The sequence below is a fragment of the Streptomyces hokutonensis genome, assembly GCF_042751305.1.
Lineage (GTDB): Bacteria > Actinomycetota > Actinomycetes > Streptomycetales > Streptomycetaceae > Streptomyces > Streptomyces hokutonensis_A.
The window spans coordinates 57,816-111,814 of record NZ_JBHYWD010000005.1 but is presented as its reverse complement, the minus strand read 5'-3'; the positions used below and the strand labels follow the sequence as shown (position 1 = coordinate 111,814).

The following is a 53,999-nucleotide window of genomic DNA, read 5'->3' as shown; positions in this document are numbered from 1 at the left end:
CCCCGCGCGCGGGGGGCGCCCCCCCCCCCCGCGCGGGCGGGGGGGGGGGGGGGGGGGGGGGGGGCGCGGGGGGCGGGCGGGGGGGGGGGGCCCCCCCCCGCCGATGCCCATGTAGGCGGGGACGGGCGCGGGGGCGGCACTCGCGGGGAGGGAGAAGCCTGCCAGGAGGGCTGCCGTGAGGGCGCAGGCGAGGGCGAGGTGGCGCAGGCGGATCGGGCCGGATCTGTGCACGGGCATGGCGTGCCTCCGAGTGGGGGAAGGACGTGCGGTGTGCGTGGCGTGCGCATGCCATCAAGAGTCTGGTGACGACGCTACGCATCCGCTGGGCCGGCTGGGAAGGGGGTCCGGACGATGCCTATGGTCCAGCCCTGCGAAATACTGGCGGAGCTGCGGTGATGACGGGGTCCGGCGGAAACTTTCACGATCGGGAAAGCAGAACATGGGTGCTGACGTGCACAAGGACGAGGACAGAAGCGACAGCGGGATTCCGGATCCCGATCCCGAATATCTGTCCCTGGAACGCGAGTTGACGTTCCTGCTTCGGCGGGCCCGGGCCAACCAGGGCGAGATGGCCCGTGAGGTCCACCCCGACCTGGAGTCCGCCGCGTACGGTCTGCTGGTCCGGCTGGACGAGTACGGGCGGCAGCGGGCCACCGAGCTCGCCGCCTACATCGGCGTCGGCAAGGCCACCATGTCCCGCCAGCTGCGCGCCCTGGAGGAGCTGGGCCTGATCTCCCGCGAGCCCGACCCGGCGGACGGCCGCGCCTGGCTGGTCGACCTCACCGACGAGGGCCGGCGCCGCGTCGCACACGTCCGCGAGGCCCGGCGGGCCCGCTACGTCAGCCAGCTCTCCCACTGGGACCGCCGCGAGGTCGCCGAACTCGCCCGCCTGCTCCACCAGTTGAACGGCGTCATGGAGAAGTGAGCCCCAGGCGGAAGTACCCCGGGCGGAAGTACCCCAAGCGGAAGTAGCGGCTCACAGCTCGACGTACACGACCGTCGCGTCGTCGTGCGTCTTGCTCCGGCCCAGATACGTCCGTGTCTCCGCGTCGGCCCGCTCCAGCGCCCGCACCCGGTTCACCAGCTCCGCCGCGCCCTCCTTCCGGACGAGGGCGAGGCACTGTGCCCAGTCGCCCTTGCCGAACTTCTCCACCCACCTCGTCGCCCCGTCCGTCAGGGCGGCGAGGGCGCGGACCCCGGCGCGGGGGAGCGTGCCCGTCACCGCCCGTTCCGCGACCGAGGGATCGGCGGCGGCCGTGAAGAAGCCGCCCTCCTTGTTACGGAGCGTGGCGTCGATCAGCTCGTCCGTGGCGCGCGCGGCGCGCGGCAGACGCGAGAGGCGGTCGTCCAGTACGGCGGTCACCTCGCCGGCCGGGGAGTCGACGAGCAGGGCGGAGTCCGAAAGGACCAGATATTCGATCTCCTCCGGGGACCAGCGGGCCACCACCACGGTCGCCTGCGGGGTGCGCGGGTGAGAAAGGTCACAGGTGGTGGAGTGGGCCTCGGATGTTCGGAGGATCGCCCGGGAGAGAATCTCCGCCAGAGTCAGATCCCGGCAGGAAACGGTCAGTTCGGTCAGCGCGCCGCCCAGCCGCGCGGTGTACCAGGGGACCGGATGCAGACAGCCCGTCTCCCCCCTCGGCGGGGTCACTCCGTCCAGGACGATCAGCGAACCGCCCTGTCCCGAGGCCGGAAGGCCGACGCTCGCGAAGTCCTCGTCGGGGCGGTTCGGGTCACCGGGCTCCGACACAAGTTCCGTACGCATTCGGCCAGTCTGCACGACCTCTTCACAGGCCTCGCAGAACGTTGGCACTGGTTACCGAATCGGCGCAGCCCCGCAGGTCAGACGCCTGGTTTGGGGTGGAATGGATCACTCCGGGAATGCGTGGCGGCGAATCCTGCCAAAGCCCGCCGCCCACGTCCAACCGGCGTGGCCCGCAAGGCCGTAGAACGGGCCGCCGGAACTTGCCCGCCAACTCCCCAACGGGGTTCACTCCTTCGGGTGGCGGCCCGGACGATGCGCGACCGCTGCCCACCGGCACTGGGAGGGTCGCCGTACCGGGATGACGGAGCGTCACCCGGCCCCATGAGTATCACGAGTCAGGAATGCGAGCACCGGTGCAGAAAAAGCGGCCTCGGCGCACAGGCAAGCAGACGGCCCCCCAGGGGGGCGCCACCGGTGCCGTCACGCCCGATCCCGCGGGCAAGGGGCGCAGCACCCACGTCCGCAACCGGCTCATCGTCGCCGTGGCCGTGGTGGCCGCCGCCATTGCCGCGGCCGGTGTCCCCTCCCTCGTCACCGCCTCCGGCCAACTCCACGACTCCCAGGACCTGGTGACGCTCGCCGAGCAGACCCAGGACGCCCTGTCGCTGGCCCACTCGCTCGCCGACGAGCGGGACGAGGTCACCTCGTACATCGCCGCCGGGCGCCCCAAGTCCCAGGCCCCCGACGAGGATCGCAGCGCCCGCGTCGACCGGCAGGTCGACGAACTGCGCGCCGACACCGACATCTCGGCCGCGCTCCGCTCGGACCTCGACGACGTGGCCGCCGTACGACGGGCCGCGCTCACCGGCCAGAGCAGCGCGCTGGAGGCGCATGTCGCGTACTCCGGCGCCATCACCGAACTGCACCGGCTCGCCGAGCAGTTGGCGGAGCAGATGCCGCCGCGGGCCGGCTCCGGCGCCTACGCGCTCGCCGAACTCGACACCGCCGTCCAGCAGGCCGCCGCCGCCCGCGGACTGCTGCTGGCCGCGCTGAACGTGCCGACCAGTACCAAGACGGTCATCAGCGCCATCACCGGCCTCCCCGTCACCGAGACCAGCTCGACGGCCGCCCAGACCAAGCAGCGGGACGCCCTCAGCGCCGCCGCCCAGCAGGCCCGGCTGCGCTCCGACGCCGCCCTCGCCGACTTCCGCGAGACCGGGACGAAGGCGGCCGTGGCGGGCTACGACTCCACGGTCACCGGACCCGAGGTCAACACCGCCGAGAAGTACCTCGCCTCCCTCACCGACCAACCCACGCTGTCCGACAGCGAGTTGGACACCAGCACCAAGAAGCTGGACGCGGCGCTCTCCGCCCGGGTCGACCTGATGCGCGGCGAGGAGTCCGCCCTCTACGAGCACCGCTCCAAGGACCTCGCCCAGCTGCGCGACGACGACGTCAAGGCGCTGGAGCTGCGCGTAGCGATCCTCGGCGCCCTCATGCTGCTGGCCGTCGGCATCGCCACCGCCATGGCCCGCACCCTCACCCGCCCGCTGTCGGTGCTGCGCCGGGGCTCGGCACGGCTGGCCGGCGCCGAGGACCCCGCGGCCGAGGAAGCCATCAAGTTCACCGGCCGCAACGACGAGTTCGCCCAGGTCGTCCGCTCGGTCAACTCCCTGCACGCGCACGCCGTCGCCCTCCACGAGCGCATCGCCACCCTGGAGGCCGACCGCAAGCACCTGGTCGGCCAGCGCCAGCGGATGGCCGACGCCCGCGAGGAACTCCGGGCCGAAGTCACCGACTCCAGCGAGCAGTTGGAGCGCCTGCGCACCAGCATCGGCGGCACCTTCGTCAACCTCGCACTGCGCACCCTCGGCCTGGTCGAGCGCCAACTCGCCGTCATCGAGGGCCTGGAGGAGCGCGAGCAGGACCCCGACCGCCTCTCCACCCTCTTCAAGCTCGACCACTTCGCCACGGTCATGCGCCGGCACAGCGAGAACCTCCTCGTCCTCGCCGGCACCGAACACGTCCAGCAGCACGCGGGCCCGGTCCCGCTCGTCGACGTCGTCCGCGCGGCCGTCAGCGAGATCGAACGCTACGAACGCGTCCGTATCTCGGCACTCCCGCCACACGCGCACGTGGCGGGCTTCGCGGCGGACGACCTGAGCCACCTGCTCGCCGAACTCATGGAGAACGCCAGCTCGTTCTCCCCGCCGGACGCCCCCGTCGAGATCTCCGGCTGGCTCCTGGAGAACGGCGAGGTCATGCTCTCCGTCCAGGACGAGGGCATCGGCATGACCGACGACCGCATGACCCGCCTCAACACCCGCCTCACCGAGTTCGACCCGGACTCCCCCTACGACCAGGAGGGCGAGGAGGGCCTCGGCCTCGGTCTGTACGTCGTGGCCCGCCTGGCCCACCGCCACGGCGTCCGCGTCCAGCTCCGCGACCAGAAGCAGGGCGGCATCGCGGCGGTCGTCGTCCTGCCCGGCCCCCTCCTCGCGGCGGCCCCCATGACGGCCGTACCGACGTCCTCACCGGCGGCCGGTACCACCCACTCCTACTCCCTCCCGGGCGCCGCGGCCGAGGCCAACTCCAACGTCCTGCACGCCCGCCCGAAGCCGGACGAGGACCCGCTGGTCGCCCTCGCGGAGAAGGCGGTACGGGAGACCCCGGCCGAGACGACGATGGAACTCCTGCTGCCGCAGGCGACGGAGGACCCGTCGGCCGCCGACGGCGAGGCCGCCCCACAGGGGCCACCCGCAACCGACAACGAAAGCCGCACGGGCGGTGCGGGTGGGAGCGAAAACAAGGCCGACGGCGAAGCCGAGGCCGAGCACACACGTGCCGACGAGGACCCCGTCACAGCCAAGGGCCTCCCCAAGCGCACCCCGAAGATCACCCAGCCCGCACAGGCCCCGCGCCGGCGGACCGGCACCGTAGACGCCGAAGCCCTGCGCCGCAGACTCGGCGGCTTCCGCGCCGGAGCCTCCGCCGGCTACCGCGACGTAGAAGCGGAGATCGCCGAACGGACCGGCCAGAACCCGGTCCCGGCACCGCGCGGCGCGAACGCACCATCCGAAGAAGCCACGGGGGGCACCGTCGAGGAGGCAAGCAGTTGACCGCGCCCAGTACCTTCGGCCTGAGCAGTGAAGCCCGCAACCTGCACTGGCTGCTGAGCAACCTCGTCGAGGAGGTGTCCGGCATCCAGTCGGTCGCGGTCGTCTCCTCCGACGGCCTGCTGCTCCTCTCCTCCGACCCGCACAGAAACGATCAGGCCAGAGAGGCCCTGGAAACCAGGCGCACGGGACCGCGAGGCTCTGCGGCGGACCTGGCCACCATCGTCTCCGGCATCGGCAGCCTCACCATCGGCGCCGCCAAGCTGATGGACTCCGGCCCGGTGAAGCACACCATGGTCGCGATGGAGGAGGGCAGCCTGTTCGTGATGTCGATCAGCGACGGTTCGCTGCTCGGTGTGCACGGCTCCGCGGACTGCGACATGAGCGTCGTGTCGTACCACATGGCGCTCTTCGTCGGCCGCGCCGGCCATGTGCTGACCCCCGAACTCCGCAGCGAACTGCGGAAGTCCCTCGAAGACGCGTCCGCGGAGAGTGCCCGATGACCGGCGGCCGCAGGGGCAGTACGCCGAACAGGCTTCCCGTGCGCGGCGGCGACCGCAAGCCCGCCCGGGTGCGCCCCTACTCGCTCACCGGCGGCCGTACCCGCTTCGGTCATGTCCTTCTGGTGGAGACCTTCGTGGCGGCGCTCGAAGCCCCGGAGGAACGCAAGGAGTTGGCGAACGGTTCGCTCAACACCCGGGTCATGCCGGAGATGCGCGCCATCGTCGAACTCTGCCGCCGTATGCGCACGGTGGCCGAGATCGCCGCGCTGCTGAAGATGCCGCTCGGCGTGGTCCGCGTGCTCCTGAGCGATCTCGCGGACCAGGGAAAGATCCGTGTGTACGGAACCGGGACCGGCCACGGCCCGGGCCGTCCTGACCGCGCTCTGCTGGAAAGGGTGCTGAGTGGACTCCGTCGTCTCTGACGCCGCCGCCTACGGCGTCTCCCCGCTCCTCGACGACGAGGAGCAGCCGCGGGCCTGGCAGTTGGACCGCACCCGCGCACCGGTCGCCACGAAGATCGTGGTGGCCGGTGGTTTCGGCGCCGGCAAGACCACCATGGTCGGCGCCGTCTCCGAGATCCAGCCCCTCCAGACGGAGGCGCTGATGACCGAGGCCAGTGAGGACACCGACGACCTCACGGGCACCCCGGAGAAGACGACCACCACGGTCGCCATGGACTACGGCCGCCTCACCCTCGACGACGACCTGGTGCTCTACCTGTTCGGAACGCCGGGCCAGCAGCGGTTCTGGTTCATGTGGGACGACCTGGTGCGCGGCGCGATAGGCGCCGTCGTCCTTGCCGACACCCGCCGCCTCAAGGACTGCTTCCCCGCGCTGGACTACTTCGAGAGCTGCGGTCTGCCGTACGTCGTCGCGGTCAACCACTTCGACGGCAGCGAGCGGTTCGACCCCGAGGATGTGCGGGAGGCATTGACGATCCCCGCGCACATACCTGTAATGATCATGGATGCGCGGCGGCGGATTTCGGCCATCGAGACCCTGCTCGCGCTCGTCGCCCACACGCTGGACGTCACCCCCGAGTAGCCCCCGAGCAGTCCTCGATCAGTCGCGACCAAGGAGCCACCACCCGCATGCGGAAGATACTCGTCGTCGGAGCCGGCCAGTCCGGGCTCCAACTCGCCCTCGGACTCCAGTCGCACGGGTACGAGGTCACCCTGATGTCCAACCGGACGGCGGACGAGATCCGTTCCGGGCGGGTCATGTCGACGCAGTGCATGTTCACCACGGCACTGCGGCACGAGCGCGATCTCCAGCTGAACTTCTGGGAGTCCCAGGCCCCGAAGATCGAAGGACTCGGCGTCTCGGTCGCCGCCCCCGGCTCGCACGACCCGGGGCCGACACAGCGCGCGATCGACTGGGTGGGCAAGCTCGACGGGTACGCGCAGTCGGTCGACCAGCGGGTCAAGATGGCCGGCTGGATGGAGACCTTCGCCCAGCGCGGCGGCCAACTGGTCATCCACGGCGCGGCGGTCGGCGACCTCGACTACTTCTCCCGCACCTACGACCTCGTCCTCGTCTCGGCCGGCAAGGGCGAGCTGGTGTCGATGTTCGCCCGCGACCCGGAGCGCTCCCCGTACACCGAGCCGCAGCGCGCGCTCGCGGTCTCCTACGTCCACGGTCTGGGCCCGCGTCCGGAGCACCCGGACTACGACGCCGTCCGCTGCAACCTGGTGCCCGGCGTCGGCGAGTTGTTCGTCATGCCGACGCTCACGACCTCCGGCCGCGCCGACATACTCTTCTGGGAAGGCATACCCGGCGGCCCCCTCGACGTCTTCAACGGAGTCAAGGACCCGGGCGAGCACCTCTCCCTGACCCTGGAACTCATGGAGAAGTTCACGCCCTGGGAGTACGAGCGGGCGCGCGATGTCGAACTGACCGATGCGGGTGGGACGTTGGCGGGCCGTTACGCGCCCACCGTCCGTAACCCGATCGGTCGGCTGCCGGGTGGTGGCCTGGTTCTCGGTGTCGCCGACGTCGTCGTCGCCAACGACCCGATCACCGGGCAGGGCTCCAACTCCGCGGCCAAGTGCGCCGCTTCGTATCTCGCGTCGATCCTCGAACACGGGGAGAAGGAGTTCGACGGGGACTGGATGTCTGCGACGTTCGAGCGGTACTGGGAGACCGCGCGGCACGTGACGAAGTGGACCAACGCGATGCTGTCTCCGCCGCCGGAGCACATCCTCAACCTCATTGGTGCGGCTGGGCAGTTGCCGCCGGTGGCGGATCGGTTCGCCAACGGCTTCGACGACCCGGCTGATTTTGAGAACTTCTTCTATGACCCGGAGAAGACGGGGGCGTACCTGGCTTCTGTGACGGCCTAGGCTGCGGGTTTCGTCGTGGCTGGTCGCGCAGTTCCCCGCGCCCCTTCAGGGCGCTCGTCCGGGCGTACCGCTCCGAGGATGGGGTAGGACGCCACAGGTGACACCTGGACCTTCTCGCCCGTGCGCGGGGCCTGGACGATCTTTCCGTCGCCCAGGTACATCGCCACGTGCGTGGCCTCCGGGAAGTAGATGATCAGGTCGCCGGGGCGTAGTTCGTCGAGCGGGATTCTCGGCAGCTCTGCCCACTGCTCTTCACTCGTCCTCGGGATCGTGGTGCCCGCGTGACCCCACGCCTCGGACGTCAGGCCCGAGCAGTCGTACGTCCTCGGGCCCTCCGCTCCCCACTCGTACGGCTTGCCGATCTGTTGGACGGCGTAGCGCAACGCCCGGTCTCCCGCGCGTGAGGGCTCGCGGTTGTCGTCGCCCAACGCACCTGAAGTGACCAGTTTCTGCTGGGCCTTGTCGACGTCGGTCTTCTCGAAGGCGGCGAGGGCGGTGAGTTGGTCGGGGGTGAGGGAGGCGATGAGCTTCTCGACGTCGGCCAGACGCTTGCGTACGTCGTCGCGGTCCTTCATCTGGCGCGCGGCCAGGGTGAGTTGGGTGTCGAGGGCCTTGCGGGCCGCGCGGGCCAGGTCGTCGCTCTTCTTCTCGTTGCCGAGCAGTCGGCCCACCGTGTCGGCCCGCTCGCGCGCCAACTGGCCGATGACATGGCCCTCGTCGAGCGCGTGCTGCGGGTCATGGGCGAGGAGGAGGCGGACGTAGGGGGAGAGGGCGGTGCTGTTCTGGTACTGCTCGCGGGCCAGCCGGCCGGCGGCGCCGCGGCTGTCGTGGAGGGTGAGACGGGCGCGGGCGAGTTCGGAGTCCAGGCGGTCGACCTCGGCGTGCTGCTTCTTCAGCTTCTCCTCGGTGGCGTTGTACGTCTCCGTGGCCTGCTCGGCGTCCCGGTACAGCGTCTGAAGGTCCGTCAGCAACTCGGCCACGGGCCGCTGTCCGGGTGCCTGCGGATCGGGTACGGCCGCGGCGGGCAGCGGTGCGAGGACGGTGCCGGCCGCCACCGCCGCCGTACAGACCAGACGCAGAAGCCTTCCTGACACGTCATCACCTCCGGTGCGCGGCGGCCCTTCCGCCCCGCATCGTGAGCATCAGACGGGGGCGCCGGGTCCGCGCGCCGGGTGTGCGCGGTTCGGCGCAACCTGGTCACCCGTGGGTGTCGTCCGGCTTGCCGCCCGGCGTGGCGTCTGGTGCGGCGTCCGGTTTGGACCAGGGCCAGCGCAGGCCGCTGCCGCGCTTCCCCTGCGGGTCGTACTCGTACTTCCAGCCCTTGGGGAGCCCGAGCCGCTTGCTGTGTGCCCTGGGCACCCGGCGGTAGACGAGAACCGTGGGCGGGCCGCCGGCGTCGTCGGGGACCGGGATGCGGTAGGTCTTCGGCGGGTTCCCGGTGGGTCCGACCAGCACCGGCAGGGACCGCCCGTCCATCGGGCCGCCCTCGAACGGGGTCTCTTCGCTCTTCACGCCACCAGTGTCAGCCATCCGTCGCGAGGGCCCGGACAAGCCCGGCGGTCTGCGGGTCCCGGCGGGCCGTCACCGACAGCACCGCCGCGAACTGCTCGACCAGCCAGTCCCGCAGTTCGTCGGCGGGCGGCTGCTTGTCCTCGTCGAGCCAGATGAGGGAGGCCGCCTCTACGGCCGTGATCCACATCCGTACGGTCATCCGCAGCCGCGGGCCCGGTTCGGCGACGCCGAGATGGCTGAGGATGTGCACGGCGGCGGCCCGGCGGACGCCGTCCACAATGGCCGTCGTACGGGATGTCTCCACGACGCTCCCGCCCTGGAGCAGGGCGCTGAAGCCGGCGTCGTGCTGGTCGACGAAGCCGAGGTAGCGGTCGAGGGCGCGGGCGAGACGGGGGAGGAGCGGGCCCTCGCGCGGTTCGTCGAAGCACTGCTGGAGTTCCTCGGCGGCGGAGCGGAGGGCTGCTTCGTAGAGCTGCTGCTTGCCGCCGGGGAAGTACCGGTACACCAGGGGCCGGGAGACGCCGGCCGCCTCCGCCACGTCGTCGAGGGACACCTCTTCGGGGGCGCGGTGCGCGAAGAGGGTGAGGGCGGCTTCGAGGAGCTGGCTCCGGCGCTCCTCGACATTGAGACGGCGGTAGGCGGGCGCGGCAGGGGGCATGGGTGCAGGGTAGTCGGGCGGGTGCGGGTGCGTCGTGGCTGGTCGCGCCCACGCGGCGGAGCCGCAAATCGATACAGCCCCGCGCCCCTGAAGGCCGGATCAGTCAAGGCGCTTGTAGGGGCGCGGGGAACTGCGCGACCAGCCCCCACCGGCTTGCACTACGACCTCAAGCCAGTAGCCCCGAAGCCTTCCACAACCTCCGCCCAACCCCCCTCAGCACCCCGATGTCGTCCAAGAAGTCCGTCAACTTCTTCGACCCGCTCTGCATGACCTCCCGCCGATGCCCACTCGCCCGCACCTGAGCCACGGCCTCCCGCTGATCGAGCCCCACGTTCGTGTACACCTCGGGATTGATGAAGGCGATCGAGAAGATCCGCGCGAACTCACCCGACGTGACCCGCGTGAACTCCTGCGACCACCGGGGCGCGGTGACCATCTGACGCCTCAACTCCTCCCGGGCGTAACGGACATGACGCGCCTCCTCCACCACATGGATCCGCGTCACGCCCCGCACCAACGGCTGCACCCGCTCGTCCGGAAACGTCAACCTCTGCATCCAGTCGAGGACTTCCTCCCCGAGCAGCGTCGCGGTGAAGGAACCGGGCGTGGTGGAGACCGTCTTGAACAGCCGCCCCAGGTTCTGGTGGGCCCGGCTCACCGGATACCAGGGCGCGTCCCCGCGGGAGATCAGCCGCGCGAACATCTTCGAGTGCCGGCACTCGTCCTCGATCTCGGTGAGCGCGTAGCGCACATGCGCACTCGTCGCCGCCTTGTCGTAGATGTGCCGGACGAGCAGCTGCATCAGGATCAGCTCGAACCAGATGCCGAGCGAGGCGAGTGCCGCGGCCTCGTGCTGGGAGAGCAGGATCCGCTGTTCCTCGCTCATCCGCCGCCACAGCGGGGTGTCGTAGAGCGAGACCAGTTCCGGCGGCCAGAACCACTTGCCGTCCTCGAAGGGCGCGTCCCAGTCGAGTTCCCTGTCGGGGTCGAAGGAGTGCTTCGCGGAGGAGGCGAGCAGCCGTTCGGCCACCTGCTCGCGGTCCTTGAGCAGGCCGAGCGCGTCGCGCAGCCCGTCGACCGCGTCGGCTTCGGTCAGGGTCGTCATGGTTCTCCCACCTCGCGGATCAGTGCGTGTTACCCGGGGTCACATCCTCCGAAGTCTTATGAGACTGCTTGTCAGCAAGCTCGTCAATCCCTCTGTTCGCAAGTTCTGCATATTCCGCATGTACGGTGCTGTCGTGTCCATGCCTCCACCGCCGCAGCAGCCCTCGTATCCCCAACAGCCGTACCCGCAGCAGTACCCCCAGCCGTACCCGCAACAGGCGTACCCCCCGCAGCAGTTCGGACCGCCGCAGCCGCCGTACGGTCAACAGCCCTACGGCTGGGGCGCCCCTCCGCCCGCCTTCCCGCCGCCCTCGAAGAAGCGCGGGCTCGGGTTCGTGCTGGGGATCGTCGGTGGGGCGCTCGGTGTGGCGGTGGTGATCTTCATGGCCGTCGTGCTGACGGTCGGCAGCCAGTCCGCCACCGGGTTTCCCGAGGCGAACTTCGTGCTGACGCTGCCCAAGACGCTGGTCGACGGCCGCTTCGAGCTCGCCGACGACCTCTCCGGCACCGAGGGGCAGAAGATCGAGCAGGAGGCGGACGGCGCCTGGGACGCCGAGGACACCGTGGGTGTCGTCGGCACCTACGCCCTGAACGGCGACGCGACCAAGGGCACGCTCGTCCTGTCGGGGATGTACGGCCGCTTCAAGAACGAGGACGAGGCTCGCGCGGGCATGCTGAAGGGCGCCGGCGAGGCCACCGGGGTGACCGTGGCCGTACCGCGCAAGGACTTCGCCGAGGGCGGGGTCACGGTCTCCTGCGAGGTACTCAGCCAGAAGAAGCTCGGCGCCACCGTCACCTATCCCACCTGTGCCTGGGCCGACGGCAACACCGCCGCCGCCGTCGCCTGGACCACGGCGGCGACCCTCACCCAGGACCCCTCCGACGTCGACCTGGCCCTCTCCGCGAAGATGACCCTCCAGGTCCGCTCGGAGACCAGGAAGGCCAAGTGACGCCGGCCCGCCGAAGTTTGGAGGGGCTCGCCCTCGGCGACGCGTTCGGCGAGCGCTGGTTCCCGCTCTTCCGCGAACCCCGTCAGGCCTACGACGAGGTCCGCGCCCGGCGCACCCCGGAGGAACCGGAGTGGCACTGGACGGACGACACGGCGATGGCCCTCGGCATCCTCCGGGTGCTCGACGAGCACGGCGAGATCCGACAGGAGCCCCTCGCCCGGGCGTTCGCGCTCGGCTACGACGTCGATCCGGCCCGGGGGTACGGCCACGGCATGCACCAGTTGCTGCCCCTGCTGCTCCAGGAGCCGCACCGCTGGCGGGAGTTGGCGCGTGAGCTGTTCGACGGCCAGGGCAGCCTCGGCAACGGTGCCGCGATGCGTGCCGCTCCGCTGGGTGCGTGGTTCCACGACGATCTCGACCGCGTCGTCGAGCAGGCGATCCTGTCCGCCGAGGTCACCCACGCCCACCCGGAGGGCATCGCCGGCGCGGTCGCCGTGGCCGTCGCCGCCGCGTTCTCCGTACGGCGGGAGCTGACCCTGGAGGCGGTGGCGGCGCGGACGCCCGAAAGTGCCGTGAGGGAAGGGCTGTTGCGGGCGGTCGACGTGCCGTTCGCCACCGAGCCGTGGCGGGCCTCCGACCTCCTCGGCAACGGTCAGCGCATCCGCGCCGACGACACCGTCCCCTTCGCCGTCTGGTCGGCCGCCCGGCACCCGGACGATCTGACCTCCGCCCTGTGGACCACCGCGGAGGGTTTCGGTGACGTCGACACGACCTGTGCCATCACCGGCGGCATCGTGGCCGCCCGGACGGGGCTCGACGGCGTGCCGCAGGACTGGCTGCGCCGCCGCGAGCCCCTGCCGGGTACCGGGAACTAGACGGAACAGCCCAGCCCCTCCGGGATGTTGACCGGTCCCGTCGGGTCGGCTCCCTGGGGCGGGAACGACGTGCGCAGGGTGAAGGCGTACGGGGTCGGGCCGTGGGCGCGGAGGTGGAGGAGGCGTTCCTCGGCCTCCGCGACCGTGGGGCGGTGGCCCCTCGGGACCCACCACAGGGTTGCCATCGCCTCCCGCATGCGTTCGAACCATTCGCGGCGGCGGGCCAGCAACTCCCGGTGCCGGCCCTGGTACATGAACGCGGTCAGGGCGTTCGTGTCGCGCCACACGGACATGTTGATGATCAGCCAGTCGTCGCCGAGGACGGGGACGTCGGTGGCGTTGCCGGAGTCGGACTGGAGGCGCCACACGAAGCCCTCGGCCGCGTCGGCGACGGCGTTGACGGGGTCGAGGGCGTCCACGAAGTCCTTCAACTCCGGGGAGTCCATGGGGAATTGGAGTCGGCCGATGTTGACCTGGGCGAGTTCGTAGGCGGGTGCTGTCGACGGCTCAGTCATGAACCGAACGATAGGTCGGGCGTCCGTGCCGTGACACCCCCCGTCTCACAGGCCGAGCACCGCCTCCATCACCGCCTTCGCGATCGGTGCCGCGTCCCCGCCCCCGCTGATGTCCGAGCGGTCGGCAGACGCGTCCTCCACCACCACCGCGACCGCCACCTTCGGCTCCATGTCCCGCTCGCCCTGCGCCCAGGACACGAACCAGGCATACGGCGTACCGGAGTTGCCGATGCCGTGCTGCGCGGTGCCGGTCTTGCCGCCGACCGTGGCGCCGGGGATGGCCGCGTTCGTGCCGGTGCCTTCCGTGACCACGTCTTCCATGAGTTCCCTCATCTGTACGGCTGTTGCGGGGTGCATGGCCTGACGGACCGGGCGGGACGATCCGGCCGTCGACACCGTCTCGCCGCCCTTCCGCGTCGTGCGCTCCACCAGGTAAGGCTGCCGCACCTGCCCCCCGTTCGCGACCGCCGCCGCGACCATCGCCATCTGCAACGGCGTGGCCCGCGTGTTGTACTGGCCGATCGACGACAGCGCCAACTGGGCCTTGTCCACCGAGGTGTCGAAGGTGCTGGGGGAGACCGCGAACGGGATCCGCACACCGGTGTCGTTGAAGCCGAACGCCTCCGCCGTGCCGCTCATGTTCCGCACACCGGTATCCACGCCCAGCTTCGCGAACACCGTGTTGCACGACCACTCGAAGGCGGAGCGCAGCGGCGCGTCCGCGCAGCCGTCACCCTCGTTCGTGAGGGTCGTCGAGGTGCCGGGGAGGGTGAACGGGTCGGGTGACTTCGTCGCCGCGTCCAGGTCCGTCACCACCCCCGCGTCCAGCGCCGCCGCCGCGGTGACCACCTTGAACGTCGAACCCGGCGGATAGGTCTGCCGTACCGCCCGGTTGAGCATCGGCTTGTCCGGGTCGGCGTTCAGCCGGGCCCAACTGCGGTTCGCGGTACGGCCGTTGCCCGAGAGCGCGCCAGGGTCGTAGGACGGGGTGGAGACCAGGGCGAGGATGCGGCCGGTGGAGGGTTCGATCGCGGCGACCGCGCCCGTGCGGGTGCCGAGTCCGTCGTAAGCCGCCTTCTGCGCGGCCGGGTCGAGGGTGGTGACGACGTTGCCGCCGGGGTTCTGCGCGCGGGTGAGGTCGTTCCACAGGGGGAACGGCGAGAGCATCTCGTCGGTGCCGGAGAGGATGGCGTCCTCGGAGTGCTCCAGGAACGTCGTGCCGTACTCCTGCGAGGCGAAGCCGGTGACGGGGGCGTACAACGGGCCGTCCTTGTACGTCCGTTCGTAGCGGAGCTGCTCGCCGGAGTCCCGGGAGCCGGTGATCGGCCGGCCGCCGACGAGGATGGCGCCGCGCGGCTGGTCGTAACGGGCGATGGTCTGGCGGCGGTTGGCGGGATTGTCGTCGTAGGGCCGGGACCGGAAGACCTGGATGCGGGTGGCGTTCACCAGCAGGGCGAGCAGGAGCAGGGTGCAGAAGGCCGCCGCGAGGCGGATGTGCCGGGTCATGGCGTCGGTCACGCCGCCACCTCGATGTCGTAGTCGGACTGGCGGCGGGCCGAGTCGCTGACCCGGATCAGCAGGGCCACGATCGCCCAGTTGGTGACGACCGAGGAGCCGCCCTGGGCGAGGAACGGCATCGCCATGCCGGTCAGCGGGATCAGCCCGGTCACCCCGCCCGCGATCACGAACACCTGGAGCGCGACGATCGAGGCGAGGCCGACCGCGAGCAGCCGGCCGAAGGGGTCGCGCAGCGCGAGGCCCGCACGGTAGCCGCGCTCCACGAGCAGGCCGTAGAGGATGAAGATCGCGGAGAGGCCGGCCAGGCCCAGTTCCTCGCCCGCGGTGGCCAGGATGAAGTCCGACTTCGCGGCGAAGCCGATGAGGATCGAGTGGCCGAGGCCGAGGCCCGTGCCGAGGATGCCGCCGGCCGCGAACGCGAAGAGGGACTGGGCGAGTTGGTTGGGTCCCTGGCCCGCGTCGATCGACGCGAAGGGGTGCAGCCAGTCGAGGACGCGGCTGTGGACATGCGGTTCGAGGCGGCCGACCGCGACCGCTCCGAGGGCCGCGAGCAGCAGGCCGACCGCGATCCAGCCGGTGCGGCCGGTGGCCACGTAGAGGAGGGTCACGAACAGGCCGAAGAAGAGGAGCGAGGTGCCCAGGTCGCGTTCCAGGATCAGGACGCCGACACTGATCAGCCAGATCGCGACGATCGGGCCGAGGACGCGGCCGGTGGGGAGCTGGAGGCGCCAGACGCGGCGGCCGGCGTAGGCGAGCGCGTTGCGGTTGGCCGCCAGATACGCGGCGAAGAAGATCGCGAGCAGCACCTTCGCGAACTCGCCCGGCTGGATGGAGAATCCGGCGATCCGGATCCAGATCCGGGCGCCGTTCACGGCCGGGAAGAGGACCGGGAGGGTGAGGAGGACGAGCGCGGCCGCCACGCACACATACGCGTAGCGCTGGAGCACGCGGTGGTCCCGGAGAGCGACGACCACGACGGTGAAGAGGGTCACGCCCAGGGTGGACCACACGAGTTGGGTGGGGGCCGCCCGGTCGCCCGGGGTCTCCAGGTCGAGCCGGTAGATCAGGACCAGGCCGAGGCCGTTGAGGAGTACCCCGATCGGGAGCAGGAGCGGGTCGGCGTACGGAGCCCGCAGCCGCACCGCCACATGCGCCAGCAGGGCGAGCACGCCGAGCCCGGCGCCGTAGCCGGCGGCGCCGGGCGGGACCGTGCCGTTCCTGGCCAGACCGACAGCGCAGTAGCCGTACACCGAGAGGAGTACGGCTACGACGATGAGGGTGAGTTCGATGCCACGGCGCCGGGGGAGGCGTACAGCGGGTGTGGGAAGGTCCGCTGTGACGGTGGTTCCGGCGTTGGTCATGTCCGGAACTTACCCAAATGGGACGGGTTGTGTGCCTTGGGTGGCGAGTGTGTCTCGCCCGTCAGCACCAGCGGGGGGCCGGACCGATGTTGTCGATGTAGCGCGCCGAACCCCAGGCCCAGGTGCCGTCCGTGAGCAGGTACCAGAGGTGGTTGCCGTCGACGTTGGAGCCCCTCGTCTTGCAGAAGATCGAGACGTGCTCGCCGCGGTGCGCGTACCGGATGATCCTGCTGCCGCGGTCCGGCCGGGTGCGCAGGGCCAGTTCGCGCGCCGTCACGACGCCCCGGTACAGGCGCTGGTTGTGGTGCTCGCCGTGCTCGTTGTCGTCGCCGCGACCGTTGTCGTCACCCTGCTGGTTGTGCTCGCCGCGACCGTCGGAGTCCTCGTCGCCGCGCTGGTTCCAGCCGTCGTCGTCCTGGGAGCTGCTGACGCTCTGGTCCTGGTCGCCCCATTCGTCGTCGGCCACGGCGGGCGTGACGGCGGCGGCGGTGACGAGCGCACCGGCGGCGACCGCTATACCGATACGCCGGAGAGAGAGGCTGAGGGACATGGGGGTACCTCCAGAAATGGGGCGAACCTGACTAATCGCCACATTAGGGGGAGCGGGACGGGCCGCGCTTGTCATGTTGGTCCACACGAGCGCGCCCCTTCAGGAGCGCGGGGCTGTGCCGATATGCGGCTCCGCCGCGTGGGCGCGATCAACCCCCGCCGGTCCGCTGCCGACAACCACTCTCATCGCAACGTCAACGTCGCCAGCGCCCCGCCGTCCTCAACGTTCGCGAACACCAGCCTCGCCCCCAACACCTCCGCCTGCCCCAACGCGATGGTCAACCCCAGCCCATGCCCCGTAGCTCCCCCCTCCGTACGGAACCGCTGCGGCCCGTGCTCGACGAGATAGCCCGGGTACCCGTCCCCGTGATCCCGCACGGTCACCACCGCCCCGTCCACGGTCACCACCACCGGCCCCCGCCCGTGCCGGTGCGCGTTGGCGACCAGGTTCCCGAGCACCCGCTCGAGCCGCCGCCGGTCCGTCTCCACCCACTCGTCCCGTACGACGACGACCTCCGTGTCCGTCCCCGACGCCTGGACCACCCTCCGCGCCACCGCCCCCAACTGCTCAGTACCCAGCTCGACCTGCTCCCGCCGGGTGTCGAGCCGGGAGATCTCCAGCAGGTCCTCCGTGAGCGTGCGCAACGCGGCCACCCGGTCCCGCACCAGCTCGGTCGGCCGCCCCGGCGGCAGCAGTTCGGCCGCCGCGTGCAGCCCGGTCAGCGGGGTGCGCAGCTCGTGCGCCACGTCGGCCGTGAACCGCTGCTCGGTCTGGAGCTTGCCCTGCAACGAGGCGGCCATAGTGTCGAGCGCGGCGGCCACCGCGGCGACCTCGTCCTGCGGCCGGGTCGCGTCCTTCGTACGGGGATCGTCGACCCGTGCGTCCAGGTCGCCGGCGCTGATCCGCCGGGCCACCTGTGCGGTCCCGTGCAGCCGCCGGGTCACCCGGGTCACCGCGAACGCGCCGACCAGCAGGGTCGCCCCGATCGCCAGCGCCGAGGACCACACGATCGCCCGGTCGAGCCCGGCGATGGTGTCGGCGCCCTGCGAGTAGTCGACCGCCACGGCCAGCACCCGGCCCCCGTCGGCGGGTCCCGCCGCCCACATCGTCGGGCGCCCCCGGCGCTTGCCGACCATCGTGCCCCGGTCGCCGTCCGCGGCCAGCTGCCGCAGGGGCACGGGCAGGCTCTCGGGATCGACACCGGCGCCGTGCAGCAGCGAGTCCCCGGCCTCGTACTGCGCCGTCGCCGTCCGCAGCCGCGACAGCGCCAGTTGGCGGGCCTGGCCGACGGTCCGGTCGGTCACCGACACATGCACGAGCACGCCGAGCAGGGCGGCCAGCGCGCAGCACATCACCGTGATGAACACGGCGGACTTGAAGGCGAGGGTCCCGGCCCAGCGGGGCAGCGCGAGCCGGGTCACGAGGTCGCCGAGGGTACGGGCGTGGGCGTCGCGCGACGGACACCGTGCTTACGGCTGCCCGTGCGCAGGAACTCGTCGTGGGTCAGCAGCATCGCCTTCTGCTCGGCGTCCCAGGTCCACTGCACGCGGTACTCGTACCCCGCCAGCTCGGACGGCGAGCGGATGATCACCGAACGCCCGGCCAGCTCGACGCCGCTCACCGCGTCGTCGTTGGCCATGACCTGCACGAGCCGGTGCTTCTCGACGGTGTAGACCCGCACGGCCGTCATCTTCGTGGGCAGCAGCCGGAAGCCGAGCGTCAGGTCGTCGTGTCCGTCGCCGGTCAGGTCGCGGTAGTACGGCTTGAGGACGGGGCACTTGCTGCGGTCCCCGCCGCTCCCGCAGTCGCCGATCCGCTCGGCGGTTCCCCGGTACGGCGCCTGGGAGCCGTCGTAGTTGCTCGGGTTCGCGGCGATCTCGGCCCGTACGACGGTGATCGGGTCCACCTTGCGGATGTCGTCGCCGGGGACGGTGACGCCCTGCACGATCTCGGTGTCGGCCTCGTCGAAGTCGTAGGCGGGGGAGGCGGCGGGCGACAGATTCGGCCAGAGCCGGGCGGGGCTGGTCGCCGTCGGGGTCGCGCCCGCGGCGTGCAGTGCGCCGGTGTCACCGCAGGCCACCGCGGTCGCGAGCAGCAGAGTGACGACGGCGGTGGTGCGCAGGGGGCGGGGGAACGGCACCCGTACACCCTATTCGTACGGAAGTCCTTTTTGTTCACGCAGGTCAGCGGGTCGGGGAAACGATTACTCGGCCAGCTCCTCCAGCAGCCGGGCCGTGGACAGTCCCGCCCGCAGATACTCCACGAACAGTTCGTTGTGCAGCGCCCACGGCGAGCGGCGGGCGCGGATCAGCCGTATCGCCTCCTCGGTGGAGTACCCGCGCCGGACCAGCGCGTGCGCGACGACGAGCCCCGACCTGTTGTAGCCGTGATAGCAGCGGACGAGGACCTTCCGCCCGTCGTCCAGCGCGTCGCACGCGGCCCGGGCCAGCCGCATCACGCCCGCGAGCTGCGTCCCGTCCAGCGGCCCGTCCGGAATCGGCCACACATGGTGCTCGACGCCGGAGTCGGGCCCGTGCCCCGGCAGCCGCAGCAGCGTCTGGACGAGATCGAACTCGTCCCGCACCACCGCGAACTCCCGCTGCCCCGAGCGCCCCCTGAACTCGTGCCCGCCCATCCACAGACCGGTGACGATCTCGCTCCACGGAGTGTCCGGAGCGGGTACGTCGGGTTGCTTCCTGCGCGTCCGCAACGGCGCCTCCCCAAGCCCCAGCGACTGACCCAAAGGTAACCGGGTTCTTGCCCCTTGAGCACCCCGCCTGTTCCCATGGTCGAGGGGTGATGACGCATGAGTGGACTACGCGTCGTACCGACCTGGCGCCATGGTCAGGAACGGCTGTACGTCTGTCACACGGACGGAAGGAACGTCGCCTGGTACGACAGGGAGGCGGCCAGGATCAACCTGCTGAGCGAGGACCGCAGAGAGGACGTGCTGCACGCCCTCGGCCCCTTCCTCACCGGACCGGTCACGATCGGCCCGCCGCCGGTGCCGACGCCCGCGGAACTCGCGCGGCTCTCCCTCCACCCCGACGACGACCTCGCGCCCAACCGCCCCGGCGAGGCGCTCCACCTGGCCCTCGACCGGGACCCCGGCCCGCAGCACCGGCTCCGCCCCGACCAGCGCCGCCGCGCCCTCACCGCCGAACAGGTCGTCGGCGAGGCCCTGGACGCACTCGACGGCGCGGGCTGGCACGCCCTCCACTCGATCCCGCTCCCCGGCGGCGACCGCCTCCACCACCTGGTGATCGGCCCCGGCGGCCTCTTCGCCGTACACACCCTGTACGCCCGTAAACAACGCGTCCGCATCGCCGACCCCATGGTCACCCTGGGCCGCCGCGACCCCCTCCCCCTCCTCCGCCGGGTCCGCTCCGACGCCGACCGCGCCTCCTACGCCCTCACCGCCGAGGTCCGCCCGCTGCTGGCCCTGGCCGGCCCGGCGGACGTCGCCGTCCTGAACCCGCTCCGCGAGGTCCGCGTACTCCAGGACACGGAACTGCCCGGACTGGCAAGGACGGGAGGGGTGTTGAAGCCGGCGGACGTGGAGGCGCTGCATGCGATGGCCCGGGACCGGCATACGTGGGGGAAGGTGTGACGGGGGTGTCAGTCCCGTCCTCCACGGTCTGAGCATGACCCCTGAGATGTGGGACCGGTTACGCCCGTTCCGTGACGAGGCGAGCGCGCGCGACATACCCGCCGACGACGTGGAGCGCCGGCTGGACACGGCCCGCCCCTGCGTGACGCTGACGCGGGCGGAGGACGGGGAGTGGCAGGAAGCCGGCCCGGTCGTGGGCAGATTCGGCGGCCCGCTCCTGCTGCCGCCCGATGTCCCGGACCCCGCCCGCCCCTTCGTAGCCTCCATCGACCTCACGGCCCTCCGCACCGACACGACGGACCTGCCCCTTCCTCCCGACGGCCACCTGCTGCTGTTCGCCTTCCCGGAGACCGCCGACGACTACGAAACGCGGGGCAGCGCGGTCCACGTCCCCGCCGGCACGGCCGTGACGGAACGGGACCCCAACGCCTGGAACACCTTCGACTTCGAGGACGAGGAGGCGATGTTCAAGGCGTTCCCCCAGGGCCCGTTGAGGGCGACGGCCGGAGTGTCCTTGCCGTACCACCACGCGGTCGAGTACCCCCGCGCCGGGGAACTCGTCCAGGTCTGGAACAGCACCCAGGACGCCATCACCCCCCAGGCCCCCATCCAACTCGGGGGATACGCCTGGGAGGAGGCCGTCCACACCGATCCGGTCGCCATCGCCGCATACCGCGCCGGAAAAGCGGCGGAAGCGGGCCACTGGCCCGGCCCGGTCTCGCCCGACGCCTCGGACTGGCTCCTCCTCGCCGACTGGCAGGCAGGCATGGACGTGGAGGGCTGGGAGAGCGCGTCCGTCCACTGGGCGATCCAGCGCGAGGACCTTGCCACGGGTCGCTTCGACCGGGCGTTCACTTCGGTGTTCTGGAACCCCTGAGGTCCGGTCGATTTTCAGCCCGTCCGGCGTTAGAGGTCGGGGCCCCCGCAGGGGCGAAGCGGGGGGCGGGGGGCGCCCGCCCCCCCGAGCGGCCGCGGTGGGGGGGGGGGGGGGGGAAACTAGGGCCCACCCCCACCGGCCCCCCACCGACCAACGGCGCCAGCAAGTCCCCGTACTCCCGCAGCCGTACCCCCATGTCCGTTGCCAGAAAGGTCAGTTGGCCCACGGACCGACACCCCTCCACCTCCCCCCACGTCACCGGCGCCGACACACTCGGCTCGGCCCGCGCCCGCAGCGTGTACGCCGTCGCCGTCGTCTTCCGCGCAGCGTTCTGGCTCCAGTCGACGAACACCTTCCCCGGCCGCAGACTCCGCGTCATCCGGTGCACGACGAGCCGGGGCATGGCCTTCTCCGCCTCCACGGCCAGCGCCTTCGCGTACTCCACGGCCCGCTCCGACGGCACCGGCTCCACCCCCGCCAGCAGATGCAGCCCCTTCGCCCCGGACGTCTTGACATACGCCTCGATCCCGTCGGAAGCGAGCCGCTCCCGCAGCCACACCGCGACCTCGCAGCACTGCACGACCGTCGCCGGCGCCCCCGGATCGAGATCGAAGACCAGCCGGTCGGCGGAGCCCGGCGCCCCGATCACCCACTGAGGGGTGTGGAACTCGGTGACGAGGTTCGCCGCCCACATGAGGGACGCCAGGTTCTGCACCAGCACCATCCGGGCCGGCCCCTCCGACCTGGGCACCTCGGCCGTGGTGACCCACTCGGGCGTACCCGGCGGCACGTTCTTGGCGAAGAACACCTGACCGTCCGGCCCGTCCGGGTACCGCAGGAAGGACAGCGGCCGGTCCCGCAGATGGGGCAGCAGGGCCTCGGCGGTGGTGGCGTAGTAGTGCAGGACCTCGCCCTTGGTGAAGCCGTCCGCCGGGTACAGCACCTTCTCCAGGTTGCTGAGCGCCAGCCTTCGCCCCTCCACCTCTGTGATCGGCGTCATACGATGAGAATCCCACGGAAACGTGACGAACCGGACGCGGACCGGATGTGATCCGGAATCGGAAGGCGGGTGCGGCAGGTGCGATCCATATGGAACGGCGCGATCTCCTTCGGCCTGGTCAGCATCCCGATCAAGCTGGTGAACGCGACCGAGAGCCACTCCGTCTCCTTCCGCCAGATCCACACCGAGGACGGCGGCCGCATCCGCTACCGCAAGGTCTGCGAACTGGAGGACCGCGAGGTCAGCCAGGCCGAGATCGGCAAGGCGTACGAGGACGCGGACGGCACGATGATCCCGATCACGGACGAGGACCTGGCCCAGCTGCCGATCCCCACGGCGAAGACGATCGAGATCGTGGCCTTCGTACCGGCCGACCGGATCGATCCCCTCCAGATGGACGCGGCCTACTACCTCTCCGCGAACGGCGTCCCCGCGGCCAAGCCGTACACCCTGCTCCGCGAGGCGCTGAAGCGCAGCCAGAAGGTGGCCATCGCGAAGTACGCGCTACGGGGCCGCGAACGCCTCGGCATGCTGCGCGTGGTCGACGACGTGATCGCCATGCACGGTCTGCTCTGGCCGGACGAGATCCGCGCCCCCGAGGGCGTCGCCCCCGACACCGGCGTCACCGTCCGGGACAAGGAACTCGACCTCGCGGACGCCCTGATGGACACGCTGGGCGAGGTCGACCTCGCCGACCTCCACGACGACTACCGCGAGGCCGTAGAGGAGATGATCACCGCCAAGGCCTCCGGCGAACAGCCGGCCGATGCCCCGGCTCCGGCCCGCAGCGGCAAGGTCCTCGACCTGATGGCGGCCCTGGAGAAGAGCGTCCGCGAGGCACAGGAGTCGCGAGGCGCGGAGCCCGCCGGTGCGCGGACGGCGGCCAAGGCCGAGGTCACCTCCATCTCCTCGCGCGCGACCCCGAAGCAGACCACCGGCAAGAAGTCGACCTCCACGGCGAAGAAGACGGCGGCGAAGAAGACGACGACCACGAAGGCGACGACCACGAAGGCGTCGGCCTCCGGATCCGCGAAGAAATCGACGCAGACGCAGACGCAGGCGACGAAGAAGACCGCCGCGAAGAAGACCCCGGCGAAGAAGGCAACTCCCCGCAAGCGAACCGCCTGAGTCCCCGCTCGCCGCGCAACGTCACCCCACCCGCCGCAACGCCAACACCGCGTTGTGCCCCCCGAACCCGAACGAATTGCTCAACGCCAGATCCCCACCCTCCGGCAGCTCCCGCCCCGCCCCCACCACCACGTCCAACCCCAACGCGTCGTCCAACTCGCCACCCCCCACGGTCGGCGGCACCACCCCGTGATGCAGCGTGAGCACGGTCGCCACGGCCTCCACCCCGCCGGCCGCCCCCTGCAGATGCCCGAGATGCCCCTTGAGCGCGGTGACGGGCACGGCCCGTCGTCCGAACACGGCCCGCAGCGCCTCCGCCTCCGCGAGATCGCCCTCGACCGTCGCCGTGGCATGCGCGTTCACGTGCACGACGTCCACGACATGCCCGCCCGCGTCCCGCACCGCCCGCCGCACCGCGAGCGCGACCCCGGCGCCGGAGGGATCCGGCGCGGCCATGTGGTGCGCGTCGGCGGACAGCCCCCACCCGGCGGCCTCGCAGTAGATCCGCGCTCCACGCGCACGGGCGTGTTCCTCGGCCTCCAGGACGAGCACCCCCGCGCCCTCCCCGTTCACGAACCCGTCCCGGCCCTTCCCGAACGGCTGCGACGGAGACGAACCGTCCGCCAACCCCCGCGTGGACAACGCCCGCATCGCCGCGAACGACGCCATGATCGCCGGCGTGACGACCGCCTCGGCCCCGCCCGCCAGGGCGATGTCGACGCGGCCGTACCGTATGCGGTCGATGGCCGCCCCGATCGCCTCGGTGCCGGAGGCGCACGCGGCGGTGACTGTGCGGGCCTCGCCGGTGATGTGCAGGTCGAGGGAGACCTGGGACGCGGCCTGTGAGGGCACGGTCATGGGGGTGGTGAGCGGGGAGACCGCGCGCGGCCCCTTGTCGCGCAGCTTGCGGTCGCCGCCGACGAGCACGGACGCGTCCCCGAGGATCGCCCCGAGGCTGACGCCGACCCGCTCGGGGTCGAGCCCGCTCTCCCGGGTGCCGCCCGCCACGAACCCGGCGTCGTCCCACGCCTCCCGCGCGGCGAGCACGGCGAACTGCGCGGCCCGGTTCATCCGCCGCGCCGCCGCGCGTGGCAGCAGCTCCGCCGGGTCGACGGGCACGGTCCCGGCCACCCGTACGGGCAGCTCCGCGAACTCCGCGCCGTCCAGTTCCCGGATCCCGTGCCGACCGTCGAGCAGCCCCCGCCACAGCTCGCCCACCCCGACCCCGAGCGGCGTCACGGCCCCGAGCCCGGTGACCACCACCCGCCGCGGCCCGTTCACGACCGCCTCCCGCTCCGGCCGCGCGTGATGCCCTACCACGTACTCCGCGCCACCCCACCCACGGACCTCCGTATCGTTCGCGACCTCTCCCGCCGCCCCGTCCGGATCCCGGTGCCACACACCCCAACGCCGTACGTACGACACCTCGTCGGCGCGCGGATCGACGACCCGCAGGGTGGTCACCCGGTCGCCGTCGCGGAACTCGACCGCGGTGAGGTCCTGGGAGTCGAGGCGGGGGATCGCGCCGACGTCCATCCGGTGGCAGGCGACGGTGACGCGCAGGTTCCGGCCGAGCACCTCGTCCCGGTCGGCGCCGCCGAGCGGCGGACGCAGCGCGAGCCGGATCGTCTCCGGGGTCTCGGGCAGGGTGTGCATGACGACGTACCAGCAGTCGCGTTCGGCGTCGTCGGGGGACAACGCGATCAGGTCGCCGGGGATGACTTCGGCGGCGCTCACCGGGTGCGGGGCGAACGGAATCTCCGGTGAATGGGGTGAATTGGACATGGCTCTACACACTCCCTGTGCTCAGAACGGACTTATGGTGCGCGGCAAACCATCCCGAGTGAACTGGACGAAACCGGAAAACGCCACGGTTGAACGGTGAACCTCTTGCGGCTCTCGGGCTCTCAAGGCCCGCCGGAATGGGGCGAGTTGTCCGATTCGATCACCGGTCTTATGTGTGGAAGGTCACTTTCGCGCCCGCGGTCGCCGTCCCCGCCCCCACTTGTTCCCGGGATTTAACGCGAGGCCCTCTGGCAACTCCCTTTCTACGCGCGTAACTTGAGCCGACTCCCCACAGGCACCGGTATCGGCAGCTACACGAAGTACGAGGAGACCGCCAGCGTGTCCAGACCTGAAGGGCGCAGACCCCGCGCCCGCCGCACCGCCCAAGCGATCGTCTCGGTGGGCGCGGCGGGAGCGTTCGCCTTCACCGCCCTGCCCGCCGCGCACGCCACCCCGTCGGCCTCGGCGGTGATCGCCGAGGTGTACGGCGGCGGAGGCAACTCGGGAGCCACCCTGACCCGGGACTTCGTGGAACTCGGCAACGCCGGTTCGGCGGCCTACGACCTGTCGGGCTACAGCGTGCAGTACCTGCCCGGTTCGCCCTCCGCCGCCTCCACTTGGCAGGTCACCACCCTCACCGGCGCGATCGCCCCCGGCGCCCGCTACCTGGTCGGCGAGGGCACCGGCAGCGGCGGCACCACCGCGCTGCCGACCACCGACGCCAGCGGCTCGGTCGCCATGAGCGCCACCACCGGCACGATCGCCCTGGTCTCCGGCACCACCGCGCTGACCTGCAAGACCGCCGCGGACTGCGCGGCCGACACCCGCATCGTCGACCTCACGGGCTACGGCACCGCGGTCGTCCGCGAGGGCAGCGGCCCGGCCACCGGCGCCTCCAACACGGCCGCGGTCGCTCGCGCCGACTCGCTCGCCGACACCGACGACAACGCGGCGGACTTCACCGCGGGCACCCCCTCCCCGGTCAACTCGGCTGGCCAGACGCCCGGTTCGGGCGACGGCGGCGGTGGCGACGGCGGCTCGCCGACCGACCCCGGCACCGTCCGTGTGCACGACATCCAGGGCACGACCCGCCTCTCGCCGTACTCCGGCCAGACGGTCACCCGCGTCCCCGGCATCGTCACCGGCGTCCGCTCCAGCGGCTCCCTCGGCTACTGGATCCAGGACCCGACCCCCGACACCGACCCGCGCACCAGCGAGGCCGTCTTCGTCTACACCGGCTCCACCAAGCCCACGGTGGCGGTCGGCGACTCGGTCCTGGTCACCGGCAAGGTCAGCGAGTACTACCCGAGCAGCACCAGTCAGTCGAACACCGAGATCAGCGGCCCGACGACCACGGTCCTCTCCAGCGGCAACGCCCTGCCGGCCGCCGTGACACTGGACGCCACCTCGGTCCCCGACGCCTACATCCCCACCGCGTCCGGCGGCAGCATCGAGTCCCTCGCGCTCCAACCCACCGTCTACGCCCAGGACTTCTTCGAGTCCCTGGAGGGCATGCGGGTCACGTTCGCCGACGCCCGCGTGGTCGGCGCGAGCGACGCGTACGGCGAGCTGTGGGTCACGGTCAAGCCGGACGAGAACGCCACGGCACGCGGCGGCACCCTGTACTCCTCCTACGACCAGCCCAACACCGGCCGTATCGAGGTGATGTCGCTCGACACCACCTCAACCTTCCCCGCCGCCAACGTCGGTGACGAACTGTCAGGGACCACCACCGGCCCCCTCGACTACTCCACCTACGGCGGCTACAACGTCCAGGCCACCCAGCTCGGCACCCTCGTCGACAACGGCCTGAAGCAGGAAGTGACGCGCAAGCAGAAAAGGGACGAGCTGGCGGTCGCCACGTACAACGTGGAGAACCTGGACGCGCTCGACACCCAGGAGAAGTTCGACCGGCTCGCCGAGGGCGTCGCGGTCAACCTCAACTCCCCCGACATCGTCGCCCTGGAGGAGATCCAGGACGACAACGGCGCGACCAACGACGGCACGGTGACGGCCGAGGGCACCCTGAAGCGCTTCACGGACGCGGTCCGCGCGGCCGGCGGCCCGGTCTACAAGTGGCGCTACATCTCCCCGACCAACGACGCGGACGGCGGCGAGCCCGGCGGCAACATCCGTCAGGTCTTCCTCTTCAACCCCAAGCGGGTCTCCTTCACCGACCACCCGGGCGGCGACGCGACCACCGCGACGAGCGTGGTGAAGACCCGCCACGGCGTCGAACTCACCTACTCCCCGGGCCGTATCGACCCGACCAACGCGGCCTGGGAGGATAGCCGCAAGCCGCTGGTCGGCGAGTTCACCTTCCAGGGCGAGCAGGTCTTCGTGATCGCCAACCACTTCATCTCCAAGGGCGGCGACCAGCCGATCCACGGCCGCTACCAGCCCCCGGCCCGCAGCTCCGAGACCCAGCGCGCGGCCCAGGCGGCGGAGGTCAACACCTTCGTCAAGTCCCTCCTCGCGGCGGACAAGAACGCCAGGGCGATCGTCCTCGGCGACCTGAACGACTACGAGTTCTCCCAGACGGTGACCACGCTGACGGCCGACAAGGTCCTCACGCCCCTGATCACCACCCTCCCCGCCGCCGAGCGCTACACCTACGTCTACGACGGCAACTCCCAGACCCTGGACCACATCCTGACCAGCCCCGCGGTGACGTCCTTCAACTACGACGTCGTCCACATCAACGCGGAGTTCGCGGACCAGGCGAGCGACCACGATCCGCAGATCGTGCGGATCGATGTGTCGAAGTGCGGTAGGCACTGACGCTGTTGGCGGGTGACGGGGCGGGACGGCGTAAGTCGCCCCGCCCCATCAGCCTCTCGGCGCCGGGCAGACAACCCCCTGAGGGGCGCGCCCTCTCGATGCCGGCCAGGGCAACTCCCAAGGGGCGCGGGGCTGTATCGATATGCGGCTCCGCCGCGTGGGCGCGACCAGCCACAACGCGCCCGCACCCGCAAGACAACACAAGCCCCTCAGGCGCTGACGCGCACACCCCGGTCCACCACACTCCGCCCCGTCACCATGACCAGCCCCACCCCAACCACCAGCCCCACCGAGGGAAGCACCGGAAACCGCCCGCCATAGGCGAACCCATGCCCCGCGAACCAGATCAGCGCACTCACACTCGCCGCCAGCCCGCCCCACAACGCCCAAGCCCTGCGCGGTTCGTCGCCCGGCCGCGTCCGCTCGTAGGCCACTGCCAGCCCACGCTCCAACGGCCCCAGCCCCCCCTACGACCCCCACCAGCACGACCGTGAGCACGGCCAGCCAGGGCACGCGCAGCGCCCACCAACTCCCCGATCCGTAAGCGGGTTCGGGCGCGAGGTCGGGGAGATAGAAGACGCCCGCGACGACCAGCACGGGCAGCATGTGCCACAGGTAGAGCGTCATGCCGGCACCGCCCAACGGCCGTACCAGCTGCCAGAGTTGCCCGCGCTCCAGCAGTCGCCGCAACGCGGGCGCGAGCAGCAGCGCCACCCCGACCTGCCCAACTGCCCACGCCAGCATGGCCGCCGACGGGGGATTGGTGTTACTGGGGCTCTGCCCGGTGACGAGGATCAGGCTCACCGGGAAGGGTCCGAGCCGGACCAGCGCGGCGAAGGCGACCGCACCGCCCGCGGCCATGAACGCGGAGACGGCGGACCGCTCGGTGAGGAGCTTGTCCCGCCAGCAGAAGCCCAGTTGATAGGCGACGCCCCACACGAGCACGTAGTTGAGCAGTCCTACGACGGGCGCGTGCACGGTGACCACCAGCGTGTCGGCGACCAGGGCGACCGCGCCCAGCACCACCGGCACCCGCAGCCCCCACCGCCGATGTGCCGCGTGCAGGGCGGGAGTTGCCGCCGGCTGCTCACAAGGCCTGCCCAAGGCCCACACCCTTCCCGAACACGGCGAGGAATACGACGACGGGGCACCCGTCTGAGTCAGTCGCAGAAGGAGCGGATCGTGAGCCGGTGCACCAGGGAGTCCTTCAGGTAACGGGAATCGGAGCTCTGTCCGTTACCCACTTTCGGGTGACACCCCCGGCTGACCTGGGGTGGCGCACCCTGGCGATCACGGACCTCGGGTCAGTGCCCGCAAGAACTAGGTGCGTCAACTCGGCGCATCACACGCATAAATGGACGGTACAGGCGACAATCACGGAAATGCGACTGACTCGTAACGTGATTCACCTATCGCCCATATCCCGTCGGCGCGGTGGAGAAGGTGTGGGTGTGCGGCCAACAGGCCGCCACCCGCACACCGCACAGCCCGGGTCCGGCCGTTGCCGTATCCGCGGATGTGCCCGCACCATGCTGGGGGAACCCGTGACCTCTTCACCTTCCGTGTCCGTCCGTCGTCTGGCCGCAGCCGCGCTGGCTGCCGGCGCTCTCGTCGGCGCGGCGGCACTGCCGGCGACCGCGTCGGACCACGCGGCCCGGTCGAGCGTGGAGATCAGCCGCGTACAGGCCGACTCGCCGGGACTGGACGACCGCTCCGCCCGTTCGCTGAACAACGAGTGGGTGGAGATCACCAACCACGGCCGCCACGGCGTCGACCTCGACGGCTGGAAGCTGTCGAACAAGGAAGGCCAGATCTACACCTTCCGCCACTACCGCCTCGCCGGCCACGCCACCGTCCGCGTCCACACCGGAAAGGGCCGCGACACCGCCCAGGACGTCTACCAGGACCGCCGCGACTACGCCTGGGACAACCGCTCCGACACCGCCACCCTCCGCAACGACCACCGCCGCCTCGTCGACGACAAGTCCTGGGGCGGCCGCAACGGGGGCGGTCACGAGGGTGGCGGCCACGAGGGTGGCGGCCGTAACGGGGGCGGGGGCCACAACTGGGGTGGCGGTCACGAGGGTGGCGGCCACAACGGGGGTGGCCACGAAGGCGGCGGCCACGAGGGTGGCGGCCACGGGGGCGGCGGCCACCGCTGACCACCACCGGTTCTGTGACGTCCGGCCAGTGACGTCTCAGTAGTCAGGTGACATCCACGGCGCGCTGTCCTATCCAGGGGCGGCGCGCCGTGCGTCCGACTGACCGTCCATCAACTGCCGTCCTGGGCGGACGGGATACTCCTCGCTGCACACACAAGGGAAGTGCGGGGAGGCCATGATGAAGCAACTGCCAGGAAGCACCGGGGCGCTCCGCTCCGGACCCGGTACGAGGATCGAGGGCCGGGAGCTCGACGGCTACGAGTTGTTCGGCTCACGGGTCGAAGCGGTAGAGGACCCCGCCCGGCGGCCGGTGTTCCGCGACATCACCCTGCGCGGCTGCACGGTACGCGACTGCGTCCTGGAGGGGGCGCTGTTGGACAACGTCCTTGTCGACGGCCTGACCGCCCCCGACACCGCCCACATACGAGTCCTCGGCTGCGCCTATCGCCGGGTCGTGCTCCGCGGCCACTTCGCCAACATCACGCTCCTCCCGCACGTGGACCCCTTCTCCTCCCATCTGGGTCCGCTGTACCAACGGGCCAACGGAGAACACTGGGTGGACCTGATGTGCGACGGCGACTGGGCCCTCGACATATCCGACCTGACCGGCCCCCTAGACTTCCGCAGCGCCGTACCGGCCCACCTGGTACGACGGGACCCCGAGACCCAGATCGTGATGACGGCCGACCAGGCAGCACACGCCGACTGGCGAAGCGTCCCGGGCCTTGAGCGATCCCACCTGGGAATACACATCAAGCTGCTCCAGGCCTCGACGTCCCGCGACACGATCCTCATCGCCGACAAGTCCGCCCCCGACCTGGCGCATCAGGTCACCATGCTGCGCCAACTGCAGGGGATGGGCGCGGCGGAGCCCGACTAGAGATCTCCAAGGGCTGCGGTTACGAAGCGGAGTGCACCGCACCCGGCAGGATTCGAACCTGCGCACACAGCTCCGGAGCCGGACAGTTCCCAGCTGTTTTGGCAGGTCCGCGGCCCATCTGACTGACCATCAAGCCCGCCGTCCCACGCATGCTTCGCGACGTGAAATGCCCTATGGAGTCGTCTCATGGCGAACTTCACTCCGATGTTCGTCAGTTCCGCCGTATGGAGAGGCATTTCGAGGCACGCGGGTGGTTGTTGTCGTCATTGATCAGGTGCGCGGTGCGCCCTCAGATCTTGATGACGGTGACGCGTTCGCGGCAGAGCGCGGCGAGGTCCTCGGGGTCTGAGGTGAGGACGGTGACGGGTCCGGGGGCGGCCAACGCGGTGGCGCCGAGCATGGCGTCGATGGCGTACTTGTGGCCGTGCAGGCCGGCGTCGGCGAGGAGGGCGGCGGCGTGGCGGGCGACGGGCTCGGTGACCGGTTCGATGACGAGGCGGGACAGGGTCCATTCCAGGGCTGGGCGATTGATCCGTGGATGGATCACCTCCACGAGGGTGGCTGCGGAAGTGATCACCCGCAGGTCGTCGGCGCGGGCGAGGGCGAGCCAGCCGGTGACCGTGCGGTCGCGCAGAACGGCCTTGGCCAGCCCTTCGCTGTCGAGAACCAGGGTGCCACCGGGGGCGGCGGGGGAGGGGGTCACGCGGCGTTCGCCCCGCCTTGGGTTTGCTGCTCTCGGGCTTGGTGGAGTTGGTCGCGCAGAGCCTGAACCTCTTCGTCACCGATGGGGCCGTGTTCGGCCTCCGCCACCGTGATGAGTTCGTTGAGGTTGTCCCGCTCGATCTGGCGGGCGACGGCTGCGGCGACGTAGGCGGACAGTCCGGAAGGGCCGCTGCGGGCCTTGGCTGCTTCGGCAATATCGCGTGGCATGGTGATCGAGTACTTGCCGGTAGGCTCACTCATGCTACCTATCCTACCGTGCATCCTCCTGGCTGATGCGGGTTCGGGCGACAGGTCAAGATGTCACCCGGACCCGCATCGGACCAGGACGGTCCGTCTGCGTGTACGTGGACATGTGGACGATCGCGTGTGATCAGTGGCTGGTTAAGCTGAACCAGAATTTCGCAGACGATCCCGGCAGCATGCTGTCCTCCGACCAGTGCGTCATCAAGGGTCGGCATTACTTCATCAAGGGCCTGATCGAGATACCGGTGATTGGCAGCGGGGACCCCTTCTCGTGGGGCGTCTGGGTCTCCTTGAGCCGGGACAACTTCGCGCGAGCTCTGGACATGTGGAACACCCCCGGTCGCGAAGCTGAGAAGCCGTACTTCGGCTGGTTGACCACTGAGTTGAGCCTTTACTCGCCCAGCACACTCAACCTGAAGACGAACGCACACACCCGTCCACTCGGCCGGCGTCCCTTCGTCGAGCTGGAACCCACCGACCATCCCCTCGCCGTCGAGCAGCGCACCGGCATTACCCAGGACCGCGTACGTGAGATCGCTGAGGCCGTCCTCCACCCCAACGGCGACAACGTCCGATCTGACTCGCACGACCGGCGGACGGTTGGTCTACAGGGGTACCTTGAAGGGGCGCCGAACACGCACTGACCTGCCGCGAAGCCCCTCAAGACCAACACGCTATTACGACGTGATCACTGGCAAACGGCTGCTTTTGGCGGCATCCGCCTGCACACACGCGAAGACCCCGTCTTCAGCTGGAGCGCTGATGGCGGGGTCTTTGGGCACCTAAATCAAGGTGCCCCCGGCAGGATTCGAACCTGCGCACACGGCTCCGGAGCCCAGGTGAGACCGTGACGCTTTTGTGGGCCTGACCTGCGGGGGAGTGGCGTCGGTGGGGCCCGCTGAGCAAGGTCATCACGTCCCTATTACGTGGGCGGCCTGTCGAGCGGCAAGGCGGCGCCGTATGGTCGAAGGCATGATCTCGGGCAGCGGCGGGGACCAGGACGGCGGCACGGAGTTCACGGAGGAGGGCCTTGGGGCTGTCCTGCGCGAGGCGTGCGCGAAGGCCCAACTGGATCCGGACGGCGCCGAGTTGCTGCGGCTCGGCTCCAACGCCGTGTACCGCTTATCGAAGTCGCCGACCATCGTCCGCGTTGCCCGTGACCTCGACGTCCTGGAGGACATGGAGCGGGCGGTACGAGTCGCGCGGTGGCTGGAGAGGGAAGACCTTCCGGCTATGCGGGTGCCGGCGGGCGTCACGCAACCGATGGTGATCGGCGGCCGGGTCGTGACCGTCTGGGAGAGCGTCCAGGACCGCGAAGAGTACGCCACAGTAGGCGAGTTGGCCGACCTGCTTCGCCGACTCCACTGGCTTGAGGAACCCGAGTCCCTGAGGCTGCCGTACTTCGACCCGTTCGCGAAGCTGTCGGGCTCTCTGAGGCAGATGGACGGCGTCCCGGAGGAAGACCGCACGTTCCTGGAGGACCGTGCCGCAAAGCTGCACAAGGACTACGACCGGTTGGACTTCGTCCTCCCCTTCGGGATGATCCACGGGGACGCGAGCATCGGCAACGTGCTCCGCCACCGGGACGGTCACGCGGTACTCATCGACCTCGACGGCTTCACGCTGGCCCCGCGCGAGTGGGATCTGATCCAGACCGCGATGTTCTACGACCGGTACGGCTGGCACACGAAGGCTGAGTATGCCGAGTTCGTTCACCGATACAGCTTCGACGTAATGAACTGGCCTGGCTACGAGACCTTGGCGGATCTGCGTGAACTGATGATGGTGTCCTGGCTGGGCCACCAGTTCGCCGGAGGCGAGAGTGCTGCGGCGGAGTTCGGGCGGCGCGTGCGGTCACTGCGTACCGGTGAGGGGCGAGACGCGTGGGGTCCGTTCTGAGCGACGATCCTACGCGCGGGAGTCAGACATTGACGTGAGCCTCGGACGCCACCCAGAGTCTGTGTTCTCCGACTTGCTCTATGAAGGCTCGCGCTTCAGTGGTGTTGCCGACGGCTGCAAGACCCTGTCGAAACTCAGCGAGGTAGCTGACGCATCGGGCTGACTTGAGTTGCTCGCCGAGGTCGAGGGCGTCGAGTGCCACTCTGCATGCCTCCTCGACATCGCCGGCGCGTAGGTGCGCGTCCGCGAGAACCATCGTGGCGAAGAAGTCGCTTCGTACGTGACTGCCGCTCATGGCGTTCTCGGCGTGGGCAACGGCCTGCCGGGCGCTGTTGACGTCACGGAAGCAGTGCGCAGCCTCGGCGGCAAGTTCCGTCTCGTCGAAGTAGCTGATCCACTCGGGCTCGTCGTCGCTGTTGCGGCTCTCCAACGCCCTGGTGGCTGCGCTCAGAGCGGCTTCGCAGGCTCCTACGTCGCCAGTCCGGGCAAGAGCGCGGGCTTCCATGACGTGGAACTGTGCGCGCAGTGTCGGAGTAGCCACGGGGGAGATGCCCATGAGGGCGGCCCGGGCGAGTGTCGCGGCCTGGGTGTAGCGACCGAGGAACGTCGCCTGATGACTCATGGCGGACAGGATGCTTCCGGCAAGTCGGCGGTCGTTGGCGTCCTGGGCCAGTCGGAGGGCCTGGAGGAAGTACCGCTGTGCCAAGCCGTGGCGGCAGGCGTCGTAGGACATCCAACCGGCCAGGAGAGTTGCCTCGGCCACGGTGGAGAACAGGGCCCGCCCGACCTGCTCGGTGTACTGCCCGCGCAGGAGCGGTGTCACTTCGGTGCTGAGGTATTGGACAGCAGCATGCCGAGCGTGGTCGCCACCGAAACGGTCGTCCAACTCGGCGAACATGTCCGCGGTGGTCTTGATGGCGGCCACGTCTCCGAAACCGACGCGCATTCCATCCCGATGTTGCAGAGGAACGGCCGGTTCGGGTGCGACCAGCCACCGAAGCGAGGCTTCGTTCCACGCGGGCTCGGACGGCTCGGCCTGTAACAGGGGCTCGTACCGGTTCAGATCAGCGCGCCACAGCAGGCCGACGGTCTCGATGGCACCTTCGGGGCTCGCCGGATATCTGGCGTCGAGGAGTCCGGTGTCTCGCTCGCCCTCGTGGTTCAGCCCCAACTCGGCGGCGCTGAGGCCGTACGCCTCACACAGAAGCGGACCGTAGAAGTCGTCCGGCGTGCTGTGCCCGTTCTCCCAACTGGCGATACGACGCTTCACGCTGGCGTCCGACGGAAGTTGGTGGCCACGGCGGAGCGCAACCTGACGCAGCTCCCGTACCAACCGCGGCTGACTCCAGCCGCGACCTACACGGGCTTGCCGTAAGTGAACGCTGATCGGCTCCAGCGAGGACGTGACCGTTCCCTCCCCACTTGTACATGGGTGCGACTTCTGGGGCACGCGATTCTTTGGCTTCTCGACCGAATGTACGCGCTGTTCACCGGTGCGCGCTGCAAGTAACCGGAGTTCGCGGGTTGTTGACCCGTGACGGGGGATGACGCGTGCACTCGGGACGTGTCATCCCCCGTCACCTCTCGTCATCTGCCTTCACCAGGGTGGTGCCCCTGAGTCTGGACACCAGGCGGCATTGCGGCCGCAACTGGGTTCTGACCGAGGTGAGATGACGTGCAGAGGATGACCAGAAGTGGCATGGAGTGGCTCTCCGCCGCAGCCGACGATCCCACCGAGTGTCGGCAAGTCTGGGCGGACGATCCCCGAAGGCCTTGCGCGCTGTCGACTGGCCGCTTCTTCGACGTGCTGAGCGTGGACCAGCGGCTTGGGATGGAGATGTTCGACCGTCTTCGACGAAATGGCATGCTGTTCGGGCCGGCGGTCGTCGACCGCAGGGCGCAGCGAGTCGGCTTCTTTCTGGGCTCGCAGAGCCGCGAGGTCTTCACGTACTACCTCGAACGCGAAACGTCATCGCCACCGTCGTACCGGTACCTCGACCACGGCTGCGCCATCGTCGTCCCCGGAGCCATCCCTCTGGCCGAGGACCGCTACCAATGGCTTCGCGCACCTACCCGCCGACCGGAAGCCAATCCCCGGCGCCCGGTCGCCCTCGCAACCGTCCTGGTCGCCTCCGCGGAGCTCCTGGCACGGATGGACCGCTTCGACGAGCAGTACCCGACGCCCTACTCAGCGGTCGTTGCCCTCCCCGAGGAGACGACCACAGATGCCGGATGAGCCGATCCACGGGCGCGACGCTGCCGCGTGGTCGCCTCTCGACAGCGACGGCTGGTACGCGGCCCGAGACGCGACCACCGCATTGCGAGACGTCCTCGTTCGCGCCGGCCTGGAAAAGGACTTCCCCTATCTGCGCGCGGACGTGAACGCCTTCGGGCACGGTCTCGTCGACTTGGGCCGAGTGTCCCCCGCCACGGCCGAGCGCCTCGCGGAACTCCTTCGCCTGGCGCTGGCAAGCGGATACCGCAGAGACGGAAACGACGGAAGTCACGGATCGTCCATTGCCGAAGAACACGAGGGAAGGGCCTGAGGTCATGACCGACCGGCGCGGAGTGGTAGCCAAACGAGCGGAGAACTTGTCGCCTGGCGTGCCCTACGTACGCGGCTGGAACCGCGCACGGCGAGGCGCCGGCACCCTGGCTGATCAGCTCGTGTTGCTTGGCCTGGACTCCGACTTCGCTGGCCTAGTGGCCGATGTGAACGTCTTCGGTGACGGGATCGTGCAGCTCGGGACCGTTCGGCCTGAAGCGGCCGAGCTGCTGGCGAGGCTGATTGCGGCCGGACTTGCTGCGGAGTCGAGTGACATGACGACGAAGGCGCCTCTGCTCTCACCTCGAGAAGCGCCTGCGGCATGAACCGCTGCTCGGTGGCGGTTGGTTGTCCTGCCGCTCGGCCGGGACCGGCGCCTTAGCGCCGCAGCCCGGACGAACGGCAGAACAACTTGCTACATCGGCTTGGGAAGCTGCGGGCGTTTACGGGTGGTTCGGGCGCCGGCTTGGCCGAACGGCCATGGCATGGCCTCGCCGTGGCCGACTGCTTCTACCGTGATTCCCCGCTTTTCCCCGCTCGATCTGGTGCGCTTGTGGTGCGGCAGCGCTGCTGTGTCAGGGAGCGGATGCCCAGCGGGCAGCGTCAGCGAGCGGCCTTACCACTTCCGCCATGTGTCCGTGATCTGGCACCGGCCGAGTCCATGCCGGGCGGCCAGTGCGACGATGTCGATGCCGTGCTCGGTTGCTGGGCGGTCCCTTTGCTGTGCGCTATAGGTCGGCGTAGTGGATCCCTGGTGCTGAGCTCGCTGCGCCGATCCAGACAGCGGGCGACAACGATGCGTTCCAGGCGAGCACACTAGAACGCAGGCCACGCGGCGCTTGTCCTCGCTCGGCCCAGGTGCGTTCCCACCCGACTGGCGATCACAGCCTGCCTCTTCCCTATGACCGTGTGCGATCGGTACCGTGCCCTCCTAGGGGCGAGCCTGCTGATCTCGGATGCGGGGGGCGCATGAAGAAGCTGTGGGTCAGGCACATCAAGGATGCACTGCACACAGGTTTCGCTGGTCACATCGATATGAGTGATTACGAGAAAGCCAGCTCTTCGGTCCGCGAGAAGGCATTCTTGAGCAGGTCCTTAGCGGCCCTCGCGGTTCAAAGGTTCACTGAACTATCGGCCGCCCAAGCGGCCGCCACCGTTGTGGATGGCAGTCACGATAATGGAATTGACGCCATTGCGATCGATCCTGCACAGCACAAAGTGATTCTTGTGCAGTCCAAGTGGGATGGCTCCGGAGACGGCAGTCTTGGACTAGGTGATTCACGGAACTTTATTGCGGGATTCAAGGATCTCCTCGACACGAAGTTTGATCGCTTTACCCCTCGGCTTAGGGAACGAGAGGAGCAGATCACGGCAGCACTCGACGATGTCGACGTGACATTTATCCTTGTTGTTGCCACTACCGGTCGAGTTGAATTGGCGAAACCGTCTGCTGCGGTTTTTCAGGACGTACTTGACGAGATGAATGAGACCCAACAGCTAGTTTCGGTCGAGATGCTGGGGTTGACCGAGTTCCATTCTTTTGTTTCCGAGGGGCTGGGCGGCTCGCGCATCGATTTTCATGCTCAGTTGGAAAATTGGGGAACTGTAAGCGAGCCGTATGAAGCCTATTATGGTGTCGTCGCGGCATCTAGCGTGGCCGAGTGGTATGAGCGTTTTGGCGATCGGTTGTTCTCGCAGAATATTAGAAAGGCTCTTGGTAACACCAGTGTGAATGATGCACTGGCGAATACTATCGTGGATTCCCCTCATCATTTTTGGTACTTCAATAATGGTGTGACAGCTCTCTGTGAGAGCATCAAGAAGACGGCTCGCGGCGCGACAACCCGCACTTTCGGTGATTTTTCGCTGACTGGGGTGAGTATTGTCAATGGCGCCCAGACCGTGGCCAGCATCCATAAGGCCTCCCATCGGAATGGAAGCTCCCTCGACGGTGCAATGGTGTGGGTTCGATTTATTAATCTCGAATCCTGTCCTGACGGGTTCGCGACGGCGGTCACGAGGGCAACGAATACGCAAAACAGCGTAGAGACGCGCGACTTTGTGGCTTTGGACCCACAGCAGGATCGCCTACGCACCGAATTAGTACTCTCGCTGAAGAAGACGTATGCGATCAAGCGTGGAGAACCTGTACCTAGTCCTGATAATGGATGCACAGTGGTGGATGCCACCGTTGCTCTCGCTTGCGCGAATCGTGAACCGAGTTTTGCCGTTCTTGCAAAGAGCAAGGTCGGAAGTCTTTGGGAGTCAACGGAAAAGCCTCCCTACCGCACGCTATTCAATCCAACTGTGGGACCGTATCGCGTGTGGAGGTGCGTCGAGGTTATGCGCACAGTGGATCTCACATTATCTGACCTGAAGAAGCAACTTGATGGGCGGCCGCGGTCGGTCTGCTTGCAAGGTAACCGCCTCGTGCTTCACTTGGTTTTTCGAGAACTTGACTTGCAAAGAATTGATGACGCTGAGTTCGATTGGTCTTCAGAGCTGAGGCGAGTTCCTGTACTAACGGAAAAGTCTCTCTCTTCCCTCGTGATGCACGTCGATGACGTTTATCCGAGCAGTTACGTGACGAGCCTCTTCAAGAACATCACGAAATGCCGAGATATCGTTCAAAGGATTCGTGATGACTGGCCCGCGGAGTCCAACGACACAAAGATGGGAGCAAAGCTAGGTCGACGATTCCTCCGGAGCTCATAGGTGGGTTGACATCGTCGAGCAGGCGTCACGGTAGCGGGACATCAGAGAGCAGGATGCATACGCCCGCGCAGATGCGATCCGTACTCACTCGCGCCTCATGGTCGACCTCGTCTGCTATGACCCGATGCGCCCGGAAGAACCGGCAGCCCTTCGCCGCCGTGACATCGTCTCCGAGAACCACGTCATCTGCGCCGGCCGCGTTGTCTGGGTCCCTTTTTGCCAAACGAGCCGGGGCGGCTGGGCCAGAGCAAGGGATGGGCGGCACTGTCCAGCCAAACCACCCCTTGTTCCGGACCCTTCGTAGGGTCAGCGTCGACCATGCAGACCGAATCAGGGGAGGGTTCGTGGGTCTCGGCTTCAGAGCCTCTCGTCGGCTAGTGACCTTCGTGGCAATATCAGCGGTGTTGCTAACAGTCCTTCTGGCTACACCGTTCGTGTTGCTCAGTGATCTCAACCAGGCCTACAGCGCGGCATCGGTGTTGTTATCTGGTATTGCTCTGACTGGTGTTGCGATCTCGCTCGTGTACCAATCCCAACAGACGAGGGTCATCAGAGATGAGAGGGACAGGGCTACACATCGGGAAATGGTCTATCGGGCGATGGAAGATCGCGCTTTGGCTGCATGTTGGGAGCCGCCAGACATCCCCATGACATTCGAGCAATACCGTCAGGTTAGCTTCACTAACCTGATCATGGGGAGATGGCATGCTGCGTATCAACTTGGAGATGTTGACTCTGCCACTCTTCGGCGAATCCTCGATCAGCATTTCCGGGGTGAAATAGGACGATTGCATTGGAGTCACGGACACCGTAGCTGGCTCTACACCACCATCGGAGGCCGGCGGACGAAAGCTGCGAAGTTTGCTGAGATCGCGGAGGAGCGGTATCAAGCTGCGATCAACGGTGGGCCCGCTGTGGCCGCGGATGGCTACTTTGATCCCGACGGCCCCCGCCTTCTGAGCGAATGAAAACTCGGAGACAGTCTCCGATCGCGGCAGAGGCCATATACCAATCTTGCATGTGGCCTCTGACCGCTTGAACGCACGACCTCTTCGTCCCGAAGCAACTTGGGTGGGGGCGCAGCCTTGGCCTGGTGTAGTTCTCACCTGTGCTAACACTCCGCAGACGTCCGCGCTTGTCCGCCGTTGTTCGTGGGCGTTGGCACCCAGTTAGACACTCACTGCTACTGCATCCTGCCAGCGTTTTGCGGCGAAGGAGCACCTGACTTGTAGCTCCACAGAGGTCGGTCAACCAGGGCCATAAAGGCTGCTACTCAACCCCTGAGGGCGGTTGTCGAACATGGTCGGTTGCCGAGGTTGCTGGGTTTATCTGTTGTACAGCGCGGGCGGCAGCGAGGTTGTTGCGGCTGATCAGGGTGTGCGGGTGGGTGTCTCCCAGTACCCGCTCGCACTGGGTGAGGGTCGCCTCGTGCAAGGAAATCGCCCGTCCCACGTCCCCCGCGGCTAGATACGCGTAGGCGAGGTTGTTGCGGCTGATCAGGGTGTGCGGGTGGGTGTCTCCCAGTACCCGCTCGCACTCGGTGAGGGTCGCCTCGTGCAGGGGAATCGCCCGTTCCAGGTCCCCCGCCGACTCGTAGGCACTGGCGAGGTTGTTGCGGCTGGACAGGGTGTCGGGGTGGGTGTCGCCCAGGGCCTGCTCGCGCTGGGCAAGGGTCGCCTCGTGCAAGGGGATCGCCTGTCGCAGGTCCCCCGCTGCCTGGTACGCGCTGGCGAGGTTGTTGCGACTGATCAGGGTGCTCGGGTGGGTGTCGCCCAGGGCCTGCTCGCGCTGGGCAAGGGTCACCTCGAACAGCGGGATCGCCTGTCGCAGGTCCCCCGCCGACTTGTAGGCGCTGGCGAGGTTGTTGCGACTGATCAGGGTGTCGGGGTGGGTGTCGCCCAGGGCCTGCTCGCGCTGGGCGAGGGTCACCTCGAACAGCGGAATTGCCTGTCGCAGGTCCCCCGCTGCCTGGTACGCGCTGGCGAGGTTGTGGCGACTGTTCAGGGTGTCGGGGTGGGTGTCGCCTAGGGCCTGCTCGCGCTGGGTGAGGGTTGCCTCATGCAAGGGGATGGCCCGTCCCAGGTCCCCCGCTGCCTGGTAGGTGTGGGCGAGGTTGTGGCGGCTGGCCAGGGTGTCGGGGTGGGTGTCGCCCAGGGCCTGCTCGCGCTGGGTGAGGACGGCCTCCAGTAGAGGGATGGCCCGTCCCAGGTCCCCCGCCGACTCGTAGGCGCCGGCGAGGTTGTTGCGGCTGATGAGGGTGTCGGGGTGGGTGTCGCCTAGGGCCTGCTCGCGCTGGGTGAGGGTTGCCTCATGCAAGGGGATGGCCCGTCCCAGGTCCCCCGCCGACTGGTAGGTGCTGGCCAGATTGTCGCGGCTGGCCAGGGTGTCGGGGTGGGTGTCTCCCAGGACCCGCTCGCGCTGGGTGAGGACGGCCTCCAGTAGAGGGATGGCCCGTCCCAGGTCCCCCGCCGACTCGTAGGCGCTGGCGAGGTTGTTGCGGCTGGACAGGGTGTCGGGGTGGGTGTCGCCCAGGGCCTGCTCGTACCGGGCGAGGACGGCCTCCAGCAGGGGGATGGTGCGGGCGGTGTGACCCTGGTGATGGAGGCGGTTGGCAGTGGTGTTGTAAGCGTCGGTGAGTGGGACGTTGTGGTGCCCCTGTGGGGTTGTGGCAGCAAGGGCGATGAGGTGCGGAGTGAGGGTGTCCCACTGGCCGTCGGTGGTGCTGTCCTGGCTTGGAGGCGGGGTCAGGCTGAGGAGGACGGCCTGTTCGGCGCGGTCGCGTCCTTGAAATTGCTGGGGCTGCTGCGGGTCGCTGGTTTGGGGTGTGCGGAGGACGGTTTGGACCAGGCGGTGGATGCTGAGGGTGGTTTCGGTAGTGGTGATCATGCTGTAGGCGGCAAGCGTGCCGATGGCCTCTGTGATGTCGTCCGGGTCGGTGCCGGGCAGGGTGAGCAGGGTGTGGGGGATGTCGTCGGGGGCGAGCCAGGCGGCGGTGTGCAGGACCTGAACGGCCAGGGGATCCACTTGTTCCAGGATGTGGAGAGTGACGTTCCAGACACGAGCGAGGGTGCGTTTGGCGTCGAGGCCGTGGGCGGTCTTGGCGAGTTTGGTGTCCAGGCGTCGGCGGTAGGCGTCGAGGCTGATGCCGCGGTTCTGGGCGAGGTAGGCGCCAGCCTGTTTGATCGCCAGAGGAAGGTGTCCCAGTTCAGTGGTAAGAGTGCGGGCATCGGCCTGCTGGCGCGGAGTGGGGGTGGTGTCCTTGAAAACGAGACGGCACAACAGGATGCAGGCGTCGTCCGGGTGGAGGTTGCCCAGGGGCAGGATGGGGGCGGTGTCGGGCCAGCCTGTGGTGCGGCGGCTGGTGGCCAGGTGGTGCCCTTGATGGAGTGCGCCTGTATAGAGGTCGAGGTCGGCGGGGTTGTCGACGTTGTCGTAGACCAGTAGCCAGCCGGGATGCCAGGCCAGCCACTGCATTGCCCATGCCACCTGCGCCCGGCGTCCGGCCGTGGCGGCCCAGCCGGGGACCAGGGTCTGGGTGAGGGTGGTTAGAGAGGTCTCGATCTCGTCGGGGGAGGCGGCGTTGATCCACCAGATCACCGTGTAGTCGCCACGGTGACGGTGGGCGTAGTGCAGGGCGAGTGTGCTCTTGCCGATCCCGCCCAGCCCGTGCACGGTCCCGCTTTGCGTGATCGCGCCCCCGCGCTGGTCGGTTAGGGCGCGCCGCAGCCAGGTCAGTTCTTCCTGGCGGCCTAGGCACAGCGGCGACGGAGGCAGGTTTGAGGTGCCTGGCGCCGCAGTGACTCGCTCCGGTGTGTGCAACGCCTCGGCTGGCAGCACGAGGTCACCGGTGTAGGCATCTCTGATCTCATGTGCCGCGATCGATCGCTGCCCCGGCGCCTCGATTCGCGGCTCAGCGGCGGCCTCGTCCGTGCTCACGGCTGGGGTGGGGTATGACCGTCACCAGTGGCTGCGGTGCCGATGTACTGCGCGGCGATCGACCGCTCACCGGACGCCGTGATGGTGACCGTGCCTGTGGCCGGGGCGGGCAGCAGGGCCCAAAGTTCCTCCCCTAGTCCGGGATCGTCCTGCAACGCTCGCCTGAGGAGTCGGCCCAGTACCGCCGTGGTGTAGGCGTCGTTCTGCTCGTCGGCGGCCTCGCCCACGACTCGTTCTAGTTCTGTCTGGCCCGCCTCGTCTCGGCGTCGCCAGACCAGTTGCAGGATCCGCTGCCCTAGGTCGACTGTCGCCTCGGCAGCAGCATCCTGCGCCCGGGTCAGCACTGCCACCCCATAGGCGCCCACCGCGGCTGTCACCGCCAGGCCCGCCTGCTCGACCAACTGCACGAATTCAGCACCCACCTGATCCCCCGAACTACGCGGCTTCGAAAGAACCCAGGGTAGAAACACCGCCCCGGTTGTGAAGCCAAACGCCTGAATCATCCGCGTCGGTTCCCCACCTCGTTCTGGGCTTCTCCCGCCTCATGCCATCAGCTTGGGAAGCTGCGGGCATTTGCGGGCGGTTCGGGAGCTGACCTGGGCGAACGGGTTAGGTGCTGCCTTGTCGGAGGCGGCGGCTTCCACCGTGATTCCCCGCTGTTCCCCGCTCGATCTGGTGCGCTTGTGGTGCGGGGATGAGCGGAACGCGGTTGAGGGGTGTCAGGTTCGCAGGGGGTGTCAGTGGCCACGACTAGGGTCTTGGACGCGCGGTCGGCTTCCGAGGTGTCCAGCTCTGTAGAGCAGCTGCATCCCCGGTTCTGTCTGGGGATGGCCTGGAGTGAACCCGGGACCTAACCGACGGTCGGGCTTCGTCGATGGCCAAGAGTGAGATCTGCCAGCGCCGACCGCGCACCAATCAGTGCTGCACGTCGACCGCATGTGCACGCTTTCCAACTGTGAGGGTGGGGCGGAGGGCGTCGTTCAGGGCCGTTCACCTGGGTTCATAGGCGGCTGAGCCGTGAGCCGAAGTTGGCGAGAGGTCCTCGCTGAACGGCCGTGAACGGGGCTGAATGAGACGGAAACTGAGACGCTCGGGCTGGCCGGACTGGCTAGTGAACTTGATCGCGCGATGCCTGATGATTGCCTGACAGGTGAGGGATGGGTCCGGTAAGTATGTGCATGTGAACGACTCCGCGCTCCCCGAGGATGGCGAGCCCACCCGTTTCGCCAAAGCGAAGAACTGGTGCAAGAAGCACGAGCCGAAGTTCCGTGCTGTTGGTGGCGCAACTCTGGCCATCGGCGGCGTGATCCTGGCCGCCGTGATCGCCGATCGCATCGAAGGGCGGGACGCCGAGAGGTACGAGGTCAAGGATTGGGACCCGCTCTCAGCGCCTGAAAAGGCGGAGGGCCAATCTCGTCAGTCCTTCCTCGACCCTGACCGTGACCCCTTCCTGCGAAGGCTCCCTGCTGGCCAGAACGCCAGCGAAGAGGTCAAGGCGAGGTACAGGGAACGGACAGGGAACGAGCTTCCTGACGGTTACACCGAGGTTCGCCGGTGGCTCTACGAGGCCGCAGCCTGAGTGGAGGGTACTGCGGCCTCTCATTCCTATGCAGTGCCGGCGGAGTTGCTGCAGAACTCGCCGGGACTCGACCGCCAGACCTCCCGTGTTGACCGTGGCTGACTGCTGCATCTGGCCCGGCGGTGGCACGAACCTCAGCCGACGACAGTCAGCCATGGCGGCGGGTGCGCCGACCGACCAGGCCCGCGTATGCCTCGCTGCACCCCCACCGGCCTCAGCCACGCTATTTGGGATTGGCGTCGCTCAGAGCAAGCCGCGACGGGCGGGCCCGTGAAGATGGCGGGAAAGTCAGCATGGGAAACTGCTATGACTTTCGGACGGTTCAGGCGTTGACCAGGATGAACAGCTGAACTGTGGATTCGTCGGCTGCCTTCCCGGTTATTTGCCACTACGCTTGCCATGTCATCTGAAGCCGCCCATGGTATCGAAAGTAGCTACGGTAGAGCCCGGCTAGGATATGAGTTTTTCAAGTCGCGTCTGATAGTACGAAACCCAATCCTCGCTAAAATCGCAAGCATCGAGATACATTCGGGCGGCGATCGTTGTGAAACCTTGGTAAACGTAAGGACTGTTGCCGAAATACTGCCCTATGAGATAAATCAAATAGAATGGCAACCACTTTCCACGGACTGTTTTTGCTGCCTCTCCCTTCGCGTGTCGATTCGCCACTCTTCGGCTAATCGAGAGCTGTTTTCTAGCGAAATCAGCGGGTTCACACACTGCCCGACGCGCCACGGTTGCTGCTTCCCTGGCTTGGGTTGCTGGGTCGACGGGGCCGTACTTGGGGACATTTATTGTGGATTCTTTAGAGAACCCGACCCCGCATCGTGCGCCTGTGGCCTTAGCGATACAGCACCACTCGATCCAGTCACGCCAGATGACAGCGAGGTCGGCTATCCAATCCCCCAGATGTGCCGCGAGATGATCTGCGGATTTCATATCAAGCGAGAGGGCAGTGGAGAGCGCCTTACTGTCTTTCCCGCGAAAGAATATTTCCGCCTCGACATCGAACATTTCTGTATAGATAGCATGCTGAGACCTTCTGCTACCCCCAGTGATGTCTTCGTTGTCCCGATCCATCATGAAAGCGATTGAACGGATCTCGCCATTGGTCGACGTGAAGCTGAGTTGCTTTCTCTTCTTGAAGTGATCAAAGTGGGCCAATACGGCCGTCTTCCCTGAGGCTCCATTACCTTCATCGCTTGCTTTGATTTGCTGAGCAAGCCATACTTGATAACCGGCGTCTTCGATCTTCCCGCTTGACGAACAAATGCGATCATAGAACGGAGAATCCAGATCGATGCCTTCGACAACAATGAATAGACGGTCTCTGGAAATCATGACGCGACGGGCAAAGGCTTGGCGAGTGTACGAGAGGCGGCGATTGCTCACAGTTCCATGATCTCCTTGTCCGCAGCGCCAGCCATAATCTCAGGCGAGTGCGTGGCTATAATCAATTGCGCTCCAGGGTTGAGCGTTCGCATGCAATTGACGAGTCGGTGCTGCCAGTCCACATGCATAGAAAGCTCAGGCTCGTCGATTATCACTGGATTTGGGCCAGCCGCCAAGCATTCGATGAGTAGGCGAATAACTTGCTTCTCTCCACTTGACAAGCCTTGGAGCGGAATTTCTACATCTCCCTGCGTGATCCTGATGGTGCGCCCTTCGAAATGGAGGCTCTTGTTGCCTGAGAATAGATCACTAACAAGGTCTTGCAGAGCTGCAGTGGGTTCTTGCGCGGCCTCGATGCCACGCTGCACATCTACCACTTCCTCGACGACTTCCCTCATCAGGTCGCTGTTCTGGAAGTTTTCAATGAACTCGTTATATGAAACTCCAAGATCGAATTGCTGAGCTTCAAAGAACTGCCTCACTGTATGGTAGGCAATTTCCGCATCAACCTCTGGAGAATTTGCTTTTTTCTGCTTTTTGAGGCCGGATCGCACGATGACTGAAGTTGCGATAGCGGCCAAACCGCGCTGCTGTGCCTGCCTGATCTGAACTAGCTCGCGCGTGTAGTAATCTTGCCAGATTGCTCGAATTTGACGTGCAAAGATTCGATCATATGCCGCTTCGTCGAGGATTTCTGACGGGGAGAGTCCCTGTTGTCTGATTCGAGGCATATCGCTAAGGCGAAGAGTTGAGAGGTAGCTATGCTTAATTGGGTGATTTGACGGTTCTCCTTTAACTTTTCTGCCTGTCCAGCGCAATTGCTTAGCGGTGTTCAGCAGACGCTCTCGTGCCTGGAGTTCATGCCATTCGTCATCTGTGAATAGGGTTTCCTCGTCCTCTTTTTGTGAGATGTTGTTGATCTTCCGTTCGATGACTCCTGATCTTGTTTCAATCTGAACCGAAGCCTGGGTGAACGGAACGCGAGCGAGGAGTGAGGCGTCATTCTGCAATGCACTGTGCAGAATTTTCAACATTGAGGTCTTGCCGGAACCATTCATTCCCCAGAAGATGTTTACCCCGGCATTGAGGTCTCTCTTCACTGTCTCGCTGCGTCCGGCAAGGCCAGAGATTGAGAACCGGATAACGCGTGACACGTTGGACTCCTGTTCGTCGCAGTTGTTGAAGCCCTGGCATGATGGTATGGCGTTGAAGCGCCCTGGACTGGCGATTCGCGAATCGTGTTCCGGAAACGCCCAGGTGTGCGTGCACCTGCGGAGTCTCAGCGGCGGCGTACCTCTTCTTTGGCTCAGGCGGCTGCTGGGAGCGCGGCGCGGGCGCCGGCCGGGCTGGAGCGGGGCGGAGACAGGAGCGCAGGCCCGGCCGGGGGTCGGGCCGCGCGCGGGGAGCGAAGCGAGCCGCCTTGATGACGTGGAGAAAATCTGAGCCAACTGAGGTTCGGCTACAGCTTGAAGGACAGTTCCAGATCGTCGCCGGGAAGGTGGAACTCCTCCAGGGCTAGCGGCTTGTCTCCCTCGGTAAGCGTCACGCGGATGACATGAAGGAGCGGGACGCCTTCGGGAAGGCGGAGGGCTTGGGCCTGGTCCGGTAGGGGCATGCGAGTGCGGATGTACTCCGTGAAGTGAAGTTCGTGGCCCAGCGCAGCAAGCGCGACGTAGAGTCCCGGCGCTGACGGCGGTGCTTCCTCCTCGTACTTCGTGTCGACCAGGACGGAGAACGGCACGTACGTGCGGTGGAGTTGGCGGAGGCGGCCGTGGTCGGCGGTCTGCAAGGCGTCGTACGTGAACATCGGCTCGCCTGGTGGGATGCGGAGGAGATCCGCCAACGCCAAGGGGGCGTCCGTGCGAGTGGCTACCGGTGGCTCGGCGTTCGTCCATTGGATGCCGTCGGCCTCCATGTATCGGCCGTCGGGGGCCAGGCGGACGCCGCGCGGGCGCGTGAGGCTTGGGCGGCTCTGGGGTGAGCGGGCGAATGTGCCTCGGCCCATGATCACCTCGACCAGGCCGGATGCCCTTAGTTCCGTGAGGCCCTGACGGACTGTGGGACGCGTCACGCCGAACTGCTTTGCCAACGCCTCCTCGGAGGGGAGCGGTTGGCCGGCGGGGAAGGTGCCGTTCAGGATGCCTTCGCGCAGGTAGTCGGCGATCTGCCGATACTTCGGCTGCGTGTTCTTCGGCGGCATGCGGGCCCTCCGTGGCCGTGATCGCTTCTCGGTTATCCATCTCCGTGGACAGATCGTCCATCGGCACGGACAGCGTCCCCCATCACCAGACGGTTGACAACCCGTACTACGGGTCGCACTCTGGACTCCGGTCGCCCGTACTACGGGTGGTCTAGCAACCCGAAGGACCAGCTTTCGGGTGCCAGAGATGAGGAGTTCAGATCAGTGGCAAGCCTTCCGATCGATACCGCGAAGTTCACGGGGATCATCTGCGCTGTACCCCCGGCTCCGCGGGTTGCGAATCGTGAGACCGGTCAGCTTCGTGTTGACCGTGATACCGGCAAGACCGTGTTCCAGGTCGGTCTTTGCCTGATGGCCGGGTCATCGGCGGACGTGGTGAACGTGAGCGTCGCTGGCGAGCCGGCCGGTGTGCAGCTCGGTATGCCCGTGGCCGTAAGGGACTTGGTCGCCACGCCCTGGGAGAACGACGGGCGGCACGGGATCGCATTCCGTGCGGCGGAGATCAGGCCCCTGAGCGCTCCGGCGGGGAAGGGGGCTGGGCAGTGATGACGCTGGCCTCCTCCACCTCCTCGACCGGGACGGTCTGGCCGAGTTGGGCTCTGGTGGTGGCCGCAGTGCTGGTGTCGGGCCTGCTTCTCGTAGGCCCGGCCCTGCGCCGCCGCTGCCCCGTGGCCTGGTGGCTGTTACTCGGCTTCCCGGTCATGGTCGTCCAAGTGATGTGCACCTGGCGGCCGTTGATGGCCGGGTGCGGACTCGCCGTGAGCCGTCGGCCGGCGCTGACCGTGGTGTCCGGGCTCGTCGGCAACGGAGCGCCTCCGCCTCAGCCGCGTGTCCCGCGGCACGGGCTCATACGCCCGACGGGCGGCGGATTCTGGCTGCTGGTACGGCTGTTGCCGGGGCAGGTGCCCGAGGACTTCGTCAAGGCGGGGCCCGCGATGGCGGAGGACTGGCAGGTCCATGGGGTGCGGGTCACCTCCTGGAGGCCGGGAGTCGTACGGATCGCCGCCTCGGTGGCCGATCCGCTCGCCGCTCCCCGACTGCCGAAACAGCGCGGGCCCGCTCAACTGCTCCGGGTCGCTGTGGGCGTGCTGGAGACCGGCGCCGGTTGGGTCATCGATCTGCGTCGTGTGCCGCACTGGCTGATCGTCGGTGCCACGCGGTCCGGCAAGTCGACGTTGATCAACGCACTCGTAGCGGGCCTGGCTCCGCAACCGGTCGCGCTGGTCGGCATCGACTGCAAGGGCGGCATGGAACTGTCGCTCTACGAGCCCCGGTTGTCCGCCCTGGCGACCAATCGCGAGCAAGCGGTTCGGCTCCTGGCGGCGCTCGTCGACCTGACGCTCGACCGCATGACCGTCTGTCGGGCGGCACGTGTGCGCAACATCTGGGGCCTGTCGGAGAAGGAACGCCCGGTCCCCGTCGTCGTGATCGTCGACGAGATCGCGGAACTGTTTCTCGTCGCGAGCCGCAACGAGAAGGACGAAGCGCACGCGGCTGGTACGGCGTTGATCCGACTCGCCCAACTCGGCGCGGCGCTCGGGGTGTTCCTAGTCGTGGCTGGCCAACGGGTCGGCTCCGACCTAGGGCCGGGCGTCACGGCACTGCGTGCCCAGCTCGGCGGACGTGTCTGTCACCGCGTGGCTGATCCCGGCACGGCAGAGATGGCGCTCGGAGACCTCAACCCTGACGCGCTCAAGGCAGCACAAGCCATCACCCCGGAACAAGCCGGTACGGCCGTGCTGGCCTCCGGCGACGGCTGGGAACGAGCCCGCTCGCACCTGGTCACTGAGGTGGACGCGGAAGCCATCGCGGCCGAGTACGCGCACCTCGCCCCGGTCCTGCCCGAGCTGCTCACCGCGGCCAAGTGAGAGGGGACTGCCGTGCTGGTGTCCACGTCGGCCGTCCTGCTGCTCGGCCTGTTCATCTGGTTCCTGCTGCGCATCCGCTACCTGCGCTGGGCGGACACCTTGCTCTGCGGGACCTTCGGCTTCCTGGTGGCAAAGACCGTGGCCGCGCCGGTGGTTCAGGCGGTCCTCGTCGCGGTCAGCGGCTTCCTCGGCCAACTCCGCTTCTGAAGCGCCCTCACCCGATGTCCGAACAACAGAGAGGTGGGCGAGCCATGTCCACGTACGAAATCCGCTCTGGCAACCGGGCTGCGTTCATCGCCGGTCTGCGCGAGCTGGCGGACTTCCTCACCGCGAACCCCAGTGTCCTCGTACCGCGCAACGCGTCGTTCGGCGTCTTGGTCGACGCGGCCGACTCCACCGCTCGCAGGGAGGGCGCGGAATACGTTGCCGCTCCGCTCGGCGTCCCGGTGGAGGACCTAGGCCAGGGCTACTACGGCGCGCGTCGCACCTTCGGACCCATCGCGTACAGCGTCGTCGCGATCCCGCTCAAGGAACAACAGTGATCGCCCGTTTGACGGGCTCCCGACGGGGCGCGAAGTCGCCAAACCCGACCCCGTCAGGAACCCACTCCATCCGCCACGTGAGCAGTGAAAGGAGTACTCACACTTTGTCCACCGCGCATCGATCGCGCAAATCCCCTCTGCCCGAGTGCGAATTGAGGGTCGTCGACTCCGAAGTGTCGACCTGCGACGGACGGGAACAGATCGTCCTCGTTGGGCTCAACGGCTTCGAACGGCGTCTGTGCCCGGCACACGCCGCCGCACTCTGGCTCACGGACCCGACACTCCGATTCAGCGCCAAGACCCGGACGGAAGCAATCGCCGCCGTGATGGGGCAGGCGTTCGGAGGCGGTGGTCGGCAATGACCGCGTCCATGCCCAAGAACGTTGCTGCCCTGCTCACCAGGGCAGTAGAGCCGGAGTTCACGGCCTGGCGGCGCAACATCGTCAGCCTCGCCGGCTGCTCCAACCCGATCCACCTGGTCGGCGGGGCAACCGTCGTCGACACGACTACGGGCGAGTCCCTGTTCTCGTACGCGTCGGACGTCTACGGCGGTCGACTCCTGACCGCATGCGGCAATCGGCGTGCGTCGGTCTGCCCGTCCTGCTCCCGCCTCTACCGAGCCGACACCTATCAACTGATCCGGGCTGGGCTGGTCGGCGGCAAGAACGTCACAGAGTCGGTGAGCGGGCACCCTCGGGTGTTTGCCACCCTCACCGCTCCCGGCTTCGGCCCGGTTCACACCCGTCGTGAACATGCGGGGCGTGTACGGGCATGCCGTCCCCGGAAGGTGGGGGAGTGCTGCCCGCATGGCTCGCCCATCGGATGCCATGAGCGACACGCAGAGGGCGAGCCCCGTCTCGGTGAGCCTCTGTGCCCGCGCTGCTACGACTACGCCGGGGCTGTCCTCTGGCAGGCGTACGCCGGTCAGCTTTGGCACCGGTTCGCGCTGGAGTTGCGTCGCGAGATCGCGCGGCGGGCTGGGCTGTCCCGTACCGAACTCGCGGACGCGGCCCGGCTGTCGTACGCGAAGGTGGCTGAGTACCAGCGGCGGGGCCTGGTCCACTTTCATGCCGTGATCCGTCTCGACGGACCGGATGGACCGGCCTCGCCTCCGCCAGGGTGGGCGACAACAGCTCTGTTGATGGACGCGGTACAGGCAGTCGTTGGCCGCGTGCGGCTCATCGCTCCTGGTGCGGATGTCGTCGGTACTCGCGTGCTGCGGTTCGGCGAACAGGTCGACGTGCGGCCCATCGTGGCGTTCGGTGCGGGGGAGCGGCTGACTTCCGCGGCTGTCGCGGGCTACATCGCGAAGTACGCCACGAAGGGTGCCGAGTCCGCCGGTGCGGTCGACGGTCGGATCCACCAGGCGCGGGAAATGGTCATGCTGCCGGTACGGGCCCACGTCCTCCGCATGATCAGTACATGTTGGTGGCTGGGTGGTCTGCCTCCTTTCGAGCCCCTGGGGCTGCGGCGTTGGGCCCACATGCTCGGCTACGGCGGCCACTTCTCAACCAAGTCACGGCGCTACTCGACGACTCTGACCGCACTCCGCGAGGCGCGTGCAGAACACCGTGCGGAGGAACAGCGGACCGCCCTCGGCATCGGCGGGCGGACAACCGTCATCATCGGCCAGTGGCGCTATGCAGGGCGCGGCTACTCGCCGGAGGCGGCACTCCTGGCGGCCTCCGTACGGGAGGTCGGTGGTCCTCATGGCGCGTGAGAAGACGGCCGAACTACTCACCGTGCGGCAGGTGCTCGAAGAGCTGGGTGGGATCTCCCGCCGCACCTTCTACCGCTGGCGCGAACTGCGCCTCGCGCCAGCCTGCATCCGTTTACCCAACGGGGAGTTGAGGGTCCGCCGCGACGTACTCAACGACTGGTTGGCGGAACGTGCGGAGGGGGCCGCATCGTGAAGTCGTACAAGGTCGTCATCTGGAAGTTGAGTATCAACCGCTCCGCGAAGAAGCCGACTTACCTCGTCCGCTGGTCCGTGGACGGCGAGCCGTTCCACGAGTCGCACAAGACGAAGGCGCTCGCGGATCGCTTCCGGGCCAAGCTGCTTCGAGCCGCTGACAAGGGCGAACCGTTCGACACAGTGACCGGGTTGCCTGACTCGCTCCGCGGTGGGAAAGCGGCGTTGTCGTTCCTCGACCTGGCGGTGAAGTACGTGGCAGCGCGCTGGGCGGAGGCGTCAGCGAAGCAACGGGACAGCATGACCGATGCCCTGGCGACGGCCGTTCCCCTCCTCGTCAAGCCGGGGAGGGGGCGGCCCGCTCCCGAGATGCTGCGGAGGGCGCTGCGCTCGTACGTCCTGCCGGTTTCCCGCAGGGAACGAGAGCGGCCGGAAGAGATCGCGGCGGCCGTGCGGTGGATCGAGAAGGCCTCGCTCCCCGTGGGTGAGTTGCAGGAGATCGCGCGAGTGCATGAGCTGATCGACGGGTTGGGCCGGAGAATGGACGGCAAACCTGCGGCGACACAGACGTACCGCCGACGCAGGGCGGTGGTCTTCAACTCACTTGAGTACGCAGTGGAGTTGGAGCACTTGCAGTCCAACCCATTGAGCCGAGTGCGGCGTAAGCGAGGCAAGCGTGCGGTGCAGGAGGTTGACCGTCGGGTGGTGGTCAATCCTCGGCAGGCTCGGGAACTGCTGATCGCCCTCACCTACGTAGGTGGCTATGAGCGTGCGAGCGGCCGGCGGCTGAAGGCGTTCTTCGGGTGCCTGTACTACGCGGCCATGCGGCCGGGTGAGGCGCTGGGGCTCCGCCGCTCCGACTGCACGCTTCCGGCGTCCGGTTGGGGGCGGATTGAGCTGGCGGAGACCCGTCCTACGGCCGGGAAGGCGTGGACGGACTCCGGGGAAGCCCACGATCGGCGCGGCCTGAAGCAACGGGCCAGCGGCGAAGTGCGCATCCTGCCGATTCCGCCTCCGCTGGTGCGGCTGCTTCGCGAGCACTTGAAGGAGTTCGGTACGGCGAAGGACGGCCGGCTGTTTTCCAGCGAGCGGGGCAACGTGATCGCCGCCTCGTCGTACTCCCGGGCCTGGAAGCAAGCTCGGGAACTGGCGTTAGTCCCGCACCAGGTGTCCTCGGTGCTGGCCTTCCGGCCCTACGACCTCCGTCACGCGGGCGTCTCCCAGTGGCTCAACTCCGGTGTACCCGCCCCGGAGGTGGCGGCCCGTGCCGGTCACTCGGTCGACGTCTTGCTGAAGATCTATGCCAAGTGCATCGACGGCCAGGAGCAGGAGATGAACGACCGGATCTTGAAGGGCCTGGGGGAGGTAGACGACCCCGAAGAGTGAAACGGCTCTCTCAGCTGACAGGCGTGGGGCGCGGGGTGTTACCGGGGCCCCCCCCGGGGCTTTTAACGAGGGGTTGTCGAGTAACAACTCTGTTATAAAAAAAAGAACCGGCCCACGAAAAGAGTAG

Annotated in this window: 51 protein-coding genes and 1 pseudogene; 29 read left to right on the top strand and 23 right to left on the bottom strand. The window is 68.1% G+C overall.

Going from position 1 to position 53,999, the window contains the following annotated elements; genetic code table 11:
• The first annotated feature begins 439 nt into the window (after nucleotides 1–439).
• Complete coding sequence (locus ACFXC1_RS15375) at nucleotides 440–925, top strand: MarR family winged helix-turn-helix transcriptional regulator (protein WP_381242869.1); 486 nt, start codon at nucleotides 440–442, stop codon at nucleotides 923–925.
• Between the two features lie 51 nt (nucleotides 926–976).
• Here ACFXC1_RS15375 and ACFXC1_RS15370 read toward each other — a convergent pair whose 3' ends face one another.
• Nucleotides 977–1,765, bottom strand: a complete 789-nt coding sequence (locus tag ACFXC1_RS15370; RefSeq protein WP_381242867.1) for a hypothetical protein — start codon at nucleotides 1,763–1,765, stop codon at nucleotides 977–979.
• Between the two features lie 353 nt (nucleotides 1,766–2,118).
• On the opposite strand from ACFXC1_RS15370, the gene ACFXC1_RS15365 reads away from it, so the two are divergent.
• From ACFXC1_RS15365 to ACFXC1_RS15345, 5 genes are read left to right on the top strand one after another with little or no spacing between them, the layout of a single operon-like run.
• Entirely contained in the window at nucleotides 2,119–4,824 is a 2,706-nt protein-coding gene (locus ACFXC1_RS15365) for a sensor histidine kinase (RefSeq protein WP_381242865.1), read from the top strand.
• Entirely contained in the window at nucleotides 4,821–5,324 is a 504-nt protein-coding gene (locus ACFXC1_RS15360; protein WP_381242863.1) for a roadblock/LC7 domain-containing protein, read from the top strand. Before ACFXC1_RS15365 ends, ACFXC1_RS15360 begins: the two co-directional genes overlap by 4 nt.
• Entirely contained in the window at nucleotides 5,321–5,746 is a 426-nt protein-coding gene (locus ACFXC1_RS15355; protein ID WP_381242861.1) for a DUF742 domain-containing protein, read from the top strand. Before ACFXC1_RS15360 ends, ACFXC1_RS15355 begins: the two co-directional genes overlap by 4 nt.
• Nucleotides 5,727–6,368, top strand: a complete 642-nt coding sequence (locus ACFXC1_RS15350; RefSeq protein WP_381242859.1) for a GTP-binding protein — start codon at nucleotides 5,727–5,729, stop codon at nucleotides 6,366–6,368. The genes ACFXC1_RS15355 and ACFXC1_RS15350 overlap by 20 nt, the downstream gene beginning before the upstream one ends.
• A gap of 47 nt (nucleotides 6,369–6,415) precedes the next feature.
• Nucleotides 6,416–7,666 carry a styrene monooxygenase/indole monooxygenase family protein gene (locus ACFXC1_RS15345; protein ID WP_381242857.1) on the top strand — a complete coding sequence of 417 codons (1,251 nt, stop codon included), beginning with the start codon at nucleotides 6,416–6,418 and terminating at the stop codon, nucleotides 7,664–7,666.
• Here ACFXC1_RS15345 and ACFXC1_RS15340 read toward each other — a convergent pair.
• The 4 genes from ACFXC1_RS15340 to ACFXC1_RS15325 form a co-directional block, all read right to left on the bottom strand.
• A complete protein-coding gene (locus ACFXC1_RS15340) occupies nucleotides 7,663–8,760 on the bottom strand; it encodes a C40 family peptidase (RefSeq protein ID WP_381242855.1) in 1,098 nt (365 codons plus the stop codon). The two genes, ACFXC1_RS15345 and ACFXC1_RS15340, sit on opposite strands and share 4 nt — an antisense overlap.
• 103 nt (nucleotides 8,761–8,863) lie before the next feature.
• Complete coding sequence (locus tag ACFXC1_RS15335) at nucleotides 8,864–9,178, bottom strand: hypothetical protein (protein WP_381242853.1); 315 nt, start codon at nucleotides 9,176–9,178, stop codon at nucleotides 8,864–8,866.
• A 10-nt stretch (nucleotides 9,179–9,188) separates the two neighbouring features.
• A complete protein-coding gene (locus ACFXC1_RS15330; RefSeq protein WP_381242851.1) occupies nucleotides 9,189–9,836 on the bottom strand; it encodes a TetR/AcrR family transcriptional regulator in 648 nt (215 codons plus the stop codon).
• 166 nt (nucleotides 9,837–10,002) lie between these two features.
• Entirely contained in the window at nucleotides 10,003–10,941 is a 939-nt protein-coding gene (locus ACFXC1_RS15325; protein ID WP_381242849.1) for an AurF N-oxygenase family protein, read from the bottom strand.
• A gap of 139 nt (nucleotides 10,942–11,080) precedes the next feature.
• Here ACFXC1_RS15325 and ACFXC1_RS15320 point away from each other — a divergent pair, with 139 nt between their 5' ends.
• Both ACFXC1_RS15320 and ACFXC1_RS15315 read left to right on the top strand, forming a co-directional pair.
• Complete coding sequence (locus tag ACFXC1_RS15320) at nucleotides 11,081–11,890, top strand: hypothetical protein (RefSeq protein ID WP_381243536.1); 810 nt, start codon at nucleotides 11,081–11,083, stop codon at nucleotides 11,888–11,890.
• Nucleotides 11,887–12,765 carry an ADP-ribosylglycohydrolase family protein gene (locus ACFXC1_RS15315; protein ID WP_381242847.1) on the top strand — a complete coding sequence of 293 codons (879 nt, stop codon included), beginning with the start codon at nucleotides 11,887–11,889 and terminating at the stop codon, nucleotides 12,763–12,765. The genes ACFXC1_RS15320 and ACFXC1_RS15315 overlap by 4 nt, the downstream gene beginning before the upstream one ends.
• Here ACFXC1_RS15315 and ACFXC1_RS15310 read toward each other — a convergent pair.
• The 7 genes from ACFXC1_RS15310 to ACFXC1_RS15280 all read right to left on the bottom strand — a co-directional run bounded on the left by ACFXC1_RS15310 (nucleotide 12,762) and on the right by ACFXC1_RS15280 (nucleotide 19,419).
• The gene (locus ACFXC1_RS15310; RefSeq protein ID WP_381242845.1) at nucleotides 12,762–13,280 is read right to left on the bottom strand and encodes a DUF3291 domain-containing protein; all 519 of its coding nucleotides are present in this window, start codon (nucleotides 13,278–13,280) and stop codon (nucleotides 12,762–12,764) included. The two genes, ACFXC1_RS15315 and ACFXC1_RS15310, sit on opposite strands and share 4 nt — an antisense overlap.
• Nucleotides 13,281–13,325: 45 nt before the next feature.
• Nucleotides 13,326–14,786: a penicillin-binding transpeptidase domain-containing protein gene (locus ACFXC1_RS15305; RefSeq protein ID WP_381243535.1), complete on the bottom strand. Its 1,461-nt coding sequence runs from the start codon at nucleotides 14,784–14,786 to the stop codon at nucleotides 13,326–13,328.
• Nucleotides 14,787–14,794: 8 nt separating this feature from the next.
• The gene (locus tag ACFXC1_RS15300; protein WP_381242843.1) at nucleotides 14,795–16,159 is read right to left on the bottom strand and encodes an FtsW/RodA/SpoVE family cell cycle protein; all 1,365 of its coding nucleotides are present in this window, start codon (nucleotides 16,157–16,159) and stop codon (nucleotides 14,795–14,797) included.
• A 61-nt stretch (nucleotides 16,160–16,220) separates the two neighbouring features.
• A complete protein-coding gene (locus ACFXC1_RS15295; protein ID WP_381242841.1) occupies nucleotides 16,221–16,709 on the bottom strand; it encodes an SH3 domain-containing protein in 489 nt (162 codons plus the stop codon).
• 182 nt (nucleotides 16,710–16,891) lie between these two features.
• Entirely contained in the window at nucleotides 16,892–18,130 is a 1,239-nt protein-coding gene (locus ACFXC1_RS15290; protein ID WP_381242839.1) for an ATP-binding protein, read from the bottom strand.
• On the bottom strand, nucleotides 18,127–18,849 hold the full coding sequence (locus ACFXC1_RS15285) for a hypothetical protein (RefSeq protein WP_381242837.1): 723 nt from the start codon (nucleotides 18,847–18,849) through the stop codon (nucleotides 18,127–18,129). Before ACFXC1_RS15285 ends, ACFXC1_RS15290 begins: the two co-directional genes overlap by 4 nt.
• 63 nt (nucleotides 18,850–18,912) lie before the next feature.
• On the bottom strand, nucleotides 18,913–19,419 hold the full coding sequence (locus tag ACFXC1_RS15280; protein ID WP_381242835.1) for a protein-tyrosine phosphatase family protein: 507 nt from the start codon (nucleotides 19,417–19,419) through the stop codon (nucleotides 18,913–18,915).
• Nucleotides 19,420–19,515: 96 nt separating this feature from the next.
• Between ACFXC1_RS15280 and ACFXC1_RS15275 the strand changes: the two genes are divergently transcribed.
• Together ACFXC1_RS15275 and ACFXC1_RS15270 are read left to right on the top strand one after the other, a co-directional pair.
• Complete coding sequence (locus tag ACFXC1_RS15275; protein ID WP_381242834.1) at nucleotides 19,516–20,319, top strand: nuclease-related domain-containing protein; 804 nt, start codon at nucleotides 19,516–19,518, stop codon at nucleotides 20,317–20,319.
• A 34-nt stretch (nucleotides 20,320–20,353) separates the two neighbouring features.
• The gene (locus ACFXC1_RS15270) at nucleotides 20,354–21,196 is read left to right on the top strand and encodes a DUF1963 domain-containing protein (protein WP_381242832.1); all 843 of its coding nucleotides are present in this window, start codon (nucleotides 20,354–20,356) and stop codon (nucleotides 21,194–21,196) included.
• Nucleotides 21,197–21,326: 130 nt separating this feature from the next.
• Here the strand turns inward: ACFXC1_RS15270 and ligD are convergent.
• Nucleotides 21,327–22,196, bottom strand: a pseudogene (ligD, locus tag ACFXC1_RS15265) (non-homologous end-joining DNA ligase); the annotation flags it as partial.
• A gap of 78 nt (nucleotides 22,197–22,274) precedes the next feature.
• On the opposite strand from ligD, the gene ku reads away from it, so the two are divergent.
• Nucleotides 22,275–23,324 (top strand): non-homologous end joining protein Ku, encoded by a 1,050-nt coding sequence (ku, locus tag ACFXC1_RS15260; protein WP_463293533.1) that lies wholly within the window; start codon nucleotides 22,275–22,277, stop codon nucleotides 23,322–23,324.
• A 21-nt stretch (nucleotides 23,325–23,345) separates the two neighbouring features.
• Here the strand turns inward: ku and ACFXC1_RS15255 are convergent, their stop codons facing one another.
• Complete coding sequence (locus ACFXC1_RS15255) at nucleotides 23,346–25,109, bottom strand: beta-ketoacyl-[acyl-carrier-protein] synthase family protein (RefSeq protein ID WP_381242828.1); 1,764 nt, start codon at nucleotides 25,107–25,109, stop codon at nucleotides 23,346–23,348.
• Between the two features lie 399 nt (nucleotides 25,110–25,508).
• Between ACFXC1_RS15255 and ACFXC1_RS15250 the strand changes: the two genes are divergently transcribed.
• On the top strand, nucleotides 25,509–27,890 hold the full coding sequence (locus tag ACFXC1_RS15250; protein ID WP_381243533.1) for an endonuclease/exonuclease/phosphatase family protein: 2,382 nt from the start codon (nucleotides 25,509–25,511) through the stop codon (nucleotides 27,888–27,890).
• Nucleotides 27,891–27,938: 48 nt separating this feature from the next.
• Here the strand turns inward: ACFXC1_RS15250 and ACFXC1_RS15245 are convergent, their stop codons facing one another.
• Complete coding sequence (locus ACFXC1_RS15245) at nucleotides 27,939–28,994, bottom strand: acyltransferase family protein (RefSeq protein WP_381242826.1); 1,056 nt, start codon at nucleotides 28,992–28,994, stop codon at nucleotides 27,939–27,941.
• Nucleotides 28,995–29,434: 440 nt separating this feature from the next.
• Here ACFXC1_RS15245 and ACFXC1_RS15240 point away from each other — a divergent pair, with 440 nt between their 5' ends.
• Together ACFXC1_RS15240 and ACFXC1_RS15235 are read left to right on the top strand one after the other, a co-directional pair.
• Nucleotides 29,435–30,052 (top strand): lamin tail domain-containing protein, encoded by a 618-nt coding sequence (locus tag ACFXC1_RS15240; protein WP_381242824.1) that lies wholly within the window; start codon nucleotides 29,435–29,437, stop codon nucleotides 30,050–30,052.
• A gap of 178 nt (nucleotides 30,053–30,230) precedes the next feature.
• Entirely contained in the window at nucleotides 30,231–30,932 is a 702-nt protein-coding gene (locus ACFXC1_RS15235; protein WP_381242822.1) for a hypothetical protein, read from the top strand.
• A gap of 289 nt (nucleotides 30,933–31,221) precedes the next feature.
• Here the strand turns inward: ACFXC1_RS15235 and ACFXC1_RS15230 are convergent, their stop codons facing one another.
• On the bottom strand, nucleotides 31,222–31,635 hold the full coding sequence (locus ACFXC1_RS15230; RefSeq protein ID WP_381242820.1) for a PIN domain-containing protein: 414 nt from the start codon (nucleotides 31,633–31,635) through the stop codon (nucleotides 31,222–31,224).
• Nucleotides 31,632–31,895 (bottom strand): hypothetical protein, encoded by a 264-nt coding sequence (locus ACFXC1_RS15225; RefSeq protein WP_019075834.1) that lies wholly within the window; start codon nucleotides 31,893–31,895, stop codon nucleotides 31,632–31,634. Before ACFXC1_RS15225 ends, ACFXC1_RS15230 begins: the two co-directional genes overlap by 4 nt.
• Nucleotides 31,896–32,005: 110 nt before the next feature.
• Between ACFXC1_RS15225 and ACFXC1_RS15220 the strand changes: the two genes are divergently transcribed.
• Together ACFXC1_RS15220 and ACFXC1_RS15215 are read left to right on the top strand one after the other, a co-directional pair.
• Nucleotides 32,006–32,542 (top strand): DUF2199 domain-containing protein, encoded by a 537-nt coding sequence (locus ACFXC1_RS15220; protein ID WP_381243532.1) that lies wholly within the window; start codon nucleotides 32,006–32,008, stop codon nucleotides 32,540–32,542.
• A 328-nt stretch (nucleotides 32,543–32,870) separates the two neighbouring features.
• The gene (locus tag ACFXC1_RS15215) at nucleotides 32,871–33,797 is read left to right on the top strand and encodes a phosphotransferase family protein (RefSeq protein ID WP_381242818.1); all 927 of its coding nucleotides are present in this window, start codon (nucleotides 32,871–32,873) and stop codon (nucleotides 33,795–33,797) included.
• Between the two features lie 22 nt (nucleotides 33,798–33,819).
• On the opposite strand, the gene ACFXC1_RS15210 is transcribed toward ACFXC1_RS15215, so the two are convergent.
• Nucleotides 33,820–35,067: a hypothetical protein gene (locus tag ACFXC1_RS15210; protein ID WP_381242816.1), complete on the bottom strand. Its 1,248-nt coding sequence runs from the start codon at nucleotides 35,065–35,067 to the stop codon at nucleotides 33,820–33,822.
• Between the two features lie 414 nt (nucleotides 35,068–35,481).
• On the opposite strand from ACFXC1_RS15210, the gene ACFXC1_RS15205 reads away from it, so the two are divergent.
• The 5 genes from ACFXC1_RS15205 (at nucleotide 35,482) to ACFXC1_RS15185 (ending at nucleotide 40,025) form a co-directional block, all read left to right on the top strand.
• The gene (locus ACFXC1_RS15205; RefSeq protein ID WP_381243531.1) at nucleotides 35,482–36,033 is read left to right on the top strand and encodes a bifunctional DNA primase/polymerase; all 552 of its coding nucleotides are present in this window, start codon (nucleotides 35,482–35,484) and stop codon (nucleotides 36,031–36,033) included.
• Nucleotides 36,023–36,343 carry a hypothetical protein gene (locus ACFXC1_RS15200; RefSeq protein WP_381242814.1) on the top strand — a complete coding sequence of 107 codons (321 nt, stop codon included), beginning with the start codon at nucleotides 36,023–36,025 and terminating at the stop codon, nucleotides 36,341–36,343. Before ACFXC1_RS15205 ends, ACFXC1_RS15200 begins: the two co-directional genes overlap by 11 nt.
• Before the next feature lie 4 nt (nucleotides 36,344–36,347).
• Nucleotides 36,348–36,668, top strand: a complete 321-nt coding sequence (locus ACFXC1_RS15195; protein ID WP_381242812.1) for a hypothetical protein — start codon at nucleotides 36,348–36,350, stop codon at nucleotides 36,666–36,668.
• 643 nt (nucleotides 36,669–37,311) lie between these two features.
• Nucleotides 37,312–39,057: an AIPR family protein gene (locus tag ACFXC1_RS15190; protein WP_381242810.1), complete on the top strand. Its 1,746-nt coding sequence runs from the start codon at nucleotides 37,312–37,314 to the stop codon at nucleotides 39,055–39,057.
• 377 nt (nucleotides 39,058–39,434) lie between these two features.
• The gene (locus tag ACFXC1_RS15185; protein WP_158711505.1) at nucleotides 39,435–40,025 is read left to right on the top strand and encodes a DUF6082 family protein; all 591 of its coding nucleotides are present in this window, start codon (nucleotides 39,435–39,437) and stop codon (nucleotides 40,023–40,025) included.
• Nucleotides 40,026–40,326: 301 nt separating this feature from the next.
• Here ACFXC1_RS15185 and ACFXC1_RS15180 read toward each other — a convergent pair whose 3' ends face one another.
• Both ACFXC1_RS15180 and ACFXC1_RS15175 read right to left on the bottom strand, forming a co-directional pair.
• Nucleotides 40,327–42,729: a tetratricopeptide repeat protein gene (locus tag ACFXC1_RS15180; protein WP_381242808.1), complete on the bottom strand. Its 2,403-nt coding sequence runs from the start codon at nucleotides 42,727–42,729 to the stop codon at nucleotides 40,327–40,329.
• A gap of 260 nt (nucleotides 42,730–42,989) precedes the next feature.
• Complete coding sequence (locus ACFXC1_RS15175) at nucleotides 42,990–43,496, bottom strand: hypothetical protein (protein WP_381242806.1); 507 nt, start codon at nucleotides 43,494–43,496, stop codon at nucleotides 42,990–42,992.
• 677 nt (nucleotides 43,497–44,173) lie between these two features.
• On the opposite strand from ACFXC1_RS15175, the gene ACFXC1_RS15170 reads away from it, so the two are divergent.
• Nucleotides 44,174–44,572 (top strand): hypothetical protein, encoded by a 399-nt coding sequence (locus ACFXC1_RS15170; protein WP_381242804.1) that lies wholly within the window; start codon nucleotides 44,174–44,176, stop codon nucleotides 44,570–44,572.
• Between the two features lie 450 nt (nucleotides 44,573–45,022).
• On the opposite strand, the gene ACFXC1_RS15165 is transcribed toward ACFXC1_RS15170, so the two are convergent.
• From ACFXC1_RS15165 to ACFXC1_RS15155, 3 genes are all read right to left on the bottom strand, one after another.
• Nucleotides 45,023–45,964 carry a hypothetical protein gene (locus ACFXC1_RS15165; RefSeq protein ID WP_381242802.1) on the bottom strand — a complete coding sequence of 314 codons (942 nt, stop codon included), beginning with the start codon at nucleotides 45,962–45,964 and terminating at the stop codon, nucleotides 45,023–45,025.
• Nucleotides 45,961–47,118 carry an AAA family ATPase gene (locus ACFXC1_RS15160; protein WP_381242800.1) on the bottom strand — a complete coding sequence of 386 codons (1,158 nt, stop codon included), beginning with the start codon at nucleotides 47,116–47,118 and terminating at the stop codon, nucleotides 45,961–45,963. Before ACFXC1_RS15160 ends, ACFXC1_RS15165 begins: the two co-directional genes overlap by 4 nt.
• A gap of 305 nt (nucleotides 47,119–47,423) precedes the next feature.
• Entirely contained in the window at nucleotides 47,424–48,164 is a 741-nt protein-coding gene (locus ACFXC1_RS15155; protein WP_381242798.1) for a GntR family transcriptional regulator, read from the bottom strand.
• A 204-nt stretch (nucleotides 48,165–48,368) separates the two neighbouring features.
• Between ACFXC1_RS15155 and ACFXC1_RS15150 the strand changes: the two genes are divergently transcribed.
• The 7 genes from ACFXC1_RS15150 (at nucleotide 48,369) to ACFXC1_RS15120 (ending at nucleotide 53,872) form a co-directional block, all read left to right on the top strand.
• A complete protein-coding gene (locus ACFXC1_RS15150; RefSeq protein ID WP_381242796.1) occupies nucleotides 48,369–48,710 on the top strand; it encodes an SCO3933 family regulatory protein in 342 nt (113 codons plus the stop codon).
• Nucleotides 48,710–50,032 (top strand): FtsK/SpoIIIE domain-containing protein, encoded by a 1,323-nt coding sequence (locus tag ACFXC1_RS15145; protein WP_381242795.1) that lies wholly within the window; start codon nucleotides 48,710–48,712, stop codon nucleotides 50,030–50,032. The genes ACFXC1_RS15150 and ACFXC1_RS15145 overlap by 1 nt, the downstream gene beginning before the upstream one ends.
• 12 nt (nucleotides 50,033–50,044) lie before the next feature.
• Nucleotides 50,045–50,239 (top strand): hypothetical protein, encoded by a 195-nt coding sequence (locus ACFXC1_RS15140; protein WP_381242794.1) that lies wholly within the window; start codon nucleotides 50,045–50,047, stop codon nucleotides 50,237–50,239.
• A 44-nt stretch (nucleotides 50,240–50,283) separates the two neighbouring features.
• Complete coding sequence (locus ACFXC1_RS15135; RefSeq protein ID WP_381242792.1) at nucleotides 50,284–50,574, top strand: hypothetical protein; 291 nt, start codon at nucleotides 50,284–50,286, stop codon at nucleotides 50,572–50,574.
• A gap of 358 nt (nucleotides 50,575–50,932) precedes the next feature.
• Nucleotides 50,933–52,294: a replication initiator gene (locus ACFXC1_RS15130; protein WP_381242791.1), complete on the top strand. Its 1,362-nt coding sequence runs from the start codon at nucleotides 50,933–50,935 to the stop codon at nucleotides 52,292–52,294.
• Nucleotides 52,284–52,487 (top strand): helix-turn-helix transcriptional regulator, encoded by a 204-nt coding sequence (locus ACFXC1_RS15125; RefSeq protein WP_019060844.1) that lies wholly within the window; start codon nucleotides 52,284–52,286, stop codon nucleotides 52,485–52,487. The genes ACFXC1_RS15130 and ACFXC1_RS15125 overlap by 11 nt, the downstream gene beginning before the upstream one ends.
• Entirely contained in the window at nucleotides 52,484–53,872 is a 1,389-nt protein-coding gene (locus tag ACFXC1_RS15120; RefSeq protein WP_381242789.1) for a tyrosine-type recombinase/integrase, read from the top strand. Before ACFXC1_RS15125 ends, ACFXC1_RS15120 begins: the two co-directional genes overlap by 4 nt.
• Nucleotides 53,873–53,999 lie beyond the last annotated feature (127 nt).

What these genes read in the sequence shown, in the direction of transcription:
- ACFXC1_RS15375 (WP_381242869.1), top strand. Translation starts at nt 440, where the DNA reads ATGGGTGCTGACGTGCACAAGGACGAGGACAGAAGCGACAGCGGGATT.
- ACFXC1_RS15370 (WP_381242867.1), bottom strand. Translation starts at nt 1,765, where the DNA reads ATGCGTACGGAACTTGTGTCGGAGCCCGGTGACCCGAACCGCCCCGAC.
- ACFXC1_RS15355 (WP_381242861.1), top strand. Translation starts at nt 5,321, where the DNA reads ATGACCGGCGGCCGCAGGGGCAGTACGCCGAACAGGCTTCCCGTGCGC.
- ACFXC1_RS15345 (WP_381242857.1), top strand. Translation starts at nt 6,416, where the DNA reads ATGCGGAAGATACTCGTCGTCGGAGCCGGCCAGTCCGGGCTCCAACTC.
- ACFXC1_RS15330 (WP_381242851.1), bottom strand. Translation starts at nt 9,836, where the DNA reads ATGCCCCCTGCCGCGCCCGCCTACCGCCGTCTCAATGTCGAGGAGCGC.
- ACFXC1_RS15325 (WP_381242849.1), bottom strand. Translation starts at nt 10,941, where the DNA reads ATGACGACCCTGACCGAAGCCGACGCGGTCGACGGGCTGCGCGACGCG.
- ACFXC1_RS15320 (WP_381243536.1), top strand. Translation starts at nt 11,081, where the DNA reads ATGCCTCCACCGCCGCAGCAGCCCTCGTATCCCCAACAGCCGTACCCG.
- ACFXC1_RS15310 (WP_381242845.1), bottom strand. Translation starts at nt 13,280, where the DNA reads ATGACTGAGCCGTCGACAGCACCCGCCTACGAACTCGCCCAGGTCAAC.
- ACFXC1_RS15305 (WP_381243535.1), bottom strand. Translation starts at nt 14,786, where the DNA reads ATGACCCGGCACATCCGCCTCGCGGCGGCCTTCTGCACCCTGCTCCTG.
- ACFXC1_RS15300 (WP_381242843.1), bottom strand. Translation starts at nt 16,159, where the DNA reads ATGACCAACGCCGGAACCACCGTCACAGCGGACCTTCCCACACCCGCT.
- ACFXC1_RS15295 (WP_381242841.1), bottom strand. Translation starts at nt 16,709, where the DNA reads ATGTCCCTCAGCCTCTCTCTCCGGCGTATCGGTATAGCGGTCGCCGCC.
- ACFXC1_RS15275 (WP_381242834.1), top strand. Translation starts at nt 19,516, where the DNA reads ATGAGTGGACTACGCGTCGTACCGACCTGGCGCCATGGTCAGGAACGG.
- ACFXC1_RS15270 (WP_381242832.1), top strand. Translation starts at nt 20,354, where the DNA reads ATGACCCCTGAGATGTGGGACCGGTTACGCCCGTTCCGTGACGAGGCG.
- ACFXC1_RS15255 (WP_381242828.1), bottom strand. Translation starts at nt 25,109, where the DNA reads ATGTCCAATTCACCCCATTCACCGGAGATTCCGTTCGCCCCGCACCCG.
- ACFXC1_RS15235 (WP_381242822.1), top strand. Translation starts at nt 30,231, where the DNA reads ATGAAGCAACTGCCAGGAAGCACCGGGGCGCTCCGCTCCGGACCCGGT.
- ACFXC1_RS15225 (WP_019075834.1), bottom strand. Translation starts at nt 31,895, where the DNA reads ATGAGTGAGCCTACCGGCAAGTACTCGATCACCATGCCACGCGATATT.
- ACFXC1_RS15220 (WP_381243532.1), top strand. Translation starts at nt 32,006, where the DNA reads ATGTGGACGATCGCGTGTGATCAGTGGCTGGTTAAGCTGAACCAGAAT.
- ACFXC1_RS15215 (WP_381242818.1), top strand. Translation starts at nt 32,871, where the DNA reads ATGATCTCGGGCAGCGGCGGGGACCAGGACGGCGGCACGGAGTTCACG.
- ACFXC1_RS15205 (WP_381243531.1), top strand. Translation starts at nt 35,482, where the DNA reads ATGACCAGAAGTGGCATGGAGTGGCTCTCCGCCGCAGCCGACGATCCC.
- ACFXC1_RS15200 (WP_381242814.1), top strand. Translation starts at nt 36,023, where the DNA reads ATGCCGGATGAGCCGATCCACGGGCGCGACGCTGCCGCGTGGTCGCCT.
- ACFXC1_RS15195 (WP_381242812.1), top strand. Translation starts at nt 36,348, where the DNA reads ATGACCGACCGGCGCGGAGTGGTAGCCAAACGAGCGGAGAACTTGTCG.
- ACFXC1_RS15190 (WP_381242810.1), top strand. Translation starts at nt 37,312, where the DNA reads ATGAAGAAGCTGTGGGTCAGGCACATCAAGGATGCACTGCACACAGGT.
- ACFXC1_RS15175 (WP_381242806.1), bottom strand. Translation starts at nt 43,496, where the DNA reads ATGATTCAGGCGTTTGGCTTCACAACCGGGGCGGTGTTTCTACCCTGG.
- ACFXC1_RS15155 (WP_381242798.1), bottom strand. Translation starts at nt 48,164, where the DNA reads ATGCCGCCGAAGAACACGCAGCCGAAGTATCGGCAGATCGCCGACTAC.
- ACFXC1_RS15145 (WP_381242795.1), top strand. Translation starts at nt 48,710, where the DNA reads ATGACGCTGGCCTCCTCCACCTCCTCGACCGGGACGGTCTGGCCGAGT.
- ACFXC1_RS15135 (WP_381242792.1), top strand. Translation starts at nt 50,284, where the DNA reads ATGTCCACGTACGAAATCCGCTCTGGCAACCGGGCTGCGTTCATCGCC.
- ACFXC1_RS15130 (WP_381242791.1), top strand. Translation starts at nt 50,933, where the DNA reads ATGACCGCGTCCATGCCCAAGAACGTTGCTGCCCTGCTCACCAGGGCA.
- ACFXC1_RS15125 (WP_019060844.1), top strand. Translation starts at nt 52,284, where the DNA reads ATGGCGCGTGAGAAGACGGCCGAACTACTCACCGTGCGGCAGGTGCTC.